At 53.4% G+C, this 57,307-nt stretch carries 59 protein-coding genes and 1 rRNA gene (1 of these 60 cut by a window edge); 19 read left to right on the top strand and 41 right to left on the bottom strand.

Annotated elements, in window-relative coordinates:
- Both AC13CN_RS06880 and AC13CN_RS06875 read right to left on the bottom strand, forming a co-directional pair.
- Positions 1-237, bottom strand: partial view of a hypothetical protein gene (locus tag AC13CN_RS06880; RefSeq protein WP_044629547.1) — the 5' portion only. 519 nt of this gene lie to the left of the window's left edge; 237 of the gene's 756 nt are visible here — the first part of the coding sequence; the start codon lies at positions 235-237; the stop codon falls past the left edge of the window.
- Between the two features lie 58 nt (positions 238-295).
- The gene (locus AC13CN_RS06875) at positions 296-2,407 is read right to left on the bottom strand and encodes an adenosylcobalamin-dependent ribonucleoside-diphosphate reductase (protein ID WP_054641156.1); all 2,112 of its coding nucleotides are present in this window, start codon (positions 2,405-2,407) and stop codon (positions 296-298) included.
- 194 nt (positions 2,408-2,601) lie between these two features.
- On the opposite strand from AC13CN_RS06875, the gene AC13CN_RS06870 reads away from it, so the two are divergent.
- Positions 2,602-3,192, top strand: a complete 591-nt coding sequence (locus tag AC13CN_RS06870) for a hypothetical protein (RefSeq protein ID WP_058577014.1) — start codon at positions 2,602-2,604, stop codon at positions 3,190-3,192.
- A 143-nt stretch (positions 3,193-3,335) separates the two neighbouring features.
- On the opposite strand, the gene AC13CN_RS06865 is transcribed toward AC13CN_RS06870, so the two are convergent.
- From AC13CN_RS06865 to AC13CN_RS06740, 26 genes are all read right to left on the bottom strand, one after another.
- Positions 3,336-4,007, bottom strand: a complete 672-nt coding sequence (locus AC13CN_RS06865) for an OmpA/MotB family protein (RefSeq protein ID WP_062360456.1) — start codon at positions 4,005-4,007, stop codon at positions 3,336-3,338.
- Between the two features lie 4 nt (positions 4,008-4,011).
- A complete protein-coding gene (locus tag AC13CN_RS06860) occupies positions 4,012-4,827 on the bottom strand; it encodes a motility protein A (protein WP_062360455.1) in 816 nt (271 codons plus the stop codon).
- Positions 4,828-4,866: 39 nt separating this feature from the next.
- On the bottom strand, positions 4,867-5,568 hold the full coding sequence (locus AC13CN_RS06855; RefSeq protein ID WP_044629552.1) for an RNA polymerase sigma factor FliA: 702 nt from the start codon (positions 5,566-5,568) through the stop codon (positions 4,867-4,869).
- Positions 5,569-5,594: 26 nt separating this feature from the next.
- Positions 5,595-6,077, bottom strand: a complete 483-nt coding sequence (locus AC13CN_RS06850) for a flagellar protein FlhE (RefSeq protein WP_232068198.1) — start codon at positions 6,075-6,077, stop codon at positions 5,595-5,597.
- A 39-nt stretch (positions 6,078-6,116) separates the two neighbouring features.
- A complete protein-coding gene (locus AC13CN_RS06845) occupies positions 6,117-6,716 on the bottom strand; it encodes a hypothetical protein (RefSeq protein ID WP_062360453.1) in 600 nt (199 codons plus the stop codon).
- Positions 6,713-8,902: a flagellar biosynthesis GTPase FlhF gene (gene flhF / locus AC13CN_RS06840; protein ID WP_063610138.1), complete on the bottom strand. Its 2,190-nt coding sequence runs from the start codon at positions 8,900-8,902 to the stop codon at positions 6,713-6,715. Before flhF ends, AC13CN_RS06845 begins: the two co-directional genes overlap by 4 nt.
- 52 nt (positions 8,903-8,954) lie before the next feature.
- Entirely contained in the window at positions 8,955-11,036 is a 2,082-nt protein-coding gene (gene flhA, locus AC13CN_RS06835; protein WP_058577010.1) for a flagellar biosynthesis protein FlhA, read from the bottom strand.
- A complete protein-coding gene (gene flhB, locus AC13CN_RS06830; RefSeq protein ID WP_044629598.1) occupies positions 11,033-12,199 on the bottom strand; it encodes a flagellar biosynthesis protein FlhB in 1,167 nt (388 codons plus the stop codon). The genes flhA and flhB overlap by 4 nt, the downstream gene beginning before the upstream one ends.
- A gap of 133 nt (positions 12,200-12,332) precedes the next feature.
- Complete coding sequence (cheZ, locus tag AC13CN_RS06825) at positions 12,333-13,028, bottom strand: protein phosphatase CheZ (protein ID WP_054641155.1); 696 nt, start codon at positions 13,026-13,028, stop codon at positions 12,333-12,335.
- A gap of 42 nt (positions 13,029-13,070) precedes the next feature.
- The gene (cheY, locus tag AC13CN_RS06820; protein ID WP_044629557.1) at positions 13,071-13,460 is read right to left on the bottom strand and encodes a chemotaxis response regulator CheY; all 390 of its coding nucleotides are present in this window, start codon (positions 13,458-13,460) and stop codon (positions 13,071-13,073) included.
- A 53-nt stretch (positions 13,461-13,513) separates the two neighbouring features.
- Positions 13,514-15,217, bottom strand: a complete 1,704-nt coding sequence (locus AC13CN_RS06815; protein WP_054641153.1) for a methyl-accepting chemotaxis protein — start codon at positions 15,215-15,217, stop codon at positions 13,514-13,516.
- 57 nt (positions 15,218-15,274) lie between these two features.
- Complete coding sequence (locus AC13CN_RS06810; RefSeq protein WP_058577009.1) at positions 15,275-16,336, bottom strand: protein-glutamate methylesterase/protein-glutamine glutaminase; 1,062 nt, start codon at positions 16,334-16,336, stop codon at positions 15,275-15,277.
- 95 nt (positions 16,337-16,431) lie between these two features.
- The gene (locus tag AC13CN_RS06805; RefSeq protein WP_054641152.1) at positions 16,432-17,304 is read right to left on the bottom strand and encodes a CheR family methyltransferase; all 873 of its coding nucleotides are present in this window, start codon (positions 17,302-17,304) and stop codon (positions 16,432-16,434) included.
- Positions 17,301-19,478, bottom strand: a complete 2,178-nt coding sequence (locus AC13CN_RS06800; protein WP_074211200.1) for a methyl-accepting chemotaxis protein — start codon at positions 19,476-19,478, stop codon at positions 17,301-17,303. The genes AC13CN_RS06805 and AC13CN_RS06800 overlap by 4 nt, the downstream gene beginning before the upstream one ends.
- A gap of 75 nt (positions 19,479-19,553) precedes the next feature.
- Positions 19,554-20,855 carry a methyl-accepting chemotaxis protein gene (locus AC13CN_RS06795; RefSeq protein ID WP_253557223.1) on the bottom strand — a complete coding sequence of 434 codons (1,302 nt, stop codon included), beginning with the start codon at positions 20,853-20,855 and terminating at the stop codon, positions 19,554-19,556.
- A 102-nt stretch (positions 20,856-20,957) separates the two neighbouring features.
- A complete protein-coding gene (gene cheW / locus AC13CN_RS06790) occupies positions 20,958-21,458 on the bottom strand; it encodes a chemotaxis protein CheW (protein ID WP_062360450.1) in 501 nt (166 codons plus the stop codon).
- The gene (gene cheA, locus AC13CN_RS06785) at positions 21,455-23,557 is read right to left on the bottom strand and encodes a chemotaxis protein CheA (protein WP_228219025.1); all 2,103 of its coding nucleotides are present in this window, start codon (positions 23,555-23,557) and stop codon (positions 21,455-21,457) included. The genes cheW and cheA overlap by 4 nt, the downstream gene beginning before the upstream one ends.
- Positions 23,558-23,601: 44 nt before the next feature.
- Positions 23,602-24,522 (bottom strand): flagellar motor protein MotB, encoded by a 921-nt coding sequence (gene motB, locus AC13CN_RS06780; protein WP_044629563.1) that lies wholly within the window; start codon positions 24,520-24,522, stop codon positions 23,602-23,604.
- Positions 24,519-25,388, bottom strand: coding sequence for a flagellar motor stator protein MotA (motA, locus tag AC13CN_RS06775; RefSeq protein WP_062360448.1), 870 nt, complete (start codon positions 25,386-25,388; stop codon positions 24,519-24,521). The genes motB and motA overlap by 4 nt, the downstream gene beginning before the upstream one ends.
- A 225-nt stretch (positions 25,389-25,613) precedes the next feature.
- Positions 25,614-26,138 (bottom strand): flagellar transcriptional regulator FlhC, encoded by a 525-nt coding sequence (gene flhC / locus AC13CN_RS06770; RefSeq protein WP_083026267.1) that lies wholly within the window; start codon positions 26,136-26,138, stop codon positions 25,614-25,616.
- Positions 26,135-26,467 carry a flagellar transcriptional regulator FlhD gene (gene flhD / locus AC13CN_RS06765; RefSeq protein ID WP_044629566.1) on the bottom strand — a complete coding sequence of 111 codons (333 nt, stop codon included), beginning with the start codon at positions 26,465-26,467 and terminating at the stop codon, positions 26,135-26,137. The genes flhC and flhD overlap by 4 nt, the downstream gene beginning before the upstream one ends.
- Before the next feature lie 107 nt (positions 26,468-26,574).
- Positions 26,575-26,868: an EscU/YscU/HrcU family type III secretion system export apparatus switch protein gene (locus AC13CN_RS06760; RefSeq protein WP_044629567.1), complete on the bottom strand. Its 294-nt coding sequence runs from the start codon at positions 26,866-26,868 to the stop codon at positions 26,575-26,577.
- Complete coding sequence (gene fliK / locus AC13CN_RS06755; RefSeq protein WP_044629568.1) at positions 26,852-28,069, bottom strand: flagellar hook-length control protein FliK; 1,218 nt, start codon at positions 28,067-28,069, stop codon at positions 26,852-26,854. Before fliK ends, AC13CN_RS06760 begins: the two co-directional genes overlap by 17 nt.
- Positions 28,066-28,473: a flagellar protein FliT gene (gene fliT / locus AC13CN_RS06750; RefSeq protein ID WP_044629569.1), complete on the bottom strand. Its 408-nt coding sequence runs from the start codon at positions 28,471-28,473 to the stop codon at positions 28,066-28,068. Before fliT ends, fliK begins: the two co-directional genes overlap by 4 nt.
- 7 nt (positions 28,474-28,480) lie before the next feature.
- Positions 28,481-28,897: a flagellar export chaperone FliS gene (gene fliS, locus AC13CN_RS06745; RefSeq protein WP_058577008.1), complete on the bottom strand. Its 417-nt coding sequence runs from the start codon at positions 28,895-28,897 to the stop codon at positions 28,481-28,483.
- A gap of 172 nt (positions 28,898-29,069) precedes the next feature.
- Positions 29,070-30,761 carry an HD domain-containing phosphohydrolase gene (locus tag AC13CN_RS06740; RefSeq protein WP_172415810.1) on the bottom strand — a complete coding sequence of 564 codons (1,692 nt, stop codon included), beginning with the start codon at positions 30,759-30,761 and terminating at the stop codon, positions 29,070-29,072.
- A 265-nt stretch (positions 30,762-31,026) separates the two neighbouring features.
- Here AC13CN_RS06740 and AC13CN_RS06735 point away from each other — a divergent pair, with 265 nt between their 5' ends.
- A complete protein-coding gene (locus tag AC13CN_RS06735; protein WP_052509943.1) occupies positions 31,027-31,386 on the top strand; it encodes a flagellar protein FlaG in 360 nt (119 codons plus the stop codon).
- A gap of 105 nt (positions 31,387-31,491) precedes the next feature.
- Here the strand turns inward: AC13CN_RS06735 and fliE are convergent, their stop codons facing one another.
- A complete protein-coding gene (gene fliE / locus AC13CN_RS06730) occupies positions 31,492-31,818 on the bottom strand; it encodes a flagellar hook-basal body complex protein FliE (protein WP_044629573.1) in 327 nt (108 codons plus the stop codon).
- A 257-nt stretch (positions 31,819-32,075) separates the two neighbouring features.
- Here fliE and fliF point away from each other — a divergent pair, with 257 nt between their 5' ends.
- The 13 genes from fliF (at position 32,076) to fliR (ending at position 43,257) form a co-directional block, all read left to right on the top strand.
- Entirely contained in the window at positions 32,076-33,845 is a 1,770-nt protein-coding gene (fliF, locus tag AC13CN_RS06725; RefSeq protein WP_058577006.1) for a flagellar basal-body MS-ring/collar protein FliF, read from the top strand.
- Positions 33,838-34,842, top strand: a complete 1,005-nt coding sequence (fliG, locus tag AC13CN_RS06720) for a flagellar motor switch protein FliG (protein WP_044629575.1) — start codon at positions 33,838-33,840, stop codon at positions 34,840-34,842. Before fliF ends, fliG begins: the two co-directional genes overlap by 8 nt.
- Positions 34,835-35,599, top strand: coding sequence for a flagellar assembly protein FliH (locus tag AC13CN_RS06715; RefSeq protein ID WP_044629576.1), 765 nt, complete (start codon positions 34,835-34,837; stop codon positions 35,597-35,599). The genes fliG and AC13CN_RS06715 overlap by 8 nt, the downstream gene beginning before the upstream one ends.
- A 4-nt stretch (positions 35,600-35,603) precedes the next feature.
- Entirely contained in the window at positions 35,604-36,992 is a 1,389-nt protein-coding gene (gene fliI / locus AC13CN_RS06710; protein WP_044629577.1) for a flagellar protein export ATPase FliI, read from the top strand.
- A complete protein-coding gene (gene fliJ, locus AC13CN_RS06705; RefSeq protein WP_044629578.1) occupies positions 36,993-37,445 on the top strand; it encodes a flagellar export protein FliJ in 453 nt (150 codons plus the stop codon).
- A gap of 22 nt (positions 37,446-37,467) precedes the next feature.
- Positions 37,468-38,727: a flagellar hook-length control protein FliK gene (locus AC13CN_RS06700; protein ID WP_483053101.1), complete on the top strand. Its 1,260-nt coding sequence runs from the start codon at positions 37,468-37,470 to the stop codon at positions 38,725-38,727.
- A gap of 159 nt (positions 38,728-38,886) precedes the next feature.
- Positions 38,887-39,363 (top strand): flagellar basal body-associated protein FliL, encoded by a 477-nt coding sequence (gene fliL, locus AC13CN_RS06695; protein WP_044629579.1) that lies wholly within the window; start codon positions 38,887-38,889, stop codon positions 39,361-39,363.
- A gap of 21 nt (positions 39,364-39,384) precedes the next feature.
- Positions 39,385-40,440, top strand: coding sequence for a flagellar motor switch protein FliM (gene fliM / locus AC13CN_RS06690; protein WP_044629580.1), 1,056 nt, complete (start codon positions 39,385-39,387; stop codon positions 40,438-40,440).
- Complete coding sequence (gene fliN, locus AC13CN_RS06685) at positions 40,437-40,955, top strand: flagellar motor switch protein FliN (RefSeq protein WP_044629581.1); 519 nt, start codon at positions 40,437-40,439, stop codon at positions 40,953-40,955. The genes fliM and fliN overlap by 4 nt, the downstream gene beginning before the upstream one ends.
- Complete coding sequence (fliO, locus tag AC13CN_RS06680) at positions 40,952-41,389, top strand: flagellar biosynthetic protein FliO (RefSeq protein ID WP_054641148.1); 438 nt, start codon at positions 40,952-40,954, stop codon at positions 41,387-41,389. The genes fliN and fliO overlap by 4 nt, the downstream gene beginning before the upstream one ends.
- Positions 41,390-41,436: 47 nt before the next feature.
- Entirely contained in the window at positions 41,437-42,165 is a 729-nt protein-coding gene (gene fliP / locus AC13CN_RS06675) for a flagellar type III secretion system pore protein FliP (protein ID WP_172416712.1), read from the top strand.
- 27 nt (positions 42,166-42,192) lie between these two features.
- Positions 42,193-42,462 carry a flagellar biosynthesis protein FliQ gene (gene fliQ / locus AC13CN_RS06670; RefSeq protein WP_044629584.1) on the top strand — a complete coding sequence of 90 codons (270 nt, stop codon included), beginning with the start codon at positions 42,193-42,195 and terminating at the stop codon, positions 42,460-42,462.
- 3 nt (positions 42,463-42,465) lie between these two features.
- The gene (fliR, locus tag AC13CN_RS06665; protein WP_058576999.1) at positions 42,466-43,257 is read left to right on the top strand and encodes a flagellar biosynthetic protein FliR; all 792 of its coding nucleotides are present in this window, start codon (positions 42,466-42,468) and stop codon (positions 43,255-43,257) included.
- 52 nt (positions 43,258-43,309) lie between these two features.
- Here the strand turns inward: fliR and flgL are convergent, their stop codons facing one another.
- The 11 genes from flgL to flgB form a co-directional block, all read right to left on the bottom strand.
- Positions 43,310-44,608 (bottom strand): flagellar hook-associated protein FlgL, encoded by a 1,299-nt coding sequence (gene flgL, locus AC13CN_RS06660; protein ID WP_483053100.1) that lies wholly within the window; start codon positions 44,606-44,608, stop codon positions 43,310-43,312.
- Positions 44,609-44,626: 18 nt separating this feature from the next.
- The gene (flgK, locus tag AC13CN_RS06655) at positions 44,627-46,567 is read right to left on the bottom strand and encodes a flagellar hook-associated protein FlgK (RefSeq protein WP_172515201.1); all 1,941 of its coding nucleotides are present in this window, start codon (positions 46,565-46,567) and stop codon (positions 44,627-44,629) included.
- Positions 46,568-46,630: 63 nt separating this feature from the next.
- Positions 46,631-47,653, bottom strand: coding sequence for a flagellar assembly peptidoglycan hydrolase FlgJ (gene flgJ / locus AC13CN_RS06650; protein WP_213262471.1), 1,023 nt, complete (start codon positions 47,651-47,653; stop codon positions 46,631-46,633).
- Positions 47,653-48,708 carry a flagellar basal body P-ring protein FlgI gene (locus AC13CN_RS06645; RefSeq protein ID WP_230834973.1) on the bottom strand — a complete coding sequence of 352 codons (1,056 nt, stop codon included), beginning with the start codon at positions 48,706-48,708 and terminating at the stop codon, positions 47,653-47,655. Before AC13CN_RS06645 ends, flgJ begins: the two co-directional genes overlap by 1 nt.
- 114 nt (positions 48,709-48,822) lie before the next feature.
- Positions 48,823-49,512 (bottom strand): flagellar basal body L-ring protein FlgH, encoded by a 690-nt coding sequence (locus AC13CN_RS06640; protein WP_044629589.1) that lies wholly within the window; start codon positions 49,510-49,512, stop codon positions 48,823-48,825.
- 37 nt (positions 49,513-49,549) lie between these two features.
- Positions 49,550-50,332, bottom strand: coding sequence for a flagellar basal-body rod protein FlgG (flgG, locus tag AC13CN_RS06635; RefSeq protein ID WP_062360423.1), 783 nt, complete (start codon positions 50,330-50,332; stop codon positions 49,550-49,552).
- A gap of 30 nt (positions 50,333-50,362) precedes the next feature.
- Entirely contained in the window at positions 50,363-51,121 is a 759-nt protein-coding gene (gene flgF / locus AC13CN_RS06630; RefSeq protein WP_062360421.1) for a flagellar basal-body rod protein FlgF, read from the bottom strand.
- A gap of 28 nt (positions 51,122-51,149) precedes the next feature.
- The gene (locus AC13CN_RS06625) at positions 51,150-53,246 is read right to left on the bottom strand and encodes a flagellar hook-basal body complex protein (protein WP_084354585.1); all 2,097 of its coding nucleotides are present in this window, start codon (positions 53,244-53,246) and stop codon (positions 51,150-51,152) included.
- A gap of 31 nt (positions 53,247-53,277) precedes the next feature.
- Positions 53,278-53,970: a flagellar hook assembly protein FlgD gene (locus tag AC13CN_RS06620; protein ID WP_062360419.1), complete on the bottom strand. Its 693-nt coding sequence runs from the start codon at positions 53,968-53,970 to the stop codon at positions 53,278-53,280.
- Positions 53,971-53,972: 2 nt separating this feature from the next.
- Complete coding sequence (flgC, locus tag AC13CN_RS06615) at positions 53,973-54,383, bottom strand: flagellar basal body rod protein FlgC (RefSeq protein WP_054641142.1); 411 nt, start codon at positions 54,381-54,383, stop codon at positions 53,973-53,975.
- A 25-nt stretch (positions 54,384-54,408) separates the two neighbouring features.
- A complete protein-coding gene (flgB, locus tag AC13CN_RS06610) occupies positions 54,409-54,840 on the bottom strand; it encodes a flagellar basal body rod protein FlgB (RefSeq protein ID WP_058576989.1) in 432 nt (143 codons plus the stop codon).
- A gap of 195 nt (positions 54,841-55,035) precedes the next feature.
- Here flgB and flgA point away from each other — a divergent pair, with 195 nt between their 5' ends.
- From flgA to AC13CN_RS06590, 4 genes are all read left to right on the top strand, one after another.
- Positions 55,036-55,749, top strand: coding sequence for a flagellar basal body P-ring formation chaperone FlgA (gene flgA, locus AC13CN_RS06605; protein WP_058576988.1), 714 nt, complete (start codon positions 55,036-55,038; stop codon positions 55,747-55,749).
- 85 nt (positions 55,750-55,834) lie between these two features.
- On the top strand, positions 55,835-56,101 hold the full coding sequence (gene flgM, locus AC13CN_RS06600) for a flagellar biosynthesis anti-sigma factor FlgM (RefSeq protein WP_044629596.1): 267 nt from the start codon (positions 55,835-55,837) through the stop codon (positions 56,099-56,101).
- An 8-nt stretch (positions 56,102-56,109) separates the two neighbouring features.
- A complete protein-coding gene (locus tag AC13CN_RS06595; protein WP_058576987.1) occupies positions 56,110-56,559 on the top strand; it encodes a flagella synthesis protein FlgN in 450 nt (149 codons plus the stop codon).
- Between the two features lie 37 nt (positions 56,560-56,596).
- Positions 56,597-57,061, top strand: a complete 465-nt coding sequence (locus tag AC13CN_RS06590) for an SDR family NAD(P)-dependent oxidoreductase (protein ID WP_390624433.1) — start codon at positions 56,597-56,599, stop codon at positions 57,059-57,061.
- 113 nt (positions 57,062-57,174) lie between these two features.
- On the opposite strand, the gene rrf is transcribed toward AC13CN_RS06590, so the two are convergent.
- Positions 57,175-57,290 (bottom strand): 5S ribosomal RNA (gene rrf, locus AC13CN_RS06585).
- Positions 57,291-57,307: the final 17 nt, after the last annotated feature.

The following is a 57,307-nucleotide window of genomic DNA, read 5'->3' as shown; positions in this document are numbered from 1 at the left end:
ACGCTGGCCGCCAATCACGCCTTCCACTGGCATAAACGAGACCAGCAAGTAGACCTTCTTGCGCCCTTCAGCCCCCACATAAGAGATTTTTTCAGACACTGCTTCCAGTGTGCCTTCCGGGCGCGATGGAATGCGGACCGTTAATGGGTCTTCATCTGGTAGCTCCGGTGCAGGCGCGGGCTGCCCTTGTTGCTTAATACGGTAACCGACAATTTTCGACGTAATTTCAACCGCCATAACGTACTCCCCAGTTCTTTAGACAGCTCATCAAGCTAAGCCTTGCTTGCGCTTACGATTACCATTTGCCGTAGGTGCCCTCTTTCAAGGCATCAAACAGGTTAGCGGCGTTATGCTCTTCACCGTCGTAAAGCACCTTCTCATCGCCGGTTAGCTCAAGGGTTTCACCATTTTCCAGCTCAAACACATAGGTGGTGTTTTTCAGGTCATCCTCACGCACCAACACGCCTTGGAAGGCTTCCGGGTTAAAGCGGAAGGTAGTGCAACCTTTCAAACGGCTCTCGTAGGCCTGCAGATAGAGGTCTTGGAACTGCTCAAAGGGGAACTCGGTGGGTACATTGACCGTTTTGGAAATCGCCGAGTCCACCCACTGCTGAGCTGCCGCTTGAACGGCGACGTGCTGCTCGGGAGTGACCGCGTCAGCGGTAATAAAGTAATCCGGCAGATCGCTCTCTACCGCATCGGCAGCGATAAAGTGGCGGTAGGCCGCTAGTTCAAACGACACGACCTCCACCTGCTCCTTGGTCTTTTTACCGGACTGAATGATGTTGCGGAAATAGCGATGGGAGAACGACGGCTCGATCCCGTTAGAGGCGTTGTTGCCCATGGAGAGCGAGATGGTACCCGTGGGGGCAATCGAGCTGTGGTGGGTAAACCGCGCGCCGTGCTCGGCCAGCTGTGCCACCAGCTCCGGCTCAAGCTCGGCCACTTTGGCCATGTACTGGCTGTAGCGGGCGTGCAGAATCCGCCCCGGCACCTTGTCGCCTACCTCGTAGCCGTCGCTGGCGAGCTGAGGGCGCTCGCGCATCATCTTAGGCGTAATGGTGTGCTCCTCTTCAAGCACTGGCGCCATGCCCTTCTCTTTAGAAAGCTCCAGCGCCTGCTTCCACCCTTCCAACGCCAAATGACGACTGACCTCTTCAGTGAACGTCAGCGACGCCTGAGAGCCGTAGGGAATTTTCAGCATGGTCAGGGTCGAACCAAGACCTAAAAAGCCCATGCCGTGGCGGCGTTTGGCTTCAATTTCGCGCTGTTGCTGGGGGAGCGGCAGGCCAGCAATTTCCACCACGTTGTCGAGCATACGGGTGAAAATCGCCACGACTTTACGGTAGCGCTCCCAATCAAACCGCGGCTCGGCGCTAAACGGTTCGATCACAAACTTGGTCAGGTTGACCGAGCCCAGCAGGCAAGCGCCCTCTGGCGGTAGTGGCTGCTCGCCGCAGGGGTTAGTCGCGCGGATATCTTCGCAGAACCAGTTGTTGTTCATGCGGTTGACTTGATCGATTAGGATAAAGCCCGGCTCGGCGTAGTCGTAGGTGGAGGACATAATCGTGTCCCACAACTCGCGAGCTTTAATCACCTCGACAACACGGCAGGCCACGCGCCCTTCGGCATCCACCGTGTAGCCCTCTTCCACCACCGGCCAGTCGCGGTAAATCACCTCTTCGACGCTCACATCCTCTTTCTCACCAGGATGCAGTGGGAAGGCCAGCGGCCAATCGGCGTTGTGCTTCACCGCTTCCATAAACTCATCGGTAATGAGTAGGCTCAGGTTAAATTGACGCAGCCGCCCTGCTTCGCGCTTGGCTTGAATAAACTCGCGCACGTCCGGGTGCCCCACATCGAAGGTACCCATCTGGGCACCGCGACGGCCTCCGGCCGAGGCCACGGTGAAGCACATCTTGTCGTAGATATCCATAAACGCCAGCGGGCCATTGGTGCCCGCTCCTGCGCCAAACACAAAGGCACCTTTATGGCGCAGGGTCGAGAAGTCGTAGCCAATACCGGCGCCCGACTTCAATGTCATACCCGCATCGACCACGGAGTCGAGGATATCGCGCATAGAGTCACGAATAGTGCGAGAAACGGTGCAATTAATCAGACTGACGGCGGGCTTGTAGGCTTCGGCTCCCGCATTAGAGAGAATTCGCCCAGCGGGAATAGCACCATTTTCCAGCGCCCAGCGAAATTTGGGTAGCCACTCATCGGCCTTTTCACCCTCTACGGCAGCTAGGGCCCGGGCCACGCGCTCAAAGGTCGCTGCGACATCTTGATCCACCGGTTGGCCATGACGATCTTTTAACCGATATTTGGCATCCCAGATTTCCCTAGATGGAGCCTGCATAGGGACTTCACTGGATGTCTTCATCGCCTTGGCTGCGGTACTCATGTTCACGAAACTCCTTCACGATGGGTAGCGATCGCGCTAAAAAACGGGCCGATTATACGCGGCATCGTAGGGGAGTATAGCCCCGAATTTCTACTATATGGGCCGTTTTTTTGATGCCAACAACACTAGATATAGAAAAATCAGCACCTTGCCCTTTTGCTTATTCCCAACACGCTATAGGCTTAAAGTTTTCGATGACGATACGACCTATGAACTTCCTGAAAACATCAACTTTCGCCGTCACCGCCATGCTGCTTGTCACAGCTCCCCTTTCATTGGCCGCTACATTTAATGTGGAAACAGTGGCTACCCATGGGCACTGGCAATCCATGGCGCTGACCCTAGGAGAAGAGCGCCACTTTCGTGCTGTAGAGACCCACAGCTACTCCGATGCCACGCTAAGCATAAATGCTACTCAAGGAGTCTGTGATTTACCGTGGCTGGAGATGCGCGTCACCCTAGCGCAGCAGCAGGGTGAGAGCCGAGCGGTGAATCTGGTACCCACTCGGCTGCGGATTGGTGACAACCCGATTGTCGATACCATGGCGGAGTTTATTACCGAGCGGGGCGATGACGGCTTTTATGCCCATTTTTATTTGAGCGATATGGAGACGCTGATCGCTGAGATGCAGTCGGGCGAGCAGCTGTTTTTAGGATTTGACCAGGGTGAGCAGGAACCGTGGTACATGACCTTTAGTTTGGAAGGTGCTGGCGATGCCATTCAACGCATGCAGTCGCTGTGTAGCGGCGCCTCTATCACAGAGGCACCTGCTCCTCCGGGTTAAGCGCACGCTCTTCCGCAACCTCTACTCGATTACGGCCGCTGTGCTTGGCTTGATACATAGCGGCATCGGCCCGGGCCATCAGCGTTTTACAGCTGTCAGTAGCGAATGATGCTTCGACACGAAGATAGCCTCGAGATATCTCTTTACCCCTTGACCTGTTGCTTCAGCAACAGCTCAACGCGTCGGTTGGCAGCTCGCCCTTCCGCAGTAGCATTACTTTCCATGGGTTGGGTGTCGGCATAGCCGACGGCCCGCATACGTGAAATGGCAATACCTTGCCGCTCTAACTGGCGTACCACTGCGATAGCTCGTCCCACTGAGAGTTCCCAGTTAGACGGAAACCGAGCGGTCGCGATCGGCACATTATCGGTGTGGCCCTCAACGGAAATTTGACCATCAAAAGCCTGTAGCACCGGAGAGAGCCGTTCTAACACAACTTGCCCCTGGGGCGTTAGCACATCATTGCCACTGGGAAATAAAAGGCTATCGTCAATACGTAGCGTAACGCCCTCTTGCCCCTGGGAGACACTCACTCCAGGGATATCAAGCCCTGCCATTTGGGGATGTAAGCCATCGTGGCGGGGAAGTATTCCTGTGGCTAGGCTAGCCAATGGCAGTGACGTAACGGCATTCGAGGGATCCATGATACTGCTTTCACTCCCTTCGCCACCGCCGGATGGCGTAAGCGCCAACAGCAGTACAAACAGGGTAATCAGCAGCGTCAATACATCCAGGTAACTGGTCAGCCAGCTCTCGTCACTCTCCCCCACTTCGGCGGGAAGCTCCAAAGCATGCCGTGAGTCGCGGTCGAGCATGGCGCTACCCTTTTAATGCGGAACCCATATCGGGCCGAGGCTTAACGTTCGAGTCACGAATTTCGTCGTGGTAATTCGCTACGAAGGAGTTAAGCGTCTCTTCAATAAACGATGGCAGACGGCGCTTGGTAATTAGCGAAATGCCTTCCAGCACCATGTTCATAGTGATAAGGCGCTCTTCCGTACGCCGCTCTAGCTTCACGGCAATCGGTTTAAACACCAAATTGGCCAACAGGATGCCATAGAAAGTAGTCAACAGCGCCACTGCCATCCGGGGCCCAATTACTTCCAGGTCACCCGCATCCATCACTTCGAGCATGTTGACCAAGCCTACCAAAGTACCAATCATGCCAAAGGCCGGTGCATAGGTGGCCATGGTGCGGAAAATTTGGGCTTCAGCATGCTCGCGGGCTTTCAGCCGCGCAATACGCCAGCGCAGCATGTCGAAGATTTCATCCTCTTTTGTATTCGCAATGACCAGTTGAATACCGGTGCGCAAAAACGGATTACGGGTATGTTCCAGTTCTTTCTCAACCGCTCTAACATCCCCCTTAAACCAAAGGCGCGACATGGAAACCAACTCATTGATGTCATCTCGCACATAGGTGTTTTCACGGCGGAAAACTAAACCAACCAGACGCACCACACGCAGCACTTCTTTCAGCGGATAGCTGATAAACGTGGCCGCCAGCGTGCCAGTGACCACAATGGCAAGCCCCGGTAAGTTAATAAAGCTCTCGGGAGACTCTGCGGTAAAAAATAAAACGCTTACCAACAACAGCATGCTGGCAAATATACCGATCAGCGTAGATGGATTCATCAACGGCTCCTCGCCGGTTATGGTTAGTGAGTGAGAGGATTAATTAGTCTCATGTAGGCGAGCACGCAGCCGACTCACCGCCTGGCTGTGAAGCTGTGAAACCCGTGATTCGGTGACACCGAGCACAGCGCCCACTTCTTTTAGATTCATCTCTTCTTGGTAATACAGCGCCATTAGCAGCTTCTCGCGCTCGGGCAGTGCTTCAATGGCGTCGATCAGCGTTTGCCGCTGCTGTTCATCCAATAATTGTTCAAACGGCTGTCGGTGAGTGTCGTCCCCCGCAGGCTCGCCGCCATCCGCAATGAGCTCTTCGAACGGCAATAATTTCCCGCTATTGGTATCGTTGAGCAGTTGCTGGTAATCACTTAGCGGCATCTCCAGTTCACGGGCAATCTCCCCCTCTTCCGGGGGGCGCCCCAGCTGCTGCTCTAAACGACGCACAGCATCATCTACCGCCCGTGCCGAGCGGCGTACGCTGCGGGGCAGCCAGTCACGAGTGCGCAGCTCGTCCATCATCGCGCCACGGATGCGCTGGCTTGCAAAGGTAGCAAATGTTGCTCCTTGGGCAGCATCAAAGCGCCCTAATGCCTCTAACAAGCCCACCATACCCGCCTGGATCAGATCATCCAGCTCAATACTCGCGGGCAACCTTACCTGCAGCGTTAAGGCCTGACGTCTCACCAGTGGCATGTATTGAGTTAACAGCTCACTCTGTTTGATCCTGCCTTGTGCTGTATACATCCTCGTGCCTCGCGGCTTAACAACCTTTACTGATAGTTCACGATCACTTGTAACCCCTGTACTCGCACAGGGCGTTGCCCTGGCTGCAGCGTAAACCGAAAGTACAGCGGTGCGCTCGCCAACATTCCCGATAGAGCGGTCGTGCTACCGCGCATGCCTGATAGTGCAACACAGCGTTCAGGATGACATAGCCAAGCGTTCACAGGCGTTCCCGGCGGTGATTCAAAGCGCCATTGAATTCGCGACAGCACAGCATTACGCAGTGGGACGCCCGCTGGCGGGGTTATCGCCTGGCTGCTGCTGGTACGGTCGCTCATTGCTACCATCACACTAGGCACTTGGCTGCTCCAACTGCCGGTTGCGGCCTGCGTATTCAACGCGAAAAGCCATAACCCTGCTACTAGCCCTAAACAGCCCATTTTTCTTACTGTTAACAACTTTGCAGGTTTTATCAACGCCTCAATAGCCATCTGCTTAGCGTTACTTACCCAACTCGCCAAACTCTGCATAACTCTCCCCTTGAGCGACACATGCACCCTGGCCCGCCGCTAGCGCGCCAGCAGCAGAAGCTCAATATCTAAATAACGAGCGGAAGCATTGCCCAAATTATCCAGCAACCCCCGGCGCGGCAGGTGGGGTTCATGAAGGGCTAGAAGACGCCGCGGACCACCATGCTCGCGTAATTGGCGCAACACTCGGTACATGGTGGCAAAGGCGTCAGCATCACTGTTGATCCACAACGCCCAGCGTGAGTAACGCTCGGCTAAGTCAGTCAGCGAGGCGCTGTCAGGCATGACAATATGAACATCCCAATCCTGTGGGTCACCTGCCCATTGCCTCCCAAGGGCCGACCATTGCCCCAGCCGACCTCGCACTTTGTCCACCTGCGCTGCGCCAGCATGAGGTAAGCCTACTACCACTAACGTTTTTTTCGGTCTTGGAGGCGCCACGGTGGCAGGCTCGGCAGCAGCAGCTACCGTCGGTGCCATGGCCTCCTGGGTATACGCGGCGGCTTCCTCTTCGTTAACGGGTGCGGCAGGCACTGTCTCGTCACTTTCCACGTTATGGCCGACTTCATCAGCACCGCGCTGCTGGCGCTGTAAATCGGCCCATTTGCGCAGGCCAGCCGCCTGATCCTGGCCACTCATACCACGCCCTCACGACTGACGCTACCTAGCTGACGAATGGCATCGCGCGCCATCAGAACGTGTACTAATGCATCAAGCAGTGCCGTATCACGCCGCTTGCGCTGGGTTCCTAACAAGCGCAGCAAATCGGCTCGCAGGGCCTGAGCGTCCTCATCGTCAACGATATCTAGATGGCCAGCTACTGCAGCCGCGCCGCTGGCCATCAGCAGGCGCAGCTCGCTGCTGACATCACCCCCATCGGCCTCTTTAAGCTGCTGCCAAGCACGCTTGGTGAGCGATGCCAGTCCGTCACTCTGCAGTTGAGTGATTAAAAGCGTTAACACATCGCTGCCCAAACGTGCAGGCGTTAGCCAGTAGCGGCGCACGATTCGCTTAGTGCTTTCAGGGTCGCTTACCTCACCGACCCACGCCAATACGGGGTTACCTGATACGTCCTGCGCTTCAACATAGGCGCTGGAAAGCTGCATGCTTTGCCCGCGGAAACGGATGCCCACGCTATGGGTTAAGGTGCTTTCTTGGAACAGGGAACGCAGGGTATAGCGCTCGCCCTGGCAGTATACCCGCTGGCTCGCGGGCACCATGCTGACCCACGTCAGATGCTGAGCGTTTAGCCAAGCCAGCGCCTCAGCGTCTGGCAGGGTAGGCAGCAGATGAACCGCAACATCTCCTGCACAACGCACCAAACGTGGCTGCCAGCCCGCTAGCTGACGGTGCTGAAGGCGAGTCAGTGCCAGCCAAGCACCTTGCTCATTCAAGGCAACATCTGGCATCGACCAGTCACAACCTCGCTCGTTGCGGCGGGGCGACCAAACCACCCCTAACGCGTCACGAGTGGTGGAGGCTCCGGCTAACAGCTCATCTAGGCGCTGGTCTTGTATCACCCCCGGCAACGCTGCGATGTCCCAGGCGGCTTCCAAGCGGTGAAAATCGACGACACGCTGACGCAAGCGGGTTAACACCGAGGAGAGCCTGCGCCCCTGCCCTAACACATCCCGCGACCAGCGTGGCAAGCTGAGTGGGGCTGTTTCAGCACGCGCGCTACTCGAAACGTTGGCCGACAGTGCTTGATCAATCAGTGCGGGTGGTGTCGCGACCACCATATCTTCTGGCACCTGCTGGCCATAGGAGCCAAACAGCACCCTCATACCGTGGCGCATGACGATGTCTAATACCGGCGCAAGCCGCCCAGCTTCGTCTTGCTTCGTGATGATACAGTCGTCTAACTCGGCACCTGCAGCTCTCGCCGCTTGGCGGTAGCGCAATACGACTTCTTCTAGCGTTTCCGGCTGACTGGCGGCGTTGAGCAACAGCACCAGACGCACGGTGGACTTCCCACCCTGTAAATGGGCGATCTGTTCAATCACCCGCTGATCCCGCTGGCTCATCCCCACGGTATCAATAATCACCCACTGCTTACCTTGTAGCCGACCAACCAATTCATCAATCGGCTGTTCAGCGTCTAGGGCATACATGGGCGTATCCAAGAGCCGTGCATAAATGCGCAGCTGCTCATGAGCGCCGATACGGAAGCTATCGGTGGTCACTAGCGCCACTGGGCGAGTGCCGTGGCGCATCACAAAGCGTGCCGCAAGCTTCGCAGTAGTGGTCGTTTTACCCACCCCAGTGGGGCCAACCAATGCGACGATGCCCGTTTGATCAAAGAAGCTCTCTTCGTGCTGCAGCACGTTAAGCCGTGCCATTAACTGCTCACGCAGCCAGTTAAGCGGCGCGTCGTTAGTAGCCTCGAGCGCGCTCAACTCATCTGGCAATGCTTCCAGCACCTCTTCGCTCAGCTCTGTACTGAAGCCAACCCGGGCCATCAACTGCCGTAGGTGCTCGTAGGCGGTGTCTGCACCGCTTTGAGTCGTTGGCAACGGCTGGCGGCGGGCCAGTAGTTCGCGCATATCTTGCATTTCCCGAAGCAGACGCTCACTCATCGCCTCTAGGGGGTCTGGTTGCTTTGGCAGTGAAAAGACAGGCGCTGGCGCGGGGCTAGCCTTCGGCTCCTCCGCTGGCGTCGTCGGCGACGGGTCGAACTGGTCAACGGCGTCATCCGCCATGGCGAGAATTTCAACGCCGCCTTCGGTGCGACGGTTGGCGACAATAAGTGCATCATCACCTAACACTTCGCGCACTTGGCGCATTACGTCGCGGCTATTTGCTCCGACAAAACGTCTAACGCTCATGTTTCACCTGTTGCCAAAACGTAAAAGGCTATTACCGCTCGAAGTGTGGCCATTAGCGACCACCCACCAGCGTGGTAACGCGCAGGGTGCGGTCGTCGGGAATTTCCGCTTGAGACATCACCACTAAGTGGCGCATGCGGCGGCGCAGGAAGCGCGACAACACGGCCCGTAGCGAGTGCTGAACCACCAGCACAGGCGCTTCACCACTGCCTTCATGTTTCTCTAACGCTTGCTGCGCTTGATTCATCAAGGTATCCGCCAGCCCTGGCTCCATCGCACCATTGCCGTTCATTGCTTGCAACAAGACTTGCTCTAACTGCGCATCCAGCCCCATCACATGCAGCGTATCTTGGCCCGCGAACCACTGCTGGGTAATGGCCCTGCCCAGCGCAATACGCACCAGAGCCGTTAGCTCGTTGGGGTCTTTCTGCTGACCCGCATGCTCTGCCAAGGTGTCCAGCACGGTACGCATATCACGAATCGAGACATCCTCATCCAGTAGGTTCTGCAAAATGCGCTGCAGCACGGTGAGGGAGATGGACTTCGGCACTACTTCTTCGACCAGCGATTTTTGATCTTCGCCCAACTTGTCCAGCAGCTTTTGAACCTCCTGGCGGCCCAGCAGTTCAGGCGAGTGACGGTGCAGCAGATGGTTAAGGTGCGTGGCGATGACCGTACTGGCATCCACGACCGTGTACCCGTATACCTGAGCATGCTCCCGTTGGTTAGCGTCAATCCATACTGCTGGCAAGCCAAAGGCAGGGTCTTGGGTCGGTGTACCCTGAAGCTCCCCCGAGACCTGACCAGGATCAATGGCTAGCCATTTACCGGCCTGCGCCTCAGCGCGGCCAATTTCCGCTCCCTTCATGGAGAGCACATAGGTATTGGGTGGTAGTTCTAAGTTATCGCGAATGTGCACCACGGGCGGCAGGAAGCCCACTTCCTGGGCAAACTTCTTGCGTACGCTTTTAATACGGTCCAGCAGTTCACCCTTCTGCCGGGAATCCACCAAGGGGATCAAGCGATGCCCCACCTCTAAACCAAGCATGTCTACCAGTTGAACATCTTCCCAACTGGCTTCAGGTGTTTCCTGGATGGGCGGTGGTGCTGCAGAGATCTCTTCCTTAACCAACGTCTGCTCTTTTCTACGCATTAGATACCAGGCTAGGCCGCCCAGCAGCGCCGTGAAAATAAGGAAAACGAGGTTGGGCATACCGGGAACAAGGCCTAGCAGGCCCATTACCATGGCCGCCAAGATCATTACTTGAGGGTTCACAAACAGTTGGCTGATCATCTGCTGACCAACATCCTGCTCGGTGTTGACGCGTGAAACAGTCACACCTGCCGCCGTAGAGATCACCAGCGCCGGAATCTGGGCAACCAAGCCATCACCAATCGTTAGCAGCGTATAAGTGCGGGCAGCATCGGCAAACCCCAGGTCGTGTTGCATCATACCAATCAGTAGGCCGCCGATAATATTAACCACCATGATAACCAGGCCTGCCACGGCATCACCGCGGACGAATTTACTGGCACCGTCCATTGAGCCATAAAAATCCGCTTCCTGGGCAACCTCGGCACGGCGCTTTTTCGCTTCGTCCTCACCAATCAGGCCAGCGTTCAGGTCGGCATCAATCGCCATCTGCTTGCCGGGCATAGCGTCAAGCACGAAGCGGGCCCCTACCTCGGCAATACGCCCAGCCCCCTTGGTGATTACCATAAAGTTGATAATCACCAGGATGAGGAACACGACCAAGCCTACCGCGAAATTACCGCCTACCAGGAAGGTGCCGAAGGCCTCAATGACCTTGCCCGCCGCATCGCCGCCTTCGTGGCCTTCCATCAATACCACACGGGTCGAGGCGACGTTCAGCGAAAGACGCAGCAACGTGGTAAACAGCAGCACGGCCGGAAACGCGGCAAAGTCCAGCGGCTTCTCGGCGAACATGCTGACCAACAACACCATAATCGATAGCGCAATATTGAAAGTGAACAGCAGATCCAGCGCGAACGGCGGAAGGGGCAGAATCATCATGCCCAGAATCATTAAAATCAGCAGCGGACCGGCGAGCAGCTTCATGCTCACATCGTTCATCCAGTTACGCTGATTGATCAACTGGCTTAAGCCTTTCATGGTTGCGCCTCATTGCCATCGGCACGACGGCCGGGACTATCCATTTCCGGGGGTACCGGTAAATTATCGGGTGTGGGGGGCACCTCGCCTCCTTGTTGTGCAACATGTTTCAGGCGGTAGGCCCAGGCCATCACTTCGGCCACGGCAGTGTACAGTTCGGCGGGCACTTCAGCTTCTAAGTCGACATGATGATACAGGGCGCGCGCCAGAGGTGCTGCCTCCAAGCGCGGAACACCTGCTTCCTCGCCAATCTCACGGATTCGAGCGGCAACAGCATCGGCCCCTTTGGCCACCAACCGAGGAGCCCCCATACGCCCCTCCTGGTAAACCAGCGCCACTGCATAGTGGGTTGGGTTGGTAATAATGACATCAGCTTCAGGTACTTTGCTCATCATGCGCCCGCGGGCCATGGCCTGCTGCTGCTGGCGAATACGGCCCTTCACATGGGGGTCGCCCTCAGAGTCTTTATGCTCTTGCTTCACCTCTTCTTTGGTCATACGCAGCTGTTTGGCGTTATTCCACAGCTGAAATGGGACATCAATGAGAATAACCACGATCAGTGACAGGACGATGAGGCCCGCCACCAGCGCTGCCATATTCAGCGCACTGACCAGTCCCTGCTGCACGGGCTGGTCCATTAGCCCCATAAATTTGCCAATATTAAAATATAAAAAGCCAGCTGCCACACCGCCCACCAAGATGGACTTAGCAATCGCCTTAGCCAGCTCAGCAAGGGCCTGAACAGAAAATATCCTTTTTAACCCTTTCACTGGGTTTAATTTTGAAAATTTAGGCTGCAACGATTTTGAAGAGATTAACCAGCCACCTAGCAGTGCCGGTGCAACCAGTGCAATCACCGTGAGCAGTAAAAATAAGGGAAGCATAGCGATGAGGGTTCGCTGGCCAAGATCCAGCGCATTCACCAACATAGGCGTGCTTTCCATGGCATGGCGGCGCTCAAATAAAAACGCCTGCTCCATCACCATCCCAAGCTGGTCATAGAGCATTTGCCCCATACCCCACAACCCCATCACCCCACCCAGCAGCATCATGAAGGTAGTTAGTTCGCGGGATCGAGGCACCTGACCCTCTTCGCGGGCTTTATCTAATCGCCTGGGCGTGGCCTCTTCGGTTTTTTCCTGATCGCTGTCGTTATCTGCCATGCTGTTATCCGGCTGACGAGTGGCCAGTTGACCAAAATAAGGCATACCATAAACTCAGCCGCCCTAAAGGACGGCTGAACAGTCTACCTATTTTGCCAGATGCAGCGGCTTACAATGAGCTAATAACCCAGCATTAAAAGCCTAATTCGTCCAATAAGTCGTCTACCTGATCCTGGCCGGTAACGATATCAGGGGCGTTCTCTTTCACCTGCGGCCCATTAAGAAGATCTTCATTGCGGCGAGCTTTCTCATTTTTCCACTGATCTTCGGCCTTGCGCTGCATCGTTTCACGAGCTTCAACACCGGGAACATTGTCGATGAGTACCTGTACCAGCTGATGCTCGATCTCACGGATCACATCCATCATTTTCTTGATGACTTGACCGGTAAGATCCTGGAAATCCTGTGCCATCATAATGTCCATCAGCTCCTTGTTGGTCGCTGAGGTAATTTCTGGCACGTCGCTCAGGTAGGTGCGCGTCTCTTTTACCAACACCTTTGCGTCGTCTAGCTCTTTTGGTGCTTCGAACCACTCGGCCCAACGCTTGTCGAGTGCTTCCGCACGCTCAGAGAGCTGATCTTGCAGCGGCTGCGCACGATCAATGGCGTTCAACGCCCTGTCTGCAGCCTGCTCGGTCATCGTCGCCACGTAGTGCAGCCGGTCACGGGCGTCGGGGATCGCTTCAGCGGCCTTTTCAATCTCTTTGTCTAAGCCCAACTCGCGCATATTGTCACGCAGCATGCGGGTAAGCTTACCAATACGAAAGATAAGGTCTTCTGCGGCTTCTTCAGACAGTTGGGCAGAACCACCCTGCTCATTCTGACTCATTGTGTTGTCTCCTCGTTAACCGAGCGCCTTGGCTCAGCCGCGTCATTTACCCATTTTCTCGAAGATTTTATTCAGCTTCTCTTCTAGGGTCGCGGCAGTGAACGGTTTGACGACATAACCATTGGCACCCGCTTGTGCGGCAGCAATAATATTCTCTTTCTTTGCTTCGGCCGTTACCATCAGTACTGGCAAGTCTTTTAGCGCATTGTCCTGGCGAATCTCTTTCAGCATTTCCAGGCCATCTAGGTTGGGCATGTTCCAGTCGGAAACCACAAACTCAAAATTGCCCGCGCGCAATTTATTAAGCGCATCTTGACCATCTTCGGCTTCTTCAACATTAGTGAAGCCCAGCTCTTTCAACAGGCTACGTACGATCCGGCGCATAGTGGGAAAATCGTCTACTACCAAGAAACTCATGTTCTTATCAGCCATTGGTCATCCTCTCAATAACGACATCTATAGGGTGACTGGGAATTCAGTCAGGGTTAAAATTCTTCCCACTCTTCGTGGTGCTGCTGGGCAGTTGCTCGACGATTCGGCGGTAAAGCCGTTGACTGAGCAGCAGACGCCTTAGGAACCGACGTGTGCGATGCTGATACACGCGTAGGTAACGCATGTGATGCCTGCTGAGCACTTAGCACCTGAAAGACCGCGACCGCCTCTTCTAAGCGATTTGCTTGCTCTTCTAGTGAAGCGGCCGCTGCGGTTGCCTGCTGGACCAACGCGGCATTTTGCTGAGTCACCTGGTCCATTTGCCCCACTGCCTGACTCACCTGCTCAATACCGTCGCTCTGCTCTTGGGACGCCGCTGAAATCTCATCCATGATATCTGTAACCCGGCGCACCGCGGTGACGACTTCCGTCATTGTCTGGCCCGCCTTTTCTACCAGAGATGAACCCTGGTTGATCTGACTAACAGACGCCTCAATCAGCGTTTTAATCTCTTTTGCCGCATCCGCACTGCGGCTAGCGAGGTTACGCACTTCCCCGGCCACCACCGCAAACCCGCGCCCTTGCTCGCCAGCCCGCGCTGCCTCAACCGAAGCATTCAGTGCCAGAATATTGGTCTGAAACGCGATGGAATCGATCACATTAGTGATATCTGCCACTTTTTGAGAGCTGGTGGAGATACCGTGCATGGTTTGCACCACTTGTTCAACGACTTGACCACCCTGCTCTGCTGTGGTGGAAGCATCAGCGGCTAGCGTACTGGCCTGTCGAGCGTTGTCAGCATTCTGTTTCACGGTGGCTGTCATCTGCTCCATACTGGCCGCCGTTTGCTCAATGGACGCTGCCTGCTGCTCAGTACGCGATGAAAGATCAGCATTGCCGCTGGCGATTTCTCGGGTGCCGTGGTGAATCTCTCGACTCCCCTCGCGCACGCGTGCCACCGTTGCGCTAAGGTTTTGCTGCATGGTGGCCATAGCCGAAAATAAACGGCCAATTTCGTTTTTACCGGCCTCTGGCAGCGGCTGCGTTAAGTCTGCCTCGGCAATGCGATCAAGCCGCTGAACGGCATTGTTAAGTGGCGCAATGACTGTGCGGCGTAAACCGATATAAATGGCCAGCGTCACTATCAGCGCAAGGCCTACCGCTAGCGCGTTGATTAAGGTAAACAGCTCTCCCTGAGACTCAGCATCCACACGGATTGTATCAACACGCCCAAAACCATAATCGACGAAGGCATCAATACTTTCGGAGAGTGCGTTTAGTGGCTCGGCCAGTTCGCCTCGTAGCTGGTTAAACGTATTGATATCCATGAACTCAAAGCTAGCGTGTTGCTGCTTTACCAGATCAAGCACAGCGCGGAAGTTTTCATCGACAGCGCTTCCCAAAACTTCATCCCGTGCTGTACGCGGCGCGGCCTGATACTTCTCAAAGCGACGCTCGGCCCGTTCGATACGATTTGCCGCCACCTCTACCTGCTCATTAGATTGGCGAGTCTGCCCCACCATCAGTAAATTAGAGGCAGTCTCCATGGCTAGCATGGCTTGGTTGAGTAGAGAGTCGGCGCGGTTCAGCTCGTTAAGCTGTTCATTTCCAATAAGATTCAGCGTCGCTAAGTTACTCTGAGCATTACGGTCAGCCACGACGCCAAGCCCACCCACAACCAACATCAGCGTGACGAGGCAAGTTAGCGCCGTTACCACGGTCGAATGAATACTTAAATTGCGCAGTAAACGCGTCATTGTTATGGCTCCCCTTATTAATGCATGAACCAAGAAGGGTTTGACATTTCTTGGTACTTAAACGCGCTGCGCGCGCCCTGAAGCAGCAACCAGCGCCATAAGACGCGACGGTATATCGTCGAGTGCAACGACCTCGACCGCTCCCCCAACGGCAATCGCCTCGCGCGGCATACCAAAAACCACACAGGTCTCTTCATTTTGTGCGATCGTCGGCGCACCTGCTTGACGCATTTCTAATAGGCCTGCCGCGCCATCTTTTCCCATACCGGTCAGAATGACGCCGATGGCGTTTTTACCAGCATGCTTAGAAGCGGAGTGAAACAACACATCTACCGAGGGGCGATGGCGGTTAACCGGCGGTCCATCGTTTAGGCGGGCTACGTAGTTGGCGCCACTGCGGGCAAGCTCTAAGTGCTGGTCGCCAGGGGCAATATAGGCATGGCCTGGCAGAACCCGCTCACCGTCCGTGGCTTCCTTCACGGTAATACTACACAGTCGATCCAGGCGTTCTGCAAAAGAGCGCGTGAAGCCACCGGGCATATGCTGGGTAATTAAAATGGCAGGCGCATTGGCAGGTAAAGGTTCTAATACGGCACGGATTGCTTCAGTGCCGCCAGTAGAAGCACCAATAATAATGAGCTTCTCGCTGGATATCATGGGTGCTTTAAGCCGAGTGGGCGGCGGCGTGTTTTTATGGCGCGCCTGACGCGGACGCGAACGAGCTGCAGCACGCAATTTTTCAGCAATTTCGTTAGCATACTCCATCATACCGCTGCGAATACCCAGGCTTGGCTTCGCTACAAAATCCAGCGCACCGAGCTCCAGGGCGCGCAGGGTAATTTCAGAGCCGCTTTGGGTTAGCGACGACACCATCAGCACCGGCATAGGGCGCAATCGCATCAGCCGCTCAAGAAAATCGAGGCCGTCCATCCTCGGCATCTCGACATCAAGCGTCAGTACATCTGGGTTATGCTGCTTGATCAGATCTCGGGCAGCGATGGGGTCAGGCGCAACGGCGACAACTTCCATGTCTGGCTGTGAGTTAATGATTTCGGTCAGCAAATCACGAATCAGCGCCGAGTCATCGACGCACAACACTTTGATCTTGGCAGCGCTCAAAGCACGCCTCCTCTTACGGTATCCACCGCGGCATCACTCCCTGCTGGCAAACGCCCTCGCCGGAGCTTAGCTCACGTCTATTGTTCACTTATTGTTCACTTATTCGCGAGGGTATAAACCGTTTGCCCGCGCAACTTAAACGCATCGCTGATATACGAGAAGTTTTCGGAGTGTCCCGCAAATAGCAGACCATCCTGTTTCATCAGCGGTGCAAACCGCTTCAAAATCTTAGCTTGCGTCTCTTTGTCGAAATAAATCATGACATTACGACAAAATATTGCATCAAAAGGGCCTTTGATAGGCCACTGAGGGGCCAGCAAGTTCAGTGGCATAAACTCAACAAGTGCCGAGACTTCTGGGCGCACGCGGGCAAGCCCGATGTGATTGCCGGTACCTTTTTGAAAGAACCGCTTCACTCGCGCTTCGTCCAGTTTGCGCACTTGCTCCTGGGGATAAATCCCCTTACGTGCTTTCGCCAGTGCATCGGTATCAATGTCGGTAGCAATCACTTTGGCTTGGGAGGCTTTCGCGCCAAGTGTCTCTAGCAGCGTCATGGCAATCGAGTAGGGTTCCTCCCCCGTCGAGGCAGCTGAACACCAGATGGTTACCGGCTCCTGCTTATGCTTAACATGCTCTGCCAACAACGGGAAGTGATGCGACTCACGGAAGAAGGCGGTTAAGTTGGTGGTCAAAGCGTTGGTAAACGCCTCCCACTCTTTTGCGTCAGGCTGACGCTCCAACCGCGACAGGTAGTCAGTAAAGCGCGTCATGCCATGATGGCGCAGCCGCTTAGCTAAGCGGCTATAGACCATTTCGCGCTTATGCTCAGCTAATACAATACCAGCGCGCTGGTAAATCAGCTCTCGAATGCGCGCAAAATCAGCATCGGTCAGCACCAGATCTCGTTCGATCTGCCCACTAGACGTCCATTGGCCTGCGTCGCTACCCCGTTCGCGTTGGTCTGTCAAAACTCTTCCCACTCCTCTACAGAGGCCATTTGCCGTTTCTTAGTCGGCACAGGCGATGTGGCACTGCTGTTATGTGCAGACCCCGCTGGCAACACGTTTGCCTTTGGAGTTGCGGTCACAGGCGGCTGCAAGCCAGTGGCCGCTAGCGGGCTTTGGTTAAGTCGAAACGCTTCAACGGAAAGCGACAACAGTCCTGCTTGTTGCTCTAGGGCAACAGCTGCCCGTGCAGTTTCTTGAACGCGCAGAGCATTTTGCTGTGTTGCTTGATCCATTTCCGCAACGGCTTGGTTGACTTCCGTAATACCGCTGCTTTGTTCCGCAGAAGCCGCCGAGATGTCGCGCATAATATGACTAACGCTGCGTGCGGCTTCGGCAACCTCACTAATCGCTGCCTCAGCTTTTTCGACTAAGCCAGCGCCTACGCTCACTTCCTGGCTCGAATCGTCAATAAGTGTGCGAATTTCCTGCGCTGCTCCAGCACTACGCCCAGCAAGCTTACGCACCTCTTCGGCCACCACAGCGAAGCCACGACCATGCTCTCCCGCCCTGGCGGCTTCCACCGAGGCATTCAGAGCCAAGATATTGGTCTGAAACGCAATCGAATCGATGACGTTGATAATGTCGGTCATTTTCTGCGAGCTTTGTGTTATCCGCTGCATATTAGCGACCAGTTGTGTCATCAACTCCCCGGTTTGTGTAACCCTTGTTGCATTGTTATCGGCCAGTCGGCGCGCTTCTTGAGCATTATCGCTATTTTGCTTAACCGTGGTTGTCATCTCTTCCATACTGGAGGCCGTTTGCTGCAGCGAAGCTGCCTGCTGTTCAGTTCGCGTGGAGAGTGCTTCGTTGCCACTGGCAATGTCTTTAGCTGCAGGGGTGACTACGTCAATGCCACTTTTTACATCACTAATGATGTTGCTCAGGCTTTTACGCATGGTGTTGAGAGAGTCCATCAACTGACCAATTTCATCACGGCGTTTGGGCGGTACATGTGCCGCTAAATTGCCGCCTGCGATTTGCAACGTAAAACGTGACGCGTGCTTCAGTGGCGTAATAATAGAGCGCAGCGTTAGGACACTAATCAGTACCAGTAACAATAGTCCTGCACCTAATACACCAGCTTGTACGCTAAGCATGGCGGTTTGACCACGCTCGGCCTCTGCTGCCATTGCCTCCGCTGCTTCCTGCTTTTGAGCGATCAGTTGATTGACCATAGCGGATAGCTCCCGCCCCTCCTCGTTCATCACACTGATAACAGCATCCAGGCCGGTGAACGCTTGGTAAGTCTCTTCAGCCTGTAGCACGCTAGCCGCTTGGTTCATGCCTTCAGACAAAAAAGCTTGTAGCCGCTCGTTGAACGAAGTGGCCAACGGCGTCGTATTCACATCGCGACTGAAGTACGCCTGCCAGATATCAACGATTTGTGTAGCACTTCCCTCTATCGCTTCCCCCATCTCGAAACGCTGGTTAATCAGTTCCATGCGCTCAGGCTCAATCAGCGCCTGACGTGTTTGCGCAATCGTTTGATCAATTTGCTGAAGGCGAATAACATCCCTTAAGCCATCGTTATTTAGCTCACCCAATCGTTCGCCTGCCACATTAAGGCCATAAAGCCCCACGCCACCGCTCGCTACTAGCAGGGCCCCTGCCACGACCACCATGCCAACTAATTTGGCACGTATTGTGTCGAGACGAATGCGCTTAATGCGCTGTAACAAGCCCTTTTGGCGCACGCGCCCTTTATCCAAGTAGAGGCGCTTATTGCGCCCTTCTCGTATCTCTGCATAACGCTGTTCAGCCTGCGCAATCGCCTTGCGGGTCGCTTGCACCCGCACAGAGGTGTAACCAATTACTTGGTCGTTCTCTACAATCGGTGTGACGCTGGCGTCTACCCAGTAGTGGTCTCCATTCTTACAGCGATTTTTCACCAGCCCTCGCCATGTCTCCCCCGTCTGAACGGTTTTCCAGAGGTTCTCAAACGCAGGCGACGGCATATCTGGATGACGTACTAGGTTATGAGGCGCTCCTATCAGCTCTTCATGCTGATAGCCGCTAATCTCGATAAATGCTGGATTTGCGTAGGTTATGCGCCCTTTTAGATCAGTACGCGAAACGAGAAAATCGTCTTGTTTAAGCTCCACTTCCCGTTGAGTCACTGGCTGGTTATTACGCATCATGCTTCCTTATTGGTTATGTTTTAACGCGGTAATAGTTTGGTTCATTCCATGGCCAGAGCAGAGAGCGCCGAGTTAGAATTCTTCCCACTCTTCGGTCAGCGCTTGTGTTTTAGTGGCCGGTAGTCGCTGCGTTGGCGAGTGCGAAGGGGCGCTGATGACACGTTTTTGTGTGTCGGGCTGCCCACCACCTGCTACACGGAACCGTTCCACGGCTTCACGCAGGCGTGCTGCCTCGCTCTCTAGCTCATTGGCGCTACGCGCGGCTTGCTGTACCAGCTGAGCATTCTGCTGAACGACTTGATCCATTTGCGCAACCGCTTGGTTAACTTGGCCAATACCGTTGCTCTGCTCTTCCGAAGCGGAGGCAATCTCATCCATGATGTCGCTAACGCGCTGTACCGCCGCGACGAGATCCTGCATGGTTTGGCCCGCCTGGTTCACGCGATGTGTGCCAGCGTCTACTTTACCGAGCGACGCATCAATCAGCGTACGAATCTCTTTGGCAGCATTGGCACTGCGGCTGGCAAGGCTGCGAACTTCTTGTGCTACCACGGCAAAGCCCTTGCCATGCTCGCCCGCACGCGCCGCCTCTACAGAAGCGTTAAGCGCTAAGATATTGGTTTGGAAAGCGATATTGTCGATCAGGGTGATAATGTCAGCGACTTGATGAGAACTGGCGCTAATCTCCTGCATGATCTCAACAATGTTACTGACTTCTTCCCCACTGCGACGCGCCGTGAGCGTGGCATCACCTGCAAGCTGGCTCGCTTGGAGGGCATTATCGGCATTGTGACTTACAGTAGAAGCTAGCTGCTCCATGCTAGACGCCGTCTCTTCTAGCGATGAAGCCTGCTGTTCTGTGCGAGAGGAGAGGTCGTTGTTGCCGCTGGCAATGTGCTGGGAGCGCTCAAAAATCGTGGTGCCGCTACGCCTGACCACGCCAACAGTTTCCGACAAGGAACCTTGCATATGGGCCATCGCGCTATAGAGCTTGCCGATCTCATTGTTGCCAGGTGACTGGATCTGCTGATTGAGGTCACCCTGCGCCATGCGCTCAAAATAGCCGACCAGCCGATCCAGCGGGCGCAGTACGTTGGCACTGACGCCCCATACCACTACCACTACCGTTAAAACGGTCATGGCCACAACGCCGATCAATACCCAGCGGATGCGGGTGGCAAAGGAAGTAAAGGCCAACTGCTGGACTTGTGGGTCGCTGGCACTTTGTACAATGGCCGCCCCGTGATGCAGCGCATAAAGACCGATACCACAGGCAATGAGCACCAGCAGCGAGAAGGTGGCCAATACTAGCCCCCAACTCAGACGGACGGTCATATTACTCATCAGTTGACGTACTAGCTGTGTCACACGCATTTCTCCAAACACAACCGTACTAGCCAGCGCTATCCATCGCGCCAGAGTGGGTTGTTTTTTGGCTCAAGATGGGCACGCCTCCCTGTGCCCCGTGGCAGGTCGTTAGCGGTTACTGGTGCTATCTACCAGCGCCATCTCTTCGCTAGTCAGCAGCTTATCGATATCGACCAGCACCAGCATTCGGTCATCCAGGCTACCGAGGCCACTTAGGAAATCAGAGGAGAGCGTTACGCCAAACTCTGGCGCAGGCTTGATTTGATCCGGCGTCAAGGTCATTACGTCAGAAACGCCATCTACCACGATACCTACGATACGATCTGCCACGTTGACGACGATCACCACAGTTTGGCCACCGTACTCAACGTTATCCAGGTGAAACTTAATGCGCAGATCCACAATCGGCACGATCACGCCACGCAGGTTCGTTACTCCCTTAATGAAGTCGGGTGCATTCGCAATACGTGTGACGTTTTCGTAACCACGAATTTCCTGCACCTTTAAGATATCAATGGCGTACTCTTCATCACCTAAAGAGAACACTAGGAACTCGCGATTTTCCGCTTCTGCTGCGGCTAGCACCGCCTCATTAGTTGCTTGACTCATGACGGCTCAGCCTCCTTGTAATAAGAGAGATATGGTTGGTTAGCGGCTTTTCCTGCTTCTTTTTTGGCACGGCTTAAGCGATGCAAGCCTGTGATATCCAGAATTAACGCAACACTGCCATCCCCCAAGATGGTAGCGGCCGATACCCCGGGCACTTTGCGGTAATTATCTTCGAGGTTTTTAACCACGACCTGTTGCTGGCCAATCAATTCATCGACCAGCATGGCATAGCGACGCCCTTCGCCCTGAACGATGACAGCAATACTCTTGGTCGGGTCGGTAATGGCGTTTTCGACATCCAGCACTTCGTGAATGGCAATGACTGGGAGGTACTCATCGCGCACTTTGAGCACCACATCGTCCCCTGCCATGGCGTACATGTCTCCCTTGGCAGGCTGTAGCGACTCCAGCACGGTAGACAGGGGCAGAATAAAGGTTTCGTTGCCGACTTTGATCGACATACCGTCCAGAATGGCCAGCGTTAGCGGCAGTACGATCCGCGTATTGGTGCCTTCGCCTTTTTTCGACTGGATCTCAACCCGGCCGCCCATGCCTTGAATATTCCGTTTGACAACATCCATGCCCACGCCACGTCCAGAGACATCGGTAACCTCTTTAGCAGTCGAGAAACCGGGGGCAAAAATCAGCTGAAAAACATCTTCATCCGACATGGTATCGGAGACGTTAAGACCATTCTCGCGGGCTTTCGCTAGCAGGCGTTCACGATCCATTCCGGCGCCGTCATCACGCACTTCAATCAAAATATTGCCACCTTGATGCCGGGCAGACAGAACTAACTTACCCGTACGCGGCTTGCCCAGGGCTTCACGCTCGTCGGGCATTTCAACACCGTGGTCCAGACTATTACGCACCAAGTGCGTTAGCGGGTCGGTGATACGCTCGACCAAGCTTTTATCAAGCTCTGTGGATTTACCTTCGGTGATCAGTTCAATCTCTTTGCCTAGTTTGCCAGCGGTATCACGCACTACACGCGGAAAACGGCTAAATACGAACTCCATGGGGATCATGCGAATCGACATGACCGCTTCCTGAAGATCGCGGGCATTACGCTGCAATAGGCTCATGCCATTCTGTAGCGAACTGTTGCCGACCGACTGGTCACCAAGATCACTCACTGTTTGGTCCAGCATCGACTGAGTGATGATCAGCTCGCCCACCAAGTTAATAATCTGGTCGACCTTATCCACGGACACCCGAATAGAGGAGGACTCTGCTGCTGCCTTTTTCGGAGCCGCTTTACCTGGTTTACTGCTAGCAGGCGACTTGCTGGCGTGTGCTTTTTCGGCCACTGGCGCGGCTGGCTTCTCTTCTGACGCAGAGGGCTCAGCCGGTGTGCTGGGTACAGGTGTTGCGGGCTCTGCTGCCGAAGCAGCCTCCTCCACAGCTACCGTGGTGATTTCAATTTGTTCTGGCTCAATAATGAAGCACATTACGGCTTCAATATCATCGGCGCTGACGCCCCCTTTTAGGGTGACCTCATAGCGCTTTTCATCCCCCGACTGGGATTGAATATCGCCTAGCTGCTCTAACTCTTCTACCAGCAGCCCACGATCTTTATCGCCCACATTGAGAAGCACCACTTTGAGGGTGTGCTCGCTGGAGCTAGCGGCTGCCGATGCTTCTTTGTCGTCCTCTGCAGGCGCTGATTTTTGAGGGGCCGGTGCCTCCGCAGGGGCATCAAGTGTTTTGCCAATCTCTTCGAGGGCAATTTGCTGCAGCGTTTGGCAGATACGCTCATACGCTTCTTGATTGGGTTCTTCCTCGTTGCGATAGGCATCGAGTTGCTCGTGCATGATGTCTTTGGCCTCTAAAAAGGTATCCACGAGGTCAGCACGCAGGGTGAGTTCCCCTTTGCGCGCGTGATCCAGCAGGTTTTCGAAAATATGCGTGGTTTTTTGTAGCACGCTAAAACCGAAGGTTCCTGCGCCACCTTTGATAGAGTGGGCTGCGCGGAAGATAGCGTTCAACTGCTCGCTATCCGGATCATCGACATCCAGTTCCAATAAGTGCTGCTCCATATCAGCGAGCAGCTCTTCAGCCTCTTCAAAAAAGGTGTCAAAAAAATCCGCTATATCCATGCACCGCTCCACGTGAACGTCATATTTTTTGTGACAAGCCGCGCTTACTGGTCGTCGTTGGCTTGTGGGGTGTTTTGTGGCACTAGCTCTTTCGGCACCTCTTCCTCAGAAAACTGAGCATCAGGCGCTAGAACACCAGGGTTACGAATGGCTTCGGCAATTTCAGGTAACAACACAACCAACTCAATACGCCGATTGATCGGATCGGTTGGCGCAGTGTCAGCCAACAACACACGATCAGCAAAGCCCGATACGCGCAACAATTGATCTGGATCAAGCCCGCCGGCAACAAGCTCTCGGCGCGAGGCGTTCGCTCGATCATTTGAGAGCTCCCAGTTGCTGTAGCCACGATATCCTCCAGCATACGGCACACTATCAGTATGCCCACTAATACTTAAATCGTTAGGCAACTCATTGAGAAGAGGAGCTATGGTGCGTAGCAAACTACGCATATAGGGAGCGACCTGATCACTACCAAGCTCAAACATGGGTCGCTGTTCGGTATCCAAGAGTTGGATCCGTAACCCTTCACGGGTTAGATCAAAACGCATTTGGTTGCGCAGCTCACGCAGCTCCGGGTCACGCTCAATCACACGTTCAATGCGCTCCTGCAAATCATTAAAGAAGCGCCGCTCTTGAGCACTAGGGCGTGTATGCTGCATTACATCAATACGAGCGCGTTCACCATCACTATGAGTAGGATCAGGGCCACCACCAGGAATCACGCTGGTACTACCTGACATGTCGCCGCCTGTAATTGCAGTAACCAGGGGCGTACTGAAATACTCCGCCACACCTCGGCGGGTCTCTTCGCTGGAGACACTCAAAATCCACATCACTAGGAATAGCGCCATCAACGCGGTCATAAAATCCGCTAGGGCAATCTTCCAAGCTCCCCCGTGGTGAGCATGGACGACTTTTTTACGCCGAATAATGATCGGACGCTTATCCCCACCCTTACTCATGCACTACCGCCTTTTTTGGCGTCACGAACGTACTCTTCAAGCTCAGTGAAACTGGGACGCTCTGCGGTATGCAGTGCCTTGCGACCAAACTCAACAGCTAATTGAGGCGCATAACCGTGCAAGCTTGCTAGTAAGGTGACGCGGATACACTGCAACATTTTTTCTGCTTCTTTTGCTTGTCGCTCGGCGTAGCTGGCCACTGGACTTATAAACCCGTACCCCAACAAAATGCCTAAAAAGGTACCTACTAGCGCTAGCGCAATCATTTCACCCATCTGAGCGGGTGTGGCATCAGCGTAGGTCAAAGCCTTAATTACCCCCATAACAGCAGCAACGATACCGAATGCAGGCATCGCATCCCCCACTTTAGAGATCGCATCAACTGGAATATGAGCTTCCTGTTCGAATGCCTCGATTTCATGCAGCATAAGCTCATCAATTTCCATTGGCTCCATGCCGCCACTGACCATGAGGCGCAAATAGTCAGTTAAGAAATCCATGATGTGTGGGTCCGCCAGCACGGTTGGGTGCTCTTGAAATAAAGGACTCTCTTGAGGGTTATCGATATCGCGCTCAATCCCTAGCATACCCTCACGGCGCACCTTGGAAAGAATCTTGTACTGCAATGCCATTAGCTCCATGTACAGCGCTTTATTATATTTTTTGGTTCGCTTGAGCTTGGGCAGTATCTTAAAAGTAGCTTTAATGGCTTTACCATTATTGGCAGCAATAAAAGCACCGACCCCTGCGCCGCCAATCATGAGCAACTCCGTGGGCTGATACAGCGGCCCCAAGCTACCACCTGCTAACACATACCCGCCAAATACAGATAGCAGTACGACGACATAACCTAAGGGAATCAGCACAAGCAGTGTCCTTGCGATATCAGTTTTTTATCGACGAAGCCACACCCATTTCTTCACCAAGAAGGCATGAGCAGCTCCACCCCAAGTGCAACTTAGCAATATCATACTAAGGCGCATGCAATGTTTAATGAGAAATTACCAGCGTCTTTTACCGCTATCTAAACGTTAAAGAGGTCGTGTATTCGTTCTATACCCTGCTGCTAGTAGCGTGACAATTTTATACGTTCAACGCTGTGCTTTACGGGTTTTCCCTGCACGCGAAGGCGGCTGACAAATACCACACACATAATCATGTGTCGGACTATGAGCATGGGCAACAAAGCGACCTTCACATCTTGTACAAGTCGTTAGCTGCAACAAATCACTTTCAAAAAAGCGCACCAACGTCCAAGCACGAGTAAGCCCCAGCACCGGCTCCACGCCTTCCAGTGAAATCTGCTCCTCGTACAAACGATAAGCTTTAACAAACGCGTCTATACGCTCGCAGTCAGCCCCCTTCAATAAACCTGTATAAATATTGTAAAAAAACGAGGAGTGCACATTGGGCAACCACGTAACAAACCAGTCTGCTGAAAATGGCAACATCCCTTTCGGTGGAGACATGCCACGCACTTCCTTGTAGAGCTTAATCAACCGGGTACGGCTAAGCTCTGTTTCTGTCTCCAGCACCTGTAGCCGTGCACCCAACTCAATCAGCTCAATGGCCAACTGCACTTGGTGCATTTCATCAACCAAGCTCTTCTGGCTCACTCCGACTCTCCCGACGACAAAGACTCCAAGGGCTCACAAGCCGAAAGCAGTGATGCATGTAACCCAGATAACCCTTGATCTCTGGGGTTTTCTAAAATTTCGCGCAAACGTCGCCCACTCGAATGGCTAAATCGGCAGACTAACTGGTTGCTGCGCGCCAGCTTAGTGAGTTGCCAGGCATTCAGTGATACCAATAAATCGGCAAGTTCACTGTCTATTTTCAGGCGAAACATAGCTGCTTCGCGATCCTCGCTCAGCAAACGCTGCGCAAGAAGCAAGTACGCTAAGTTAATTTCTTGAATTTCATCGAGAAAGCTTGTTTGACTCATAGTGTCCCATCGAATGACACAGGCGCGACATTGTGACCGTTATACTGGCGCCATTGATGACTTTTTTCTTTACCCAGCACCATGGTTGCATACGACGCCTGTATTGGCTACTTGAGCGTTTCACGATGACTTATCCCATTCTCAGATAGCTCAAACACCCAAACAAGCAGCTCAGCGACCACTTGATATAGGCTCGCCGGGATCTCGGCATCCAAATCTAACTGCATGAGCAGCGCCACAAGCTCTGGTGCATCGTGAACATAAATACCCTGGCGTTGGGCTTCGGCCATAATTCGCTCAGCCAGCTCACCATACCCTTTGGCTACTACACGTGGAGCCTGCTCCCCTTCTTGATACGCAAGTGCAACCGCTTGCCGTCGCCGATCACCCGATGTCATCATGATGGCGCTCCAATGTTACATACCTAGCCTTGATCTGAACTTTATGAAAATCAAGGGCGTTTAAACGCTGCTCCAATGAGCTAACCCCTTCCTCAAGACGCTGGTGCGTGCCAGCATTATCAGTGGTCAAATCAATACTCAGCGTCTTTTGATGAAGCCATAGTGCAACGCTGAAGCTACCTAAGTTAGGCACATCAAGCTGCATTTCGGAGCGCCAGCTCTCCTCCGCACCCTCCTCTTCCGATGAACCTCCTTGCCCCCCTTCACGCCCAGGCAGGTTGATCACTAACGCCATAAAAATCCCAGCCCACACATCACCTTCCCAGCGGAGCGTTGGCATCACCAACATCTCCAACTGCTGACGCACCAACCCCTGTAAGCTCTCATGAACGACCTCTCGTGAGCCACGGCTAAGCGCTTCCGGCTCGCTGGCAGTCGGCAATGTCAACGAGGCTGGATTAATCTCTCGACGCTCCGCAGCAGCTGGCGTCGGCGAAGTCGAGGCCGGGAGCATGACAACAGGGCGCTCTAAGAGCAGTTTATTATCGCCATTCATAGGCACTAGGGGCGTATTAGGCAAAATACCGGGGGTGGCGCTTGAGCGTAAAGCGGCTATTGAGGGGGTTGTGGCTAATACCGCAGAAGCAAAATTTGGTAAAAAAGGAGCAGCCGGGCGAGGCCCAGGTTGCATTTGTGGTTCACGCAGTAGTTGCTGGAGTGGAGTTTCACCTTGAAACCAACGCTTCAGGTGGGACTCATAAAATAATCCACTATCGCGGATGCTTGCTTCTAAACGACTTGCCAGCACTTGCGCCGATGGTGCGTCTTGAGCCGACATCAGCGGGGCCTGGGGCTTCATTACCGCTGGAGGTGCCGGGAAACGCAGTAATACATCCGCAATCGTGCGAGCAGCAGGGCTGAAGTGTGTCTGTGTTGAGGTGGGTGCGCCATCACCAGTGGGAGGACTTCCAGGCTGAGACTGACGCGCCCCCTCAGACGCACCTGGCAACCGCTTTAGGTCACCAAGCAGGGGAGCAAGCGGACGGCCATCCAACCCTGCATCGCCTTGCAAGGCACGTGGCCCCTCCCCCGGTAAAACTGGCTGTACTGGCGCATTTAATACACGCTGAGAGGACACCTCTCCCTGGCGCCCAAGCACTTGATGTAAGAGGGTATCAATAAGCGGCGTAATGCCACTCACGATGCCCCCTTATTCTGAGAAGCATCGACATCAAAGGCGCTATAAGCTCCCTGCTGGGGAGCATAAGCTCGGTGCAGGTCCCGCTGGCGCTGGGTGACGCCAATCAGCCTGCCAAGCTCATCGCGTCGTGCCACCAGGCGGCGACGAATCTCCACATCATGCTCTAAGATATGTTCTATTAACTCTGTTTTACGCTGCTTACCTGCAGCGTCAAGCATGACGTGTGCATCCAGCTCACGGAGCTCTTCTACGAGCATCACATAATTACTGCGTTGCTCGATCAACTCGGCCCACTGTTCAGCATCTGCAAGCTCATGCATGTCATTCACACGCACCAACAGCTTTTCGTATGCATCGAGCAGCGTTTGCTGAGAAATATCACGAACTGCTTCGGGAGCTGCCATGCCTGCCTCACGCACTCTGCTGTTGACCGATTTCACGCCATGCTGAGGCGATATCCTCAAGTAACCGCTCAGCTTGGTTGAGGCTCTCTTCGTCGTTTCGCAAGTTAGCTGTTAATAGCAAGCGGGCGATATAATCGTAAAGTGAGGCGAGCCTCTCTGCAATGACACCCCCTTGCTCTTGATCAAGGGCGGCCGCTAAACCGTTATTAACAATATCCAACGCTTTGGAAATTGACTTGCCTTTTTCAGCTCGGTTGCCAGCTTGCATGTGGATTCGCGCTGCGCGGATTGCCGCCTGAGCGCCATCAAATAGCATCACGATCAGTTGGTGAGGATCAGCTGACATGACACCACTTTCAACACCGACACGGGCATAAGCATTAGCGCCTCGTCCGTTAGCGGCGCCACCGCGAGTGTAGGTCATTAGTGGGCACTCCTTTATAGGGTGTAACAACAGCTAGGGCAAAAAGCCAGTCGTGCTGTTCATCATTCAAGGTTGAGCATATATGCTCAGCTATTAAATATATCGGCGAAGCCACAGCAGACTTTAATGCCTGATTACTTTTTAATTTAGCTGCTTGCCTGAATTCGGCGTCCTATGTAGAAACCGCCACTTCTCTGACAGGCTTGCCTAGTCGCTCAAAAACATCGCCACGCAAAACACTCCCTAAATTATCGCGCATTGGCGGCTCAGCTGCTTGGGCCAGCACCACCTCTGCTGGCGCCCCACTATCATCAAGGCGCAAAATCCAGGCAAGCTGATCACTAGAGAAAAGCGCTAACGACCCCACCGGCAGGACCTTGAAATGTTCGACATAACGCCTCATCCAATGGCGATCAAACTGATGCGGATGAGCCAGCAAGTGGCGGTAAATTTGCTGCGCCGTGCGGGCCGGGCGATCTGGGCGATCTCGCCGCATCGCCTCAACAACGTCAACCACTGCACTGGCTTTCGCCAACTCGTTAATATCATCCCCGGTGATTCCTGCCGGATAGCCACTACCATCAAGCCGCTCGTTGATCCCCCCAATGACCGCTTGCGCCACCGTAGCAGACAGCCATTGGCAGGTATGTAGCCGAGCCATCAAGAGGGAAACATGCTCACTTAATGCCTGCCGATGTGTCGCTTCAAAATTGGGCGCTTTGAACACGACCTGAGGAATAAGCGCCTTACCCAAATCATGCACCAGCCCGCTGGCAACGATCGCCTTGCGCACATCCCGCGGCATATTGGCTCCTACTAAATCCAGCAAATGGACTGCAACAGCAATCCCGTGCCTTACCAGCAGCGGCTCTAAAGACAAACAGCGGGAGGCAAACAGCAGCCCCTCTCGATCTTCTTCATGCAGCATCAGTAAGCGGTCCGCATTACGAGAGAGCTGCCTTGAATCAATATCACTGCCTTGCTGAAGCATGAGCAACTGTGCATCAAGATAAGCAGCTACCTTCACCAAACGCCTTGCCATCGGTGTGGCATAGCGGCGTATATCGCGCCGTCCTATGTGCTCAGTATCTGGAGTGCGTTTGCCCGGCTGCTCAAACAGAGGCGATGGCTGCCGCTCCTCCTGCACCTCCTTTTTATAGCGCGCCGCTTCACGCTCAATCTCGCAGACAAAATACCAAATCTGCCGCTCCTGCTCGGAAGTGCACCCTGCAAAGCGAAAGCCAACGCGTAGCATGTGCCGCTCGGGATCAGTTTTCTGATGGCGGGCAACGCCATTCACTTCAAAGTAAGTGCCGCTTGGAAAGGTAAACGCAAGTTTGAGCGAGTATTGCGTTTCAGCCAAAATACCGCTTGCTGTTAGTGGCAACTCAAGCTGGCACCCATCCTGGGAGAGGTCACGGAGCTCCCCCTGGGCACTCTCACCACTCTCACCAACAACCAGTGCAGACACCACCATTCCCATGCGCAATTCAGCACGATATGACTCGCGTCGTTGCAGCACTTCGACCGAACTTGGGTAATTACTACAACAAAGAAAACGACCACCAGAACGACGGGTCTCCGTCAAAGATAACAGCGGTGTCCGCACCACTTTTCCCTGTGACTGACCCCGCAAAAAAAATTGCTCTCCCTGCTGTAAACGACTTAGCAGGTAGTCAACCGATGACAGATCCATTACCAGCGTTTCGCCAGCGTGCTGCTCCATCAAGACCACTGGCTCTGGACGCGCATCAGGAGTGGCCAAGCAGAGAGTCACCCCACCGTTCTCTATCATAGTATTCAGAAGAGAGCTGATTACCGATGGACTAGTGACGCTCTCGTACTCATCTTGTTGGACTGCCATGCGTGCCTCGCTTTCCCAGACGCGTTATACGTTAACGCTCACCACAAAGCAGCAGAGCATAACAGAAGCCTTTATCGAGCCGCATGTCCGCCATAGGACTCATAACACTTTTCTTTTCATCTATAGTAAAAGGGTAAAGTTTGTGACAACCGCGCCGATAGATTGAAAAAGAGGCTCATCACCAGACGGTAAACGGCCTCAATGCCTTTACTCGGTTACGTTGCCTAGCCCCCCGGCGGGCTTATTTAATAGAGGAACGTTGTACATGAGCCCACTATCCATTGACTCAGCCACACCAGCAATAACAGCCGCTTTATCGCAGGAACGCTCTACGCGCCCCGCTATCGATCCCCTACCTCCAGTCACCCCAAGCGGCGATGAAGCAGCAGCAGATGGCAATAAGGCCACAAAAGAAGCGCTTGTTGAACCGATACAGCGCATTAACGATGTCATGCGTCCCCGTGGGTTGGAATTTGATATTAGCGAACAATCGGCTCGCATCATTACAAGGGTCATTGATCGAGAAACGGGTGACGTCATACGTCAAATACCAGCAGAAGAAGTGCTGCTACTGGCCGAGCGGCTAGAAGAACTGCAAGGAAAACTGATCTCTCTTAAAGCATAGAAACCAAGCGAACGCTGCGGGCGCCTTGAAAAGCGATAACGTACCAGCCTAAGCGTTCGCCTTCCCACTACCCACCCAGCTAGCCGCATAACTACTTTACGCCCCCTATACCTGCATATTCATCACATCACGATAGGCAGTTACTAGGCGGTTGCGCACTTGCATGCCCATTTGAAAGGCCACACTGGCTTTTTGCATATCTACCATCACATCGTTTAACTCAATGTTTGGCTCGCCTGCCTGAAACGCCATCGCCTTGGTACTAGCCGCTTGCTGCAACCGATTAATTCGCTGTATAGAGGACTGCAGCTCACTTCCAAAGCCACCTTGACCAACAGCGGTTGCCACATGCTCCCCTTTAATAGGCTGAGCCGCTTGTGCCGCTAGCCCCTGCATCTGTTGCAGCGCAGACTGTATAGAAGGTGAACTCATACTCAGGCCTCATTTTTGCGGAAAATCAATTAGTACAAAAAGCCTACCATTGGTAGGAGTAGCGTCATACGTACAAATGAGTATAAAAAGCCAAGCTTTTCGTTCATTTATGGTCGACACACCCCCGGATAATGGCGTTCATCACAATTCCGCTTCATTTTTTTAGCGGATAACCGCGATTGACGGATATAGCCTATGCCTTCTTTGGTGATGCGCCTGGGCCGACACCCGTTTTGCCTGCCCTTCTGGAGGGACGCATGAGCGAAACTGGTGCTACGGCAGGCCGTCAAAACAGCACGACACCAAACGCCTCTCGCAGTGGAGCGGCGGAAAACGAATCCAGCAACCCCTCTGCCTTGGCGCGCACCATGAAACAGCTGCGCGGCAATCCGTTAGTGGTTGTATTGATTGCGGCAGCGGCCTCTATCGCCGTTGTGGCTGCTTTATTTATGTGGGCTAGCAGCCCCGAGTACCGTGTGCTTTACAGCAACCTGAGCGAAGCGGATGGTGGACGAATTATTTCGGAGCTTGATAGCCGCGGCGTACCCTATCAGTTTAGCCAGGGGGGCCAGGCACTGCTGGTGCCCGGCGAGCAGGTGCATACCCTCAGGCTCCAGTTAGCCGAGCAAGGCTTGCCCCGCGGCGGCAACCTTGGCCTAGAGCTTATGGAAACCCAAGCTTTTGGGATTAGCCAATTTGCTGAGCAGGTGAACTTTCAGCGTGGCCTGGAAGGCGAGCTTTCACGCTCTATCGAATCACTAGGCCCCGTCGAAAGTGTGCGCGTGCACCTATCGATGGCAAAGCCGTCCGTCTTTATCCGTGACCGCGAACCTGCCAAGGCCTCTGTGGTGTTGAATCTCTTGCCAGGTCGCGTCCTTGGCGAGGGGCAAGTTAGCGCCATTGTGCACATGGTATCCAGCAGTGTGCCTGAGCTTGCTGCTGAAGATGTGACGGTGGTTGATCAGAACGGCCGCCTACTCACTGCCAATAGCGCCCAGGGTAATGACCTGGATGGTACGCAGTTAGCATACATCAGCGAAGTGGAGCGCTCCTATCAGCAGCGTATTGAGAACATTCTTTCGCCCATTGTTGGCCGCAACAATGTTCGCGCCCAGGTAGCGGCACAGATCGATTTTTCACGCCGCGAGCAAACCTCCGAGCGTTACAGCCCAAACCAAGCGCCTAACGAATCAGCAGTCCGCAGCCGTCAGCTTAGCCTCTCTTACGATGGCGAAGATCCATTGGCCACCGGCATTCCTGGGGCGTTAAGCAATACTCCTCCCGGGGTAGCTCCCTCCCCCATCAACCAGCTAGACCCGGAAGAGGGTGATGTTGCGGACGATGCAGGTACCGAACCAGGCGCTTTGCGCAACCTGCGCCAAGAAGATGTCGTTAATTACGAAGTAGATCGTAGTATTGAGCATATTCAGCACCGCCTTGGCCAGATACAACGCCTCTCAGCGGCTGTTGTTGTTAACTTTCGCGACGTCACTAATGAAGAAGGCGAGGTTGAACAAGTCGCGCTCAGCGATGAAGAGATCACCCAAATTGAGCGTTTGGTGCAACAAGCAATGGGGTTTTCGGATCTGCGCGGCGATCAAGTGGAAGTGGTTAACACCCCCTTCGCTGGCGATGATGATACCCGCGTCGAACCGGTCTGGTGGCAACATCCCGACAACCTAGCGATAGCTGCCAATTTGGGGCGCTACTTACTAGTTGCGCTAGCCGCATTGCTACTCTACCTGCTGATTTTGCGCCCATTAATCAAGCGCTACACCCAGCCGCCCGTAATGGCCGCTGCTGTGCCTGGAAGCACGTTGAGCACCCGTGTTGGTAGCGACGAAGATGACCAGGAAAGCGAGGGTGAAGGCGAGGGCGATGATGAGGCCACCTATAGCAACAAGCCCAAGCGTCGTCGCAAAACGTCGCTTTACGAACACAATCTTAACGACCTGCGAGAAATGGCCCAAGAAGACCCCCGTATGGTCGCGATGATTATTCGCAGCTGGATGAACGCTAATGACTAGCATTGCTGAAATGGGTGGCGCGCGTAAAAGCGCCATTCTTCTGCTGGCCCTGGACGAAGACAGCGCCGCTGAGGTTTTTAAGTTCCTTAGCGCCAGCGAAGTGCAAGAGATCAGTATGGAAATGACACGGCTTCAGCAAGTCTCCCATGATGATATGAAAGCCGTGCTAGAAGCCTTCCATCAAGAAACCGAAGAGTTCGTGGCGCTTAACCTTAACTCTAGTGAGCATATTCGTTCAGTACTGACTAAGGCGCTGGGCAGTGAACGAGCTACTAGCCTAATTGAGGATATTCTCGAAACCACGGGCGAGAATTCAGGTATTGATGCACTCAACCTGATGGAAGCCTCCATGGTGTCGGAGCTGATTCGCGACGAGCATCCGCAGATCATCGCCACCATCCTAGTTCACCTGGATCGCCATCAGGCTGCTGATATTCTCGAGCTCTTCGAAGAGAAACTGCGTAACGACGTGGTGCTTCGGATCGCCACCTTTAGCGGCGTGCAACCAGCCGCGCTTCAGGAGCTTACCGAAGTGCTTACCAGCATGTTGGATGGCCAAAACCTCAAGCGCAGCAAAATGGGCGGCGTAAGAACCGCAGCAGAGATCCTCAATTTGATGAACTCTGCTCAGGAAGAGGTGGCCATCGAAACCGTCCGCTCGCACAGCGAAGACCTTGCCCAGAAGATCATCGACGAGATGTTCCTATTCGAGAACCTACTCGACCTGGACAACCGCGCGATTCAGATGGTACTTCAGGAAGTGGAGACCAACTCGTTGGTGGTGGCGCTCAAAGGCGCTCAAGATGCCCTGGTGGACAAATTCCTACGCAACATGTCGCAGCGCGCTGCCGACTTGGTTCGCGAAGACATGGAGGCCCGCGGCCCTATCCGCATCTCGCAAGTGGAAACCGAGCAGAAAGCGATTCTACAAATTGTGCGGCGCTTAGCGGATTCCGGAGAGATCGTCCTGGCGGGCGGAGACGACGAGTATGTCTAATACTCATTCGCCCGAATTTGATCGCCACGGCGAGTGGCGACGCTGGCAAATGGATGAGCTGGTAACGCCTGCTAGTGATAAATCTCCACAAAATGCCTCAGGCCCCACGGCTCACCAGCGCAAAGTGGAAGCTGCCCAACGCGCCGCCGCAGAAGCAAGGGCACGCGAGGAAAAACAGCGGCAAGAGGTTTATGAGCAACTTCGCCAAGCAGCCGAAGAAGAAGGCTATCAAGCGGGCCTGAAACGCGGGCACGAAGAGGGCCTTACTAAAGGCCTGAGCGAGGGACGCGACCAAGCAGCCGAAGAGCTTAAAGAGCAAATTCGTCAAACGGTCGCACCGCTAGGATCATTGGCAAAGCAGTTTTCAGATGCCCTTGAGCGTCTTGATGACACAATCGCCCATGATCTTGCTGAACTTGCCCTGGCAACAGGCAAACAGCTAGCAGGAGACGCGCTAACTGAGCATCCTGAGCATATTTTGTCCATCGTTCGCGAGCTGCTGCATACCGAGCCACCGTTAGTCGGCAAACAGCGTTTATGGCTTAACCCAAACGACCACGACTTGGTTGAAGAGCATCTTGGTGGCGAGCTAGAGGCTGCTGGCTGGGTACTGCAACCCGACGATCAGTTGGCCCGTGGCGGCTGTCGCGTTACCAGTGCCCAAGGCGAACTGGACGCGACGTTTGAGAGCCGCTGGCAAAATATTAATGCACAACTGCGCAAACGACATAGCAACAACGCGACGCCGTCCGAGTAACGCGATGAATCACTCCACTTGCCCTCACCAACACCGCTGGCGTAAGACACTGCAGCGCACCAGCCAGCGTGTGAGCCGACTCCCCCACTACCGAACCAGTGGGCGGGTTGTGCGCGCGACAGGCATGGTGATTGAGGTGGTTGGCTTACGAGTGGCGGTAGGTAGCGCTTGCCACATTGAACTGCCAGGAGCAGATGGCCGGCTAAACGATAGCCACAAGCATGCAGAAGCTGAAGTCGTCGGCTTTTCCGGTGAAAAGCTGTTCTTAATGCCGCTAGAAGAAATCTCTGGCCTGATGCCAGGAGCACGGGTTACCCCTCTTGTTGATGGCAATGGCCACAGTGCCCGGCGCTTCCCAATAGGCGACGAGCTTTTAGGCCGCGTACTGGATGGTAATGGTAACCCGCTAGATGATCGTGAGGGTGTTGAGGATGCCCAGCGCACCACCTTGCAATCCAGGCCACTTAACCCGCTGTCCCGGGCGCCCATTGATGCTCAAATCGATGTCGGCATTCGTGCTATTAATGCCCTACTAAGCGTTGGCCGAGGCCAGCGCATGGGCCTATTTGCCGGCTCAGGCGTCGGTAAGTCAGTACTGTTAGGCATGATGGCACGCTATACCCAGGCCGATGTGATCGTCGTTGGCTTGATTGGTGAGCGTGGCCGTGAAGTACAGGACTTTATTGACAATATCTTGGGGCCAGAAGGGCGCCGACGCGCTGTTGTTGTCGCCGCGCCTGCAGATACCTCGCCGCTGCAACGCTTGCAAGGGGCCGCTTATGCCACACGTATCGCCGAAGGGTTTCGGGACTCTGGCCGCAACGTGCTGCTGATAATGGACTCCCTAACACGCTATGCCATGGCACAGCGAGAGATCGCGTTAGCTATTGGCGAACCCCCTGCCACTAAAGGGTATCCGCCCTCCGTCTTTGCCAAGCTACCCGGCTTGGTAGAGCGGGCGGGCAATGCTGAGCGAGGCGGTGGCTCCATTACCGCGTTCTACACCGTACTAACTGAAGGCGATGACCAGCAGGACCCGATCGCTGACTCCGCCAGGGCCATTTTGGATGGTCATATCGTCCTGTCGCGGACGCTGGCAGAAGCCGGGCACTATCCTGCTATTGATATAGAAGCCTCTATCAGCCGTGCAATGACCGCCATCGTGACGCAGGAGCAGCAGCAAAAAGCGCGTACCTTTAAACAGATTTTTTCACGCTATCAGCGTAACCGCGACCTGATCAGCGTAGGGGCCTACAGCCCAGGTCATGACCCGCGGCTGGATGAAGCGGTGAATCGCTTCCCAGCCTTAGAGCGGTTTCTTCAACAGAACATTGATGAGTGTGCAACGGTTGAGGAGTCCTACCAAGCCCTGCACACGGTAGTGGGAGGCTAAATGAGTCATAACCAGCTTGATATGCTGACGGACCTGGCCCGTGATGCTCGTGACCAAGCAGGAAAACTGCTGGCCCAAGAGCGTCAAACCCAACAGCAAACGGAAGCCCAGCTGCAGTCACTCAACCGCTACCGAGTAGAGTATGCGGAGCGTTTGCAGCACGCCATGCGTGACGGCATTGACCCCGCTACCATGTATAATTATCAGCAGTTCTTAGCCTCGTTGGATGCCGCCCTTGTGCGTGCTAGGCAAGCACTGACTGCACAGCAAAAACGCGTACAACAGAGCCAGCAGCATTGGCAACAAGAGCAGCGCAAGCTCTCTTCTTACGATACACTGGCCTCACGTAGGCTATTAGAAGAGCATCGCCGCCAAGCGCGTTACGAGCAAAAAGCAACCGATGACTTTGTCACTAGTCGTGTAGCTCGCCAACAGTCTGATAAACCACTTTAGCGCCGGGTCAGGAAGCCTATCCATGAATATTCAACTGTTACTTTCTGCGAACCCCAGCCAGGGCAGTGGCACATCAGCCTCACAAGCGACGGAGGCTCAAGGCTTTCCCACTGGGCTATTCCGCCAAGCCATGCTGCAGGCGACAGACCCCCAACGCCCAATGGGCGCACTTTCTAACGCTCCATCCACCGGTGGAGAACAGGCGCTGCGTGATTTTACCTCGCTCCTAGAATCGCTGGGTATTGAGCTCAATCAAGAGGAGATTGCAGAGCTTTTTGCTCAGCTACAAACGGCTGAACAAGGCACCCCAGAACCGCTAATAGCATTAGCTGCGGCGGCTACCGACAACACGTTGGACATGCCATCACCTGCTCTACAGGAAATTTCCAGTCGGCTGACATTAGTCGCTGCCTTTACTGATGACACAGGCCTACCGTCCCCCACTACTATCCAAACAACGTCTGTCGCCGCTATCGCCGAACAGTTAGCGATTGGCAAAAAAGACGCGATAGCTCTCATCAATGCTTACCAACAGCTATCGGGTAGCACAGGGTCTAATGGGTCTGCTCAGCGCCCTGAAACGCTCAGCCAGCAAATAGCAGCGCTTTCATTGGGTAATTTTGCTAATACAGATACGAGCACTCAGCAGACAACCTCAAATACGCTTGCCGCACCAACCATGCAAACAATGGCCACCAGTGTGCACGTCAGCAGTGAAGCCATGGCTAGCGCTCTGGCCTCTGGAGAAGCAGCAGCGCGCATTAGCGGCAGTAACGAGCTAGCATTTAACCTGCCCGCACCACAGCCTATTGCTGCAGCAACGGGAGCCTCACTGCCCTCCTCTATCGCCACCCCTGTCTCTCACCCCGCCTGGCCGTCACAGCTAGGTCAACAGCTCGTTCAGCTTATCCAGCGAGGGGGGGAGCAGCATGTTCAAATGAAACTACATCCTGCTGAGCTTGGGCCACTTTCTATCTCGTTAAAAATGACAGAACACGGCGCACAAGCTCAATTTTTATCCGCTCACGCTCAGGTTCGGCAAGTGATTGAACAAGCGATTCCTCAACTGCGTGAAGCACTGGCGGAACAAGGAATTTCACTAAGTGACACATCAGTGGGTGAGCAAGGCTTTTCTAATCAACAGGAAGCGTTTGCTCAGCACAGCACAGGCTCAAGCGCTGGTGGTGAAAGCGGGGTCACTAGCGTTGAGGGTGAAACCGGGACGCCTGTACCTGTGGGTTCCTCCATCGCACTCGATGGGCGTGTGGACCTTTATGCTTAAAGCATAGCCACGCTATAAGTATGGTTTAATTGTGAGCACCGTGTTAACTAGCTAAACCAAAAGATAGGCTCTCCAAGAGAGCCTGTTCGTTTCTTCATTATCACCCGCGTTAGGCATAATGCTTGGCTAGCGTCATGTGCGAACATCATGGGAACAACGATGGCAGAATCAAGCGGCGGATCTAAAAAACTGCTCTGGGTAATGATCATTCTCGTACTGCTTTCCTCTGCAGGGGCAGCAGCGGCTATTTATCTAGTGCTGGATCAGCGCAACAGCAGCGACAGTGGCGAAGCTCAACAGCAAACGGTCGAGCTTACCCCCCCTGTGTTTACACGCATTGAGCCACTCACTGTTAATTTAGCTGATGACCGCTATGGTTCACGCCTGCTCTATACGGGTATTACGCTGCGAGTGGGTAACGAACAGAGTAAAACAATTATCGAAGAGCATATGCCGCAAGTGCGCAGCCGCTTACTAATTCTGTTATCGGGCAAACAAGCCAACGAACTCACCTCGACAGAGGGGAAAGAGGAGCTGGCTCAGGCAATTATTAGTCGTTTGAACGTACCCCTCACCGAAAATCAGCCCCCCCTAGATCTAAGGGAAGTGCTGTTTACCGAATTTATTGTGCAATAACCTCGGGAACTGGAGCCGTTCATGTCACAGGACGATCTACTGTCCCAGGAAGAAATTGACGCCTTACTAAAGGGTGTCAGTGGAGACGAAGAGCCCTCTCCGGCGTCGTCCAAGTCTCAGGACGAAACAAAAATTCGCCCGTATGACCCGTCGACTCAACATCGGGTCATACGCGAACGTCTGCATGCGCTTGATTTTATTAACGAGCGTTTTGCTCGTTATTTCCGCAACGGGCTATTTAACCTAATTCGTCGCAGCTCAGACATCACTGTCGAGTCCGTGCGCTATCAAAGCTTTAGCGACTTCTCACGTAACGTTCCGGTGCCGACCAACCTCAACATCGTGTCGATGAAGCCGATGCGGGGCTCTGCATTGGTGGTATTTCCACCAAATCTCGTGTTTATGGTAGTAGACAACCTGTTCGGTGGAGACGGGCGATTCGTTACGAAATCAGATGGGCGCGAATTTACCAATACCGAACAACGTATTATCCAGCGCCTGCTCAATCTTGCGATTGATGCCTATCAAGAAGCTTGGAAGGTAGTATACCCGATAGATGTCCACTTCCTACGCTCCGAAGTCCAGTCTAAATTCGCCAATATTACTAATTCACCTAATGAGATTGTGGTCAATACCAAGTTCAATATTGAGGTAGGCAACCTATCCAGTAGCTTTCAGATTTGCATGCCCTACGCAATGATTGAGCCGCTGCGCGATCTATTGGTTAACCCGATTAACGATAGCAATCATGACAGTGATGGCTCTTGGTCACGTCGCATGGCCAGCGAGCTGCGCCAATCTGAAGTTGAGTTGGTCGCTGACTTTGCGCAGATTCCGAGTCGAATTGCTCACGTCATGGGGCTAAAAAAGGGGGATGTTCTGCCGATGGACATTCCCAGTACGATCACCGCCAGCGTTGACGGCGTCCCTGTGATGGAGTGTGAATACGGCAGTCAACGCCAGCAGCGCGCCCTGCGTGTTGTGCGTATGATCGACCATGCTGCTATGAATAACGTATCGTCCAAGGACTTTATTAAAGGTTCAACGCGACAGAAAGCCAAGGAACCCAAAGCATGACTGACCCTAACAAACCCGATCAAAAAGTCTCTGATGACGATTGGGCGGAAGCCATGTCTGAGCAAGAAGAGCCGTCGTCTAGTGCTGATGCCGCAAGCGATGATGATGACCCCTGGGCAGCTGCCATGGCAGAGCAGGAGGCTGCAGAGCAGGCCGATACGGAAGATGAGCCTGAATCAGAGGCACCTCAAGCCAAGCCAGCCAGCGACGATGTATTTCGCCCCCTGAGCGCAGAAAAAAGTGCGACTCCCTCCCGTGATCTTGAGATGATCATGGATATTCCGGTTAAGCTTACCGTTGAGTTAGGGCGCACCAAACTGACGATTAAGCAGCTATTAGAGCTCGCTCAAGGATCTGTCATTGAGCTGGAGGGGTTAGCGGGTGAGCCAATGGATATCCTGATCAATGGCTACCTAATTGCTCAGGGGGAAGTAGTAGTTATCGAAGATAAATACGGTATCCGTATTACTGAGATTATTACACCATCCGAGCGCATTCATAAACTAAACCGATGAGTGTTGCGACCTCTAGTGCGCAAGCCCCCCTTGAGGCATTAAGTGGCGGTGATGCATTAATCGGCATGGCGGCATTAGGCAAAACAGCCGCCGCACTAGCGTTGGTGATTGCCATTATTTTGCTGTGTACATCGCTGCTCAAACGCTGGCAGCATCATCGCTATGACCATGGTGCACGTTTACGCATCGTAGGTACCACCGCAGTAGGCAATCGCGAGCGAATTGTGGTCGTCGAAATTGAAGACACATGGCTTGTTCTGGGCGTTAGTGGTGGCCGTATTAGTAAACTACACGAACGTCCAGCGCCTACTGATCGTACATCATCCACTCCCCCCCGTCCGCCGACCCGCTTCTCACAGCGTTTAGCTAACGCTATAGCTAATAGTCGCGGCAAGGGCGACAGTACTTCCTCAGACTCTCAGCATACCTCATGAAATACGCTCAGCATTTTGCCTGGCTCTATTCGCGTCACTGGTGGCTGATGAGTATTCTCATCATCGGCTGCCTCGTGGCTTTTCCTAGCCACGCCCAGCAACTACCGGGGTTAGTCTCGCAACCAACGGAAGGTGGTGGTCAGCAGTGGTCTCTCTCTCTACAAACACTGCTGCTCTTAAGCTCGTTGGCGTTCTTGCCAGCAATACTGCTGATGATGACCAGCTTTACCCGCATCATCATTGTACTCAGCCTGCTAAGGACAGCGATGGGTACTCAAGCTACGCCGCCTAACCAGGTACTGTTGGGGATCGCGCTCTTTTTAACGTTTTTTATTATGTCGCCAGTACTTAACCAAGTATATGACACCGCCTGGGTGCCGTTGACGGATGAGGTGATCAATTTTGAAGAGTTCCTGCTTCGCGCACAGCTACCTTTCCGAGAGTTTATGCTGGCTCAAACACGGGAGCCAGACCTGGCCCTATTTGTTCGTTTAGCCGATGTGGGCCCCTTGCAAGGGCCAGAAGAACTACCAATGCGCGTCTTGCTACCTGCCTTTGTCACCAGCGAGCTCAAGACGGCCTTTCAAATTGGCTTTACCATCTTTATCCCTTTTTTGATCATTGACCTTGTAGTGGCCAGTACGCTAATGGCGTTGGGGATGATGATGGTTCCACCGATCACTATTTCGCTGCCATTTAAGCTCATGCTTTTTGTATTGGTTGACGGCTGGCAGCTCATTATTGGTTCGTTGGCAGAGAGCTTTTATATGATTTAACGTCGCGGGGCGACGAGGAGCGTAATCATGACACCCGAGATGGTGATGAGCGTCGCTTATCAGGGTATGCGCGTGACACTTTTTCTAGCTGGTCCTATGCTGTTAGCAGCACTATTTACAGGTCTGATTATTAGCCTGTTCCAGGCCGCTACCCAAATAAACGAGATGACGCTGACATTTATCCCGAAAATCTTAGCGGTGTTTGCCGTTCTGGTACTAGCGGGCCCCTGGCTCATCGGCTTAATTACCGACTTCACGACGCGGCTATTTACCAACATACCCGCAATGGTGATGTAGCCTGTGGTTGAAGTAACATTTACCCAGCTTCAGGGGTGGCTGGTGGCCTTTTTTTGGCCCTTTGTGCGTATTACGGCCTTTATGACAGCGACGCCTTTATGGGGCCACTCCAGCATTCCCAATCAAGCTAAAGTAGCGCTTGCCGCAGTGATCGCCGTCGTCATTGCTCCCGTTCTCCCACCGATGCCCAGTGTACCGCTCATGTCTTGGGCAGGTCTGGGCATCATCATTGAGCAAATGCTGATCGGTATTGCGATTGGGCTGGTGATGCACATTATGTTTGCCGTTGTCCAAGCGGCCGGTGAGTTTATCGGCCTTCAGATGGGGCTTGCCTTTGCGAGCTTCTTTGACATGTCTAGTGGCACCAACATTATGGTGCTATCACGCATTCTCTATATGGTCACCCTGCTCATGTTTCTCGCCTTTAATGGCCACCTAATGGTGTTAGAAACACTAGTGATGAGCTTTGAAACACTTCCAATTGGAATTGGCAGCCTTAACCCTAATGCGTTTGAACTACTGGCACGCTACGCAGGTACTATCTTTGCTTCCGGTATGCTGCTCGCTTTGCCTCTGGTAGCCTCGTTGCTCATTATTAATCTGTCGCTAGGCATCCTAAACCGTTCAGCACCGCAGCTAACCGTGTTTAATATTGGCTTTCCTACCTCGCTCACCGTTGGCATAGTGTTGCTCATGGTGCTAATGAGCGATATCGGCAGCTTTCTTCAGCAGCTGTTTAGCCAGGGAATTAGCTTTACGCAAAGCCTGATTGAGACCATGGCGCCCTTAAATTAATGCCCCGGCACATGGCCAGGGCATAGCAAAAGAGTGACTGCTCGCTAAGACATTACATAAAGTCAAATAGCGACATCCCCTTAATATCCACAAACGCTTTTTGAGAAGCCTGCAGACCAACCTGACGCAAGCTATATTCTGAAATAGCATCAGCGTAGTCCAGATCCACCAAGTCAGAAAGCGTCTGCTCATAATTGAGCATCCGGTTACTACCTACAGCATCCACCACGTCTAGCTCGTTTAGTTTTGCCCCAGCCGAAGCGCGCACTGTTAGAACATTATCAAGGGCATTATCTAGATCTCGCATAGATGTGTTTAGCGTATTGCGCAATTCTGCTTTTTCGGCAGGCGTTTGAGCCGGCGATTCTAATACACGGATAGCCGCTTCCATCGTACGAAAGAGATCGGCAGGCCGCTGGTCACTACCCGACTGGGCCACCAGCATTTCATCCCCAGCCACCGGCTCCCCTTTAAGCGTCACGTTGAGGCCACCAAAGCTTAGCTGTTCCCCAGTGGCATCATAACTGCTATCGGTAAAGCTGCCGTCACCCTCTGGATCAAACGCCGTCCATTCGGGAACATCGGCATCGAAACGCTGGACGCTATAAGTCGGCGACTCTTCCGTACCACCAAACACGATACGGAAGCTCTCGCCATAGTCTGGATCATTGACATCACCTACCTGGGGCCCCGTAAACGTCACGCTACCAGTATTTCTACCCGCCTCACCCGGAATTGGCTGCCCATCTAAACCGCTCTTCACAGCCTCGGCGACATAGCCTGCACCGCTCGGTACACTTTGGAATATCGAGATGCCGTTTTCCGTGACCGGCATTAAACGGGAGGCATCGATACGCTGCTGGCGAGCGTTATCATCTCCTTTATACTCAATATTGCCTTTACTATTTTTAACAAAGGGAGGCGCATTATCAGCATAGCCACCAAATAAGTAACGTCCGTTACCATCAGTCGCGTTTGCTTGGCCGATCATGGTTTCGTAAATACCTTTTAACTCGCTGGCGATCGATTCTCGGTCAACATCGCTTAAGGTATCGCTTGATGCTTGAACTAGTCTTGTCTTTGCACTAATAACAGAGTCACTGATGCTATTAAGTATACTTTCTGTCTGTGCTAGAGAGTTACGTGCAGATACGCGAGAGTCTTCAAACTGTTGGGTAATCGCCTTAGATTGATCAACACGCACGGCGCGCGCTGCTGACTGTGGGTCGTCCGAAGGGTTAACCACACGGCGCCCGCTAGCAATCTGTTGACTAATTTTTAGAAAGTCATTCTGCTGACGGTTAATTGAAGCCGTACTTTGTTCATACATGGTAACGCTGCTAATACGCATGAGGCAGACTCCTAACCGTTAGCTACGTAAGCCTAAAATAGTGTCAAAAATAGTAGAGGCCGTATCGATGACGCGGGCATTGGCTTGATAAAACTGCTGAAAGCGAATCAGATTTGCCGCTTCTTCATCCAGGTTAACACCAGACTCCGACTGCTGCACTGCACGCAGCTGATCAGTTAAGCCTTGGCGTGCATCAAGATTGACCTGAATAATGTTGGTGCGATTTCCCACATCGCTGACCAGCGCCCCATAAGCGCCACTCAATGAGGCAGAACCACCTACAATATCCTTACTCTGGAGATCTTGGAGCGCTAAGGCATTACGATTGTCGCCTGCAGCAGCGCTCCCTTGCTGAAATGTTAGAGTCCCTTCTGTAGATACATCAGCTAATACAAATGAGACACCATCAATAGTGATTTCATCGTCCTCAGCCAATACAGCGACTGTACCTGCCGAATCTTGAACGACTCCATTAGCATCTAAGCTTAGCGTTACACCGTTAACAAGGATCGGACCAGTATACCCACTGACAGACAAATTTTTATTTTCATTAAGTTCAATTTGTAGTGATTCCGACGTATTGGCAAGCGCATTCTCATAGCGAACATTGCTCACCTCTAGGTCTCCACTCTGCTCAACTAAGCTACCTGCAGCAATTTTATCTAAGTCTGAAACAATGGCTTCCATTCCACCAGCGGCACGTCGTAGTGGTTGAATTTCAAAGCTATCGCCATTTTGGGCAAGATTAATATCGTTGAAATTGACATCAACACCGGCAAAACTTAGAACATTGTCGCTAAATGACCATTCATCCGCCTCTAGCGCCTCACCGGTATCTTTTCTAATCACTTCAAACTCTTCAGTCGATGCATTAATAACACGCACCGTATAGTCGGTTGCTCGTAATGCGCTAGTATTCGCAGAGTCGATCGTAGCACTGACCTCTGCGGATCCCTTATTATCTGTATTATAGTAAGCGTTAGATTGACCAATACTAAAAAACTCTTGGCCCTGCTCACCGTTCAGGTCAACACCTTTTTGGTGTTGCGCATTAAATTCGAGTGCAATAGAAGCCGCCAACTGCCCTATCTGGTTCTGAGTTTTATCTAATGTCTCAGATCGAAAGCTCATTAAGCCACCTAATGAGCCACCTGTAATTAAACCTTCATCTAGGCTGACAAGGTTGCCATTACCACGAGCCCCTTCACGGTAGCCAACGACGATCCGTTGTGGATCATTCGGTGATGTAACAGCTTCGAGTTTATAGGCAGTATCCCCCGTGACGAGCGGCTGCCCATTAGGAAGAGAAAGATTGTAAGTCTTGCCATCTTGAATATTAAGACGCAAGTTCATCTTTTCATTCAACTCGGAGATCAGCTGGTCGCGCTGATTCAGCAAGCTATTTGGTGCCTCACCAAGCTGTGCACGCGAAAGTGCTATTTCACGGTTAATATTAGCAATCTGGCTTGTGGTGTTATTTATTTGGGTAATTTCGTCTTTAATTTGGCCGTTAACGCCTGATTGTAAATCCTGCAGATATCCATCAAACGAACGGAATTGAGCCGTTAGCGTATCCGCAGTGCCAAGCACGCCCTGCCGGGCGGCAGGATCCGAAGGAGCACTTGCTAAATCCTCAAGAGCGGAAAAGAAATTCTGCATCAAAGGAGAGAGACCTGCTTCACGATCTGCAAGCAAGTTATCGATTTGAGAGATTTGCGTATTGTAGGTCTCTAGGGCTGTTGATTGCGACTTGGCATTGTTCAATTGCGCGGCAACGAACGTATTGAACTGACGCTCAATATCTGCAACGCGGACACCGGCATTGTTCCGGCTTTCATTGAGTACCGTAATCTCTCGATTGTAGCCAGGAGTATAGACGTTACTAATGTTGTTGCTCGTTGTATTGAGGGCATTCTGCGCCGCATTGAGGCCGCTTAAGCCGATCGAAAACATGCTCATGGTTCAATTCCTTAGGCCGATTCTCTACTTATCGGCAGTGCGCAGAAAAACTTGAGTAGTTACCTAGCGAGAATCCGCCAACAGGCTACCCGCAGAACTCAGCGGCCCCATCGTATTCATTACCGATACCAGCTTATCGGCATAGCGCGGGTCGGTGGCATAGCCGCCACGCTGTAACTCACGCGCTGCTTGCTCTGCGTTAGACGCCTGCAAAACACCGGCGTAACGCGGATTGTTGCCAATTAGGTTGGCATAATCGGTAAAGGCATGCTCGAACGAGTCGTAGACACGGAAGGTGTCGACGACCTGCGTACGGCGACCGTTCACGTATTCGTGGGTTACGATGTCGGTGGTCTTACCCTGCCACTGGCTACCTGCCTTGATGCCAAACACGTTATAGCTGTTATGCCCCTGCTGGGTCGCGATTTCATGGCGTCCCCAGCCGGTTTCGAGCGCGGCCTGCGCCAAAATGAGTTCAGCAGGCACGCCCGTGGCTGCGCTCGCCGCTTGGGCAGGCATGGCCAGCGTTTGCATGAAACGCGTGACATGGTCATGCCCAGAGGCTGCTGTACGCGGGGCTTCTACAAGCGAAGCGGAAGCGCTGCTGCTCGCTGGCTGTTGCCGAATGGCATCCAACTCATCGTAAAAACGGCCGCTGCCCGACGCGGGAGCCTGGCCACTATCGGGCTGCAGGGGGTTGTCCAGAACGCGCGGTGTGCCGCGGGGAATGCCAGCAATCAGCGCCTGAAGCTCCTGGTCAGAATTGGAGGCTGGCTGCCCCACCACGCCCTGACGATGCAGTTGTTCCACCAACGCATCGGCCAAGCCGATACCCCGGGAAGCCATAACCTGAGACCACTGCTGATCGAGCATGGACTGATAGAAGGTCGTATCGCGACTCTCCAGCAGCCCCGAGGTCGGCGTGGCATCCCGCATGCTTTTGACCATCATCTGAATGAAGAGCGCTTCGAACTGCTGCGCCGCGCCCTGCACGCCCGCTTCAGGATCAACGCGAGCATTATGCTGTAGCCGCTGAAAACCGCTCATATCCAGCGCGAACTGACTGGTCATATCGCCCATGCTCATCAGATGATCTCCAGCTCAGCACGCAAAGAGCCTGATGCTCTTAACGCTTCCAGAATCGACATTAAATCCTGAGGTGTCGCACCTAATGCATTCAGTGCATTCACCACGTCTGCCAAGTCGGCTCCTTCAACAATTTGCAGGTAGGCTTCCTGCTGCTCAATATTGATATCCGCATCAGGCACTACAACGGTTTCACCCTCCCCGAGTGGGTTAGGCTGGCTAACACCAAATTGGGTATCAATCATAATCGACAGATTACCGTGGGCTACTGCAGCTCTACGCAGGGTAACCGCGCTGTTCATAACCACAGAGCCTGTACGTGCATTGAGCACCACTTTGGCGGGCGCCTCAGCTGGTGTTAGCTGAACATTCTCAACCCGAGCCATAAAATTAACCCGAGCGTTGGCATCCATTGGGCCATCGAGGGCAATGACTCGGCCATTGCGTGCATAGGCAACAGACTGGCCGAACTCATTGTTAATTGCCGTTACCATGCGCTGAACGGTGCCAAAATCAGCGTCGTTCAGCTGCAACTCTAGCATCCCACCGTTGCCACCAAGATTGAGCGGCACTTCACGCTCAACAAGAGCCCCGTTCGGAATGCGGCCAGAGGCCTGCTGGTTAATCTGTACGCTACTACCGCCCGCCTGCGCACCGGCGCCGCCCACTAACATATTGCCCTGGGCAATCGCATAGGTATCGCCATCGGCACCTTTCAGTGGCGTCATCAATAGTGTGCCACCACGCAGGCTACGAGCATTGGCAATCGAAGAAACAACGATGTCAAGACGCTGCCCTGGACGGGAGAATGGCGGCAGATCTGCAGTCACCATCACAGCAGCGACGTTGCGCAGCTGAAGGTTGGTTCCAGGCGGAACGGTCACGCCTAACTGCGACAGCATGTTGGTTAAACTTTGGCTGGTGAACGGCGCTTGGGTGGTTTGGTCACCGCTGCCATCTAACCCCACCACCAAGCCATAACCAACAAGCTGGTTATCACGAACACCAGCAAAGCTCGCTAGCTCACGCACCCGCTCGGCGTGTGCTGGCAGCATCACAAAACAGAGAGCCAACAGGGTCGCGAAGCGCGCGGTTGCTTGAATCCGTTGATACACCTTCCACTGCATAGCCATTTCACCAGGTCTCTGTTGTCGAGCTTGTTGACACGCCTAGAACGGCGACACATTCAGGAAAAAGCGCTGCAGCCACCCCATGTGCTGCGCTTCGTTGATATAGCCATCGCCTACGTACTCGATGCGCGCATCGGCCACTTGAGTCGACGGCACGGTGTTTTGCGCGGTAATCGTGCGAGGATTCACGACACCGGAGAAACGAATGAACTCGGTGCCCTGATTGATCGCGATCTGCTTCTCGCCGCGCACGCGCAGGTTCCCGTTATTCATGACTTCCAATACGGACACGGTGATCGTACCGGTAAACGTATTGTTGGCTTGTGAGCCGCCACCGCCTGCAAAGTCACTGGCACCTTCGATATCGAAACCGTACTCCGCCAGCGTATCCAACACGTCGGGTAGCTGGGCCAGGTTAAGACTTGCACTGCCCGAGCGGTTGGCATTGGACTGAGAGTTCTTGCTAGCACTGACTTCTTCATCCAGCACAATGGTCAGAATGTCTCCTATCGTGCGCGGCCGACGATCTTCAAAAAGCGGCTGATAGCCGCGACGCGCCTGATAAATAGAGCCATTAGGAACAGGTGGCGGACGGTCGATGATAGTGATTTGCTCTTGTTCGCCGACGACAGAGGCACGCGGGATTTGCGCGCACCCTGCGGTCAATAACACCAGCAGTGCTAAGCTCGCCATCACGATGCGGCGTAACTTAAAGTTTGATTTCAGCATAGCGCGACCTGTTAAGAAGCCCTGACGAACGGTGACATTAGAGCTGGCTTAGACGCGCTAGCATTTCATCGCTGGTAGAGATAGCACGACTATTGATCTCATAGGCACGCTGCGTTTGGATCATATTGACCATCTCTTCGACGACGTTCACGTTCGATGTCTCCACATATCCCTGGAACAGTCGTCCGGCACCGTCGTTACCCGGCGCATTTTGGTTTGGAGCGCCCGAGGCACCGGTTTCCAGGTAAAGGTTGCCACCGATGCTTTCCAAACCCGCTGGATTGATAAAGGAAGCCACGTTAATTTGGCCAATATCGGCATCTTGAGCGATTCCCGGCTGACGCACGCTCACCGTGCCATCTTCACCGATCGACACCGATAGCGCATTGGCCGGCACGAAGATCGCTGGCTCGAGCGGATAGCCGTTCGCCGTGACCATCTGACCATTTTCATTGAGTTGAAAACTGCCATCGCGGGTATAGCCGATCGTACCGTCGGGCAGCAGCACCTGGAAAAAGCCTTCACCGCTGATCGCCAAATCTCGCGAATTACCCGTCTCTTCCAGGCCGCCTTGGGTGTGAAGACGCTCCGTCGCTACGGCGCGCACCCCGGTTCCGATCTGCATGCCAGAAGGCAGTCGATCCTGAATGTTATTCTGCGCGCCCGGCTGGCGCATGTTTTGATAAAGCAGGTCTTCGAAAACAGGCCGCGAACGCTTGAAGCCATTGGTACTGACGTTCGCGAGGTTGTTGGAAATGACATCCAGCTTGGTTTGCTGAGACTCTAGTCCGGTTTTGGCAGTCCACAAAGACTTGATCATACGTAGGTTCCCTTGGCTGAGTGGCTGCGATTAGCCCTGAATAGAGAGAATACTGTTGGCTCGCTGAGCATTTTCATCCGCCGAGCTGAGCATTTTCATTTGCATGTCGTAGCGGCGCGCCACGTCGATCATGGAGACCATGGCATCGACGGCACTGACGTTACTGCCTTCCAGCGCACCACTGACCAAACGAGCATCCTCATCCGCTTGCAGCACGCCAGGCGCACCATCCTCACCGGGTGGCGCTCTAAAAAGTCCGTCGTCGCCGCGTTCTAATCCCTGCTCATCCGGCGTGACGAGTTTGATACGGCCAACGTCCACGATTGCTTCAGGCCCTTCCCCCTGAGGAATGGCACTGATCGTACCGTCGGCCCCAAATGAAATTTGCGCGCCCTGCGGCACCGCAATGGGACCGGCATCTCCCATGACAGGCCGACCTACGCTCAACAGCACCCCATCGCTGTCGAGCTGTAAGTCGCCTCGGCGGGTATACGTCTCGGTCCCGTCGTCTGCTAACACCGCCATCCAAGCATTTCCCTGCATGGCCACGTCCAACGTACGTCCAGTACGCTCGATAGGGCCTTGTGAGAAATCGGTTCCCGGCGTCGTGGCTACTGCCGAGACCCGGGTGGGTAGTGCGCCATCGCCCTGCACGGGCACCGAGCGCACGGCCTGAAGCTGAGCGCGGAACCCAGCGGTCGACACGTTCGATAGGTTATTACTCACTACCGACTGCTGATCCATCGTGTGTTTTGCGCCACTCATGGCGGTGTATAGCATGCGGTCCATGACTCGCTCCTTACGTTAGTCTCGATTATTAAAGGTTAATAATCGTCTGCAGAAGCTCGTCCTGGGTGCTGATGGTCTGTGAGTTAGCCTGATATGCCCGCTGAGAGACGATCATGTCGACTAGCTCGCGGGCCAAATCGACATTCGATGTTTCGACCGCGCTAGGTTCAATTAATCCTCGTTGACCAGTACCCGGCGCACCGACTAACTCCTGGCCAGAGGCACCAGTAGCTGTCCATAGGTTATCTCCATTTGGCTTTAACCCTTCCGGGTTACGGAAGCTAACGAGCGCAATTTGACCAGCAGCGCGCGACTCTTCGTTGGAGTAGTTGCGCATCACGGTGCCATCATCTTCGATAGTTACTCCGACTAAAGAGCCAGATGTATATCCATTTTGCGAAACATCATTAACCACAGAACTGTTACCAAACTGCGTAGAACCAGTAAGACTAATATCGAAACTTAAGCTCTCAGAAGCGCCACCAAGAGGAGTTCTTTCAGTACTAGAGAAGTTTATTACAGGCCTATTGTTGGCAACGTCTACATATTCAACTCCACCACCTGCGGCCAGCTGTGGTTGGCCAACACGACTTAAAGTTCCGTTTTGGCTAAACTCCAAAACAAAATCATTTGTACCATAAGCCTCAAATGACTCACCAGGGTCAGCGGCAACCGCAGCAGCTACAACATCTGAAATAGCACTGGTAGTGGCATTAACGTCCGAGACAACTTGATCCACAGCATTAATTACTGCAGGGTCACTCACTCCTGCAAGTACTTCTTGGCCTAAATTAACTGCCACTTGCTGAACTGCAGCAATGCTATCAGCATCTGTATCAAGATCTGTTCCCTGGGCAGCAGTTATCTGGGCATCAATATTATTCCCTGGAGCCCTTGAGTTAACGATCAATGTTGTTGCGCTTTGAGCAACTGCTGCAAGCTGCGTTGGAGCATTACCCACAATATTAGATTGCGAAGCTGTTATAAATGCATCAAATGCGTCGATTGAATCAGGATCAGCTAAAGGGTCGGCTGATGTTGCTGCAACAGCACCGGCTGAATCAGCTGCACTGTTCATTGCCTCCTGAACTCCACTAATATAGGCAGCATATACCGAATTTTGCGCCGGCGTAATTTGCTCTCCATTTAAATAGTTATCCAAAACCTCGCTTAAAGTGAACCCAGAGCCTGATGCAAAGGCTTGGGCTGCACTATTAACTGCATCTATTATTCCTGCCTGATCTTCACCTGCTGCTTGAGCATTAGAAGCTGCGCTTTGCATAGCCACTTGCAAAGCTTCCAGCTGAGTCCGGACATTCGACATACCTGTTAAAAGCTGATTGTAAACATTTGAAGCTACAGCTTGCGCCTCTTGCACACCATCAACAACCTCACCTGTGGCTATGCCTACTGGATCTGAGTTAACATCGTAATATCCATCCATCACCACACGGCCTAACCAACTATTCTCTGCTTCAGGTCGCTTTTCATAATAAACAGCAATATTTCTGGGATTACCCAAGGAGTCATATGTTGTAAAATTCGTACTAAAATTATAGTTAAAACTTTCCCTTGAGCCTGGATTCAAAGGATTCTGCATATTAGTAATTACATTTGCTTCTTGAAGGCCCTCACCAGGCTGGTTGCGAGAGTCTAAGTTTAGAGATGTAGAGACAGACGTGGTCGCACTCGCTTGCAAGTTCTCGGCGTTTACTCTTAAACCTACAACGTCTCCACCTGCCTGAACGTTGCCATCTGCATCAGCGGCATAGCCCATAATCTGCGCGCCTTGCGCATTAACCAAACGCCCATCTGCCGTCATGGTCAGCTGGCCATTACGCGAATAGCCTACTTCACCACTGGGCTGCTGAAAGCGGAAAAAGCCGTCGCCGGCAATGGCCAAATCCATATTACGGTTAGTGGATTCTATGTTGCCTTGACTAAAATCCTGCAACACGCCTGATACCCGAGTACCCAGACCAATGCGCGATTGAGCATAGACGTCAGCGAACTGCACGTTCGAGCTTTTGAAGCCTACGGTCTGAGAGTTAGCAATGTTGTTACCCACTGCGCCTAGTTTCTGCTGCTGTGCGCTTAACCCGCTAAGTGCCTGCGAAAAACTCATATCGTTCCCCTAAATATTGGCTAAAGCGTCATCAAAGAATTTGCTTGATTTGATCGAGTGTCACTTGGCCGTAAATCGCACCAAGATCGAGGCGCACATCGCTGCCCCCCGCACCAGGCGAAACACCCTGGACGAGGGCGTAATTCAAGGCACGAGACTCTAACAGTTCACCTTCGGCATCGGTCGCTTTGAAATTAACGCGATAAGCGCCCTCAGGAACGGCCTCACCCCCGTTGGTCATACCACCCCAGCTAAAGGACTCCACACCTGCTGCCACGCGACCGAGCTCTTTGGTATACACCACCTCGCCCGACTGGCTCGTTACGGTAACTTCGACCTGCTCGGCGGGGGCATCCAACTCGATACCGAAGGGCGTAGCGTAGGAGCCATTGTCAGGATCCACGCTCACCATCACGTTGTTACCGGGAACCAGTACGGCCTTGTCGATCAAGCCTGCGGCCTGCAGCGTTTGTGCCGCATCCATCTGCTGGGTAATGCCGTTCAAGGTAGCGTTCAGCTCTTCGATACCGCTGACGGTATTGATCTGAGCCAGCTGAGACGTCATCTCCGAATTTTCCATCGGATTGAGCGGGTCTTGGTTTTGAAGCTGTGTGATCAGCAGCGTCATGAAACTCTCGCGCAGCTCGGCAGATTGACGCGTAGACAAACCGGCCGTCGAGGTATTGCTATTGATATTATTGATGACACTCGTATCGATATTCATCGTTAGCCCTCACCGAGCGACAGCGTTTGCACCATCATCTGTTTGGTGGTGTTGAAAACTTCCACGTTGGCTTGATAAGAGCGTGACGCAGAAATCATGTTGACCATCTCATTCACCGGCTCCACGTTGGGTTTCGCGACATAGCCCTCGTCATCGGCGGCGGGGTGGTTCGGCATATACTCCATGCGGAGCGGAGAGTCGTCTTCCACCACCTCAGTGACCCGCACTCCGCCCACGCCATAACGGTTATTCTGGGCCTGAGTTTCGAACATGACCTGTTTGGCGCGGTAGGTTTCTCCATCGGGCCCTGCCACACTATCGGCATTCGCCATGTTGCTCGCCGTGACGTTCATCCGCTGGGCTTGGGCGCTCATGGCGGAACCGGCAATCTCGAACGCTGAAAACATCGACATCGCTTATTTTTCTCCTATTACTAGGTTATTCAGGTTGCATCGCATTTTTCAGGCCCTGAATACGACGGTTCATCATGGTGAGCGCCGCCTGGTAGCGCACAGCGTTATCCGCGAACTGGGTTCGCTCACGGTCCATGTCAACGGTGTTACCATCCAGGCTCGGCTGATCAGGAACACGATAGAGCAGCTCGGTGTTTCCAGCACCACGCCATGCGGGGCCTTCTCCTGCCAAGTGCTGTTCGGAGGTACGCGCTAACGCTAAGCCGCCATTTGGCTGCTGTTGAGACTGTCCGCCTTCAACGGCTTTTTTCAGCTCACTAGCAAAGTCAATGTCGCGCGCCTTATAGTTGGGCGTATCCGCATTGGCAATGTTAGCGGCTAGCACTTGGTGACGTGCTTGGCGCAGGCCCAGCGCCTGCTGGTGGAAGTTAAAGGCAGATTCAAGCTGATCAATCATGCCGATCCTCGCTCGCCGTGAGGCCAAAATAAATCGGAAATTGTTGATGATGAATAATATGCCCCTCTCTTTCACCTTAAAGCATGGAACAGCTACCGTTTACACCAGCATTTCCCATGATGCGTAGGATACTTTTGCATTACACTCCCATGCTGATGTTTACCATCTGATTTTCTATACTGGGCGACTTTACCCATGCGCTATTTGCTGCACATTGTTGCACGCTACTCAGCAGTTAAGACATTGTTGTTACTGCTATGTGTTGGCTTATCCCAACCCTCCTGGGCAGAAACAAGCGATCAGTCACTTGTTGAAAGCGTCCAACAATTTCTCTATCAAGAAGCACAGGCCCTGGGACAAGAGGCAGTCATCAATATCGCACCGCCATCCCCCCATTTACCCACCTGCATACAGCCAACGCCCTTTCTGACTAACCCTAACCAAGCTCCTATTGGGCGTGTTTCTGTAGGCGTTAGGTGTGGAGCTGATGGGCGTCAAGTACGCTACCTTCAGGCAGAAGTGGGTGTCATTGGCAGCTACGTTGTGGCAAGCCAAGATATTGATAGAGACACGTTGGTTACCGCAGCTATGCTCGACCAGCGGGAAGGCAACCTTAGCGATTTATCTAGCCAAACGCTGACCGACCAGGCCGATATTGTCGGCAAAGTAGCTCAGCGGCCTATCCGTAGTGGCAGCACGTTTCAGGCGCATTTCCTGCAAGCACCTAGCCTCGTGGAACGCGGGCAGCGCGTAACAGTCATAGCAGAAGGAGCAGGCTTTCGTGTCTCTCGAGAGGGGGAGGCACTTGCTGATGGGGCACAAGGAGAAACCATTCGTGTGCGTTTTGGTTCTCGTGAAATAATGACGGCGCGGGTGATCGGCCAAGGCACATTAATGGTGGATTTTTAGCCTAAGACCTAAAGTGTTTAGCACCTAGGCCGATAGATAGTCATACAGCGCGCGGCACCCCAACGTTGACGATGAGGCCAACAACGTGAAAATTGATAACCTTAATCCGCTGCTTCGCAATACTCCAGCGCAGCAGCGTGATGACGCACAGAAGGTAAGTGAAGCAAAGCAGCCTGAAACGGGTAATACTACCCGTGAAGCGACTCAGCTCAGCCAATCTAGCATCGATAGCAGCCAGGATATCGACATGGCTAAGGTACAGGAAATTCGTGATGCTATTCGTGAGGGACGGCTCGAAGTGCGTGCCGACCGTATTGCGGATGGTCTAATTGCCAACTTGAAAGATCAGTAAATCTACCTATGAGCCTTTCACGCCTACTCTCCAGTCAGTTGCAACGCCTCGAGGATTTGATTGCTTTACTCTCCAGCGAACAAGAGCAGTTGACTAAAGGCAGTATTGACGGCGATATATTGACTGATATCGCGGGTAAGAAACAGGCGCTTCTAGAAGAACTAGAACGCATGGAGGTATTACGTCGCGGGGTACAGGCAAAACTTGGCTATCCAGAAGGCGGTCCTGGCGCGAAGCTGGCGGCCACAGATGCTGACTGCCTAGCAACCTGGGAAAGCTTGCTAGAAAAAAGTGAGCGAGTTTCACGAATGAATGCATTAACCGGGCAAATGCTCTCATTGCGTATGAAGCATAACCAGGAAATGCTGGACTACATTCGCCAAATTGCAGAAAAAACGCTCTACAAGCCCAACGGGCGCAATAGTGCTCAGCCGGGCCGCATTAATGCCTCTGCTTAACAAGCAATTATAGACAAATACTATACAAAGCGCTTCAATGGGAACAACATCGTTCACCATCGGAGTTTGTTATGCTGCCTCATCTTCCAGAAGGTTTCACCGCCGTTGTGGCAGGTGCAAATGGCGGTATAGGAAGCGCCATACTGCAAAGCCTGCTTTCATCTCCGCAAAGCAGTTGGATGAAGTATCATTTGCCCAGGTGATGCATATTAATGCGGCACCCCCAGCCCTGCTACTCGCTGCTCTAAAGCCTTCTCTACAAGGCAAGCACGCTACCATTATTGCCAGCCTTTCTGCTCGTGTCGGATCTATCACTGACAATGGGTATGGTGGCTGGTATAGCTATCGTGCTAGTAAAGCCGCGCATAATATGCTGTTGAGAACCGCCGCTATTGAGCTTAAGAGGCTTAATAAACAGTCGATTGTTCTCTGCCTCCATCCCGGCACTACGGACACTCCTCTCTCAAAGCCTTTTCAAGCCCGTGTACCTATTGACTGGTAAAAGCAGAGCAAAAAAGCCCCGAGCACAGTATGCACGGGGCTTGAGGCTTGGCGCGCTTATCGAGCGCGCAACAAAAAACCCAGCCTATTGGCTGGGTTTTTTGCAGTATAAGTGCCTGACGATGACCTACTCTCGCATGGGGAGACCCCACACTACCATCGGCGCTAAGCGGTTTCACTGCTGAGTTCGGCATGGGATCAGGTGGTTCACGCTCGCTATGGTCGTCAGGCGTAACGGGTAATGCAT

It is taken from the genome of Vreelandella sp. L-25 (assembly GCF_056857535.1).
Note: the sequence above shows the minus strand (reverse complement) of the source record. Positions and strands in the feature narration are given on the sequence as shown.

Excerpts from the sequence above, each read along its gene's own strand:
- AC13CN_RS06875 (WP_054641156.1), bottom strand. The coding sequence starts at position 2,407 with ATGAGTACCGCAGCCAAGGCGATGAAGACATCCAGTGAAGTCCCTATG.
- AC13CN_RS06870 (WP_058577014.1), top strand. The coding sequence starts at position 2,602 with ATGACGATACGACCTATGAACTTCCTGAAAACATCAACTTTCGCCGTC.
- AC13CN_RS06865 (WP_062360456.1), bottom strand. The coding sequence starts at position 4,007 with ATGCTCGACCGCGACTCACGGCATGCTTTGGAGCTTCCCGCCGAAGTG.
- AC13CN_RS06860 (WP_062360455.1), bottom strand. The coding sequence starts at position 4,827 with ATGAATCCATCTACGCTGATCGGTATATTTGCCAGCATGCTGTTGTTG.
- AC13CN_RS06855 (WP_044629552.1), bottom strand. The coding sequence starts at position 5,568 with ATGTATACAGCACAAGGCAGGATCAAACAGAGTGAGCTGTTAACTCAA.
- AC13CN_RS06850 (WP_232068198.1), bottom strand. The coding sequence starts at position 6,077 with ATGCAGAGTTTGGCGAGTTGGGTAAGTAACGCTAAGCAGATGGCTATT.
- AC13CN_RS06845 (WP_062360453.1), bottom strand. The coding sequence starts at position 6,716 with ATGAGTGGCCAGGATCAGGCGGCTGGCCTGCGCAAATGGGCCGATTTA.
- flhF (WP_063610138.1), bottom strand. The coding sequence starts at position 8,902 with ATGAGCGTTAGACGTTTTGTCGGAGCAAATAGCCGCGACGTAATGCGC.
- flhA (WP_058577010.1), bottom strand. The coding sequence starts at position 11,036 with ATGAAAGGCTTAAGCCAGTTGATCAATCAGCGTAACTGGATGAACGAT.
- flhB (WP_044629598.1), bottom strand. The coding sequence starts at position 12,199 with ATGGCAGATAACGACAGCGATCAGGAAAAAACCGAAGAGGCCACGCCC.
- cheZ (WP_054641155.1), bottom strand. The coding sequence starts at position 13,028 with ATGAGTCAGAATGAGCAGGGTGGTTCTGCCCAACTGTCTGAAGAAGCC.
- cheY (WP_044629557.1), bottom strand. The coding sequence starts at position 13,460 with ATGGCTGATAAGAACATGAGTTTCTTGGTAGTAGACGATTTTCCCACT.
- AC13CN_RS06815 (WP_054641153.1), bottom strand. The coding sequence starts at position 15,217 with ATGACGCGTTTACTGCGCAATTTAAGTATTCATTCGACCGTGGTAACG.
- AC13CN_RS06800 (WP_074211200.1), bottom strand. The coding sequence starts at position 19,478 with ATGCGTAATAACCAGCCAGTGACTCAACGGGAAGTGGAGCTTAAACAA.
- AC13CN_RS06795 (WP_253557223.1), bottom strand. The coding sequence starts at position 20,855 with ATGCGTGTGACACAGCTAGTACGTCAACTGATGAGTAATATGACCGTC.
- cheW (WP_062360450.1), bottom strand. The coding sequence starts at position 21,458 with ATGAGTCAAGCAACTAATGAGGCGGTGCTAGCCGCAGCAGAAGCGGAA.
- cheA (WP_228219025.1), bottom strand. The coding sequence starts at position 23,557 with ATGGATATAGCGGATTTTTTTGACACCTTTTTTGAAGAGGCTGAAGAG.
- motB (WP_044629563.1), bottom strand. The coding sequence starts at position 24,522 with ATGAGTAAGGGTGGGGATAAGCGTCCGATCATTATTCGGCGTAAAAAA.
- flhD (WP_044629566.1), bottom strand. The coding sequence starts at position 26,467 with ATGAGTCAAACAAGCTTTCTCGATGAAATTCAAGAAATTAACTTAGCG.
- AC13CN_RS06760 (WP_044629567.1), bottom strand. The coding sequence starts at position 26,868 with ATGATGACATCGGGTGATCGGCGACGGCAAGCGGTTGCACTTGCGTAT.
- fliT (WP_044629569.1), bottom strand. The coding sequence starts at position 28,473 with ATGGCAGCTCCCGAAGCAGTTCGTGATATTTCTCAGCAAACGCTGCTC.
- fliS (WP_058577008.1), bottom strand. The coding sequence starts at position 28,897 with ATGACCTACACTCGCGGTGGCGCCGCTAACGGACGAGGCGCTAATGCT.
- AC13CN_RS06740 (WP_172415810.1), bottom strand. The coding sequence starts at position 30,761 with ATGGCAGTCCAACAAGATGAGTACGAGAGCGTCACTAGTCCATCGGTA.
- AC13CN_RS06735 (WP_052509943.1), top strand. The coding sequence starts at position 31,027 with ATGAGCCCACTATCCATTGACTCAGCCACACCAGCAATAACAGCCGCT.
- fliE (WP_044629573.1), bottom strand. The coding sequence starts at position 31,818 with ATGAGTTCACCTTCTATACAGTCTGCGCTGCAACAGATGCAGGGGCTA.
- fliF (WP_058577006.1), top strand. The coding sequence starts at position 32,076 with ATGAGCGAAACTGGTGCTACGGCAGGCCGTCAAAACAGCACGACACCA.
- fliG (WP_044629575.1), top strand. The coding sequence starts at position 33,838 with ATGACTAGCATTGCTGAAATGGGTGGCGCGCGTAAAAGCGCCATTCTT.
- AC13CN_RS06715 (WP_044629576.1), top strand. The coding sequence starts at position 34,835 with ATGTCTAATACTCATTCGCCCGAATTTGATCGCCACGGCGAGTGGCGA.
- fliI (WP_044629577.1), top strand. The coding sequence starts at position 35,604 with ATGAATCACTCCACTTGCCCTCACCAACACCGCTGGCGTAAGACACTG.
- fliJ (WP_044629578.1), top strand. The coding sequence starts at position 36,993 with ATGAGTCATAACCAGCTTGATATGCTGACGGACCTGGCCCGTGATGCT.
- AC13CN_RS06700 (WP_483053101.1), top strand. The coding sequence starts at position 37,468 with ATGAATATTCAACTGTTACTTTCTGCGAACCCCAGCCAGGGCAGTGGC.
- fliL (WP_044629579.1), top strand. The coding sequence starts at position 38,887 with ATGGCAGAATCAAGCGGCGGATCTAAAAAACTGCTCTGGGTAATGATC.
- fliM (WP_044629580.1), top strand. The coding sequence starts at position 39,385 with ATGTCACAGGACGATCTACTGTCCCAGGAAGAAATTGACGCCTTACTA.
- fliN (WP_044629581.1), top strand. The coding sequence starts at position 40,437 with ATGACTGACCCTAACAAACCCGATCAAAAAGTCTCTGATGACGATTGG.
- fliO (WP_054641148.1), top strand. The coding sequence starts at position 40,952 with ATGAGTGTTGCGACCTCTAGTGCGCAAGCCCCCCTTGAGGCATTAAGT.
- fliP (WP_172416712.1), top strand. The coding sequence starts at position 41,437 with ATGAGTATTCTCATCATCGGCTGCCTCGTGGCTTTTCCTAGCCACGCC.
- fliQ (WP_044629584.1), top strand. The coding sequence starts at position 42,193 with ATGACACCCGAGATGGTGATGAGCGTCGCTTATCAGGGTATGCGCGTG.
- flgL (WP_483053100.1), bottom strand. The coding sequence starts at position 44,608 with ATGCGTATTAGCAGCGTTACCATGTATGAACAAAGTACGGCTTCAATT.
- flgK (WP_172515201.1), bottom strand. The coding sequence starts at position 46,567 with ATGAGCATGTTTTCGATCGGCTTAAGCGGCCTCAATGCGGCGCAGAAT.
- flgJ (WP_213262471.1), bottom strand. The coding sequence starts at position 47,653 with ATGAGCATGGGCGATATGACCAGTCAGTTCGCGCTGGATATGAGCGGT.
- AC13CN_RS06645 (WP_230834973.1), bottom strand. The coding sequence starts at position 48,708 with ATGCTGCCAGCACACGCCGAGCGGGTGCGTGAGCTAGCGAGCTTTGCT.
- AC13CN_RS06640 (WP_044629589.1), bottom strand. The coding sequence starts at position 49,512 with ATGCTGAAATCAAACTTTAAGTTACGCCGCATCGTGATGGCGAGCTTA.
- flgG (WP_062360423.1), bottom strand. The coding sequence starts at position 50,332 with ATGATCAAGTCTTTGTGGACTGCCAAAACCGGACTAGAGTCTCAGCAA.
- flgF (WP_062360421.1), bottom strand. The coding sequence starts at position 51,121 with ATGGACCGCATGCTATACACCGCCATGAGTGGCGCAAAACACACGATG.
- AC13CN_RS06625 (WP_084354585.1), bottom strand. The coding sequence starts at position 53,246 with ATGAGTTTTTCGCAGGCACTTAGCGGGTTAAGCGCACAGCAGCAGAAA.
- AC13CN_RS06620 (WP_062360419.1), bottom strand. The coding sequence starts at position 53,970 with ATGAATATCGATACGAGTGTCATCAATAATATCAATAGCAATACCTCG.
- flgC (WP_054641142.1), bottom strand. The coding sequence starts at position 54,383 with ATGTCGATGTTTTCAGCGTTCGAGATTGCCGGTTCCGCCATGAGCGCC.
- flgB (WP_058576989.1), bottom strand. The coding sequence starts at position 54,840 with ATGATTGATCAGCTTGAATCTGCCTTTAACTTCCACCAGCAGGCGCTG.
- flgA (WP_058576988.1), top strand. The coding sequence starts at position 55,036 with ATGCGCTATTTGCTGCACATTGTTGCACGCTACTCAGCAGTTAAGACA.
- AC13CN_RS06595 (WP_058576987.1), top strand. The coding sequence starts at position 56,110 with ATGAGCCTTTCACGCCTACTCTCCAGTCAGTTGCAACGCCTCGAGGAT.
- AC13CN_RS06590 (WP_390624433.1), top strand. The coding sequence starts at position 56,597 with ATGGGAACAACATCGTTCACCATCGGAGTTTGTTATGCTGCCTCATCT.